Raw genomic sequence first — 55,037 nt, 5'->3', positions numbered from 1 at the left:
CCATCGCTCTGTGGCGCTCGCGCGCCGCGGCTCGGGGGAGTTTGCTGAGATAGCGCCCCATCTGCGGCGGGGGCGCCCCCGGGTGCGGGGCCCCGGGGCCCCTTGGTGTGGGTCGGTCACTCGGATGGCGCCCAGTAGTCGAGCAGCGTGGCCACGCCGGGCTCCAGCGCCTTCCAGGTGCCGCTGAAGGAGAGGACGGCGAAGGCGGCGGCCGGGAAGCCCCGGCGGCTCATCCGCTCGCGTGCGTCGCCGTCGGCCGAGCCGGACAGGATCTCGGCGAGGCCCTGCACACCCGGGTTGTGGCCGATCAGCAGGACGTTCTGCGCGTCGTCGGGCGTTTCGTTGAGCACGGCGATCAGCTCGCCGGGCGAGGCCTCGTAGACCCGCTCTTCGTATACGGTTTTCGGCCGGTGCGGGAACTCGTGGACGGCGAGCTTCCAGGTCTCCCGGGTTCGGGTCGCGGTGGAGCACAGGGCCAGATCGAAGGGGATGGCGGTGTCGGCCAGCCTGCGTCCGGCCTCTGCCGCGTCCAGTCGGCCCCGATCGGCGAGCGGCCGCTCGTGGTCGGTCACCTGTGGCCAGTCGGCTTTCGCATGCCGGAAGAGGACAATCCTGCGGGGTTCTGCGACGCTCATGAGTCCCAGCTTCGCATGAAACAGGCCATGGGGCGCAGGGAGTTGACGTGCGGTTCTTGCCGTGCTCAGCGCATGATCAGCTGTTGTACGCGCTCGAAGAGCTGGGTGATCGCGGGTTCCGAGGTCGCGGCGTGCGCATCGGACGGGTTGAGTATCAGCGTCAGCAGCGTGATGAAGGCGAGTGTCGGCAGGGCGAGGGCCCACCAGGGCAGCCGGATGTCGGCACGGCCCGTGGACGCCGGGTGGGGCGGGGTGTGCGTAGGGGCCGACATGATGCCTCCGTGGGTCTTCGATCGGTCGGTGTCCGCCTCTCGCGGGCACACTTCGAAGCTACGGAAGTCCCGGCCCTCAACCCATCCGGTGATCCACCCAGTTGACCCTGACACTCGCCCCCTAGGGGATGGTGGTGCTAGCCCCACCATCGGTCACGGCGGGGCAGGTCAGGGGGACGCGATCGTCGCGATGACGGCGATGATCACGAAGATGGCGAAGAACGCGCCGAAGACGAGCAGCATGTTCTTCTGGCCGTTCTTGGGGTTCGGATCGAGCACTGGCATACGGCAAGTCTCGCACTCCCCTCCCATGCCGGGCGCGCGGGGGTTGCTTCACAGGCTCTGCCGGGGTTGCTTCACCGGCTCCGGGGTCGGCGGGCCGCCGCCTCGTCCTCCACCGTGCGGTTGCGTCCCGCGAGGACCCCTACCGCCATCTGCGGGATCATCAGGCCCGCCATGAGCGCGATGGGCAGCCCCCAGCCGCCGCTGTGCTGGTAGAGCACGCCGACCAGGAGCGGGCCGGGGATGGAGAGCAGATAGCCGGTGCTCTGCGCGAACGCCGACAGCTGGGCCACTCCCGCGCTGGTCCTGGCCCGCATGCCGACCATGGTGAGGGCGAGCGGGAACGAACAGTTGGAGACGCCGAGCAGCAGGGCCCAGGCCCAGGAACCGGCGGACGGGGCGAGGTACAGGCCGGCGTAGCCGACGAGGCCGCAGGCGCCCAGCGCGAGCACGATCGGCCCCTGGTGGGGCAGCCTGGTGGCCAGGCGCGGGATGACGAAGGCCAGCGGCACGCCCATGACCATGGTGACGGCGAGCAGCAGCCCGGCCGTGCTCGCCCGCACGCCCGAGTCCCGGAAGATCTGGGCCATCCAGCCCATCGTGATGTAGGCGCCGGTGGCCTGCAGCCCGAAGTAGACGGCGAGGGCCCAGGCGGTGCGGCTCCGGGTGATCCGCACCGGGGGCGCCTCCACGCGCGCGTGCTCGTCCTGCGCGGAGGAGGCGGGCGCAGTCCCCCGGTCCCGTACGAAGGGCAGCCAGGGCAGTACGGCCGCCGCCCCGAGCGCTCCCCACACGGCGAGCCCGGTCTGCCAACTCCCGCCCAGCATCTCGGTCATGGGCACCGTCACGGCCGCCGCGGACGCGGTGCCGAGGGCGAGGGCCATCGAGTACAGGCCGGTCATGGAGCCGACCCGGTCCGGGAACCAGCGCTTGACGATGACCGGCATCAGGACGTTGCTGACCGCGATGCCCATGAGGGCGAGCGCGGTGGCGGCCAGGAAACCGGCCGTGCTGCCCGCGTACGGCCGTATGAGCAGGCCGGCGCTGATGGCGACCATGCCCGCGCACACCACCGCGCCCGGGCCGAAGCGACGGGCCAGGCGGGGGGCCGCCACGCCGAAGACGGCGAAGCAGAGCGGGGGCACCGAGGTGAGGAGTCCGGCGACGCTGCCGCTCATGCCGAGCGCGTCGCGGACCTCTTCGAGGAGGGCGCCGAGGCTGGTGATGGCGGGGCGGAGGTTCAGCGCGGTCAGCACGATGCCGAGCACGAGCAGCCGTACCGTCCACGCGCGCGTGGCGGGCTCCGTGGTGGTGCGTGCCTCGGGCTCAGGGGTGTTTGCCTCGGAGGTGCGTATGCGTGTGGACGTCGCCGTCCGGGTTTCCTCGCTCACGGTTTCCTTGCTCACCATGAGACCCATCATAGAATCATGGGATGATTGGCTGTCCACCCCCGGTCCGTACGGTCCGGAACCTCCCGTGCGAAGGTGTGCCATGCCCCTGAGCCACCCCCGCCGCTCGGCGCTGTCCGAGCAGGTCATCGCGGCGTTGCGGAACCAGATCACCTCGGGCGAGTGGCCCGTCGGCTCCCGTATCCCGACCGAGCCCGAGCTGGTCGAGCAGCTCGGCGTGGCCCGCAATACCGTGCGCGAGGCGGTCCGCGCGCTCGCGCACAACGGCCTGCTGGACATCCGCCAGGGCTCCGGCACCTATGTGGTGGCGACCAGCGAGCTGGCCGGCGTGATGCACCGCCGCTTCGCCGACGCCGATCCCCGGCACATCGCCGAGCTGCGCGCCACGCTGGAGTCGTCCGCCGCGCAGCTGGCCGCCGAGCGGCGCACGGAGAAGGACCTCAAGCAGCTGGACGCGCTGCTGGTGCGGCGCGAGGAGGCCTGGGAGTCGGGGGACGCGGAGGCCTTCGTGGCCGCCGACGCGACCTTCCATCTGGCGGTGGTGGCGGCCTCCCACAACGACGTGATGACCGCGATGTACGCCGACCTGGGCGAGGTGCTGCGGGACTGGCTGCGCGAGGACGTCGGCACGGAGCTGACGCCGGAGACGCACATGGACCACGCGCGCCTGGTCGACGCGATCCGCGCGGGCGACGCGACGGCGGCCGCGGCGGAGGCGGCGAGCTATCCGTTCCTGTGCCGTCCGGGACGTTTCAGCCCTCCCGGTCGTGGCTGACCCACACCGAGCCGACCTCCTTCCAGCAGCGCCCGGTGAGCCGCACGGTCTGCGCGGGCCCGGCGTCCACCGGTGAGCCGTCGCTGTCGATGTCCCACCAACGGGCGCACTCGACGTGCAGGCTCACCCGATCGGTACCTGGATAGGGGTTGTGACAGTAAGCGGTCACCTGGGATCCGGTGACACGTACGCGGCATGCGGCGCCGAACGGCTCCTGGGGCCGCACTTCGGCGGCGGGCACACGCGCGTGGGCTATCGCCTCGTACGACAGGGGCAGTACGAGAGCGACGGCGACGGACGTTGAGGCCAGGCGGCGGGAGAAGCGCACAACGGGACCTCCTCGGCCGTACGGGTGAGGGGCTCGCGGGATGAACGCGTACTCCAGGGTGCGCGGTCGCCGGCCTCGCCCGCCTCGTCGGATAGACCGAACGGGTGACGCCCCGCCCCCCGCGCGCTGCGGGAAACGGGGCGTCGGCGACGCGGGGGTGGGATCAGGCGCCGATGGCGTGCAGACCGCCGTCCACGTGGACGATCTCGCCGGTGGTCTTCGGGAACCAGTCGCTCAGCAGGGCGACGATGCCGCGGCCGGCCGGCTCGGGGTCCTCCAGCTTCCACTCCAGCGGGGAGCGGCTGTCCCACACGGACGCCAGCTCGGCGAAGCCGGGGATGGACTTCGCGGCCATGGAGCCGAGCGGGCCCGCCGAGACCAGGTTGCAGCGGATGTCGTGCTTGCCCAGGTCACGCGCCATGTAGCGGTTCGTGGCCTCCAGGGCGGCCTTGGTCGGGCCCATCCAGTCGTACTGCGGCCAGGCGAACTGCGCGTCGAAGGTGAGGCCGACGACGGAGCCGCCCTCGGTCATCAGCGGCAGCAGCGCCATCGTCAGCGACTTCAGGGAGAAGGCGGAGACGTGCATGGCGGTGGCCACGGACTCGAACGGCGTGTTCAGGAAGTTGCCGCCGAGCGCGTCCTGCGGCGCGAAGCCGATGGAGTGCACGACACCGTCCAGCCGGTCCCCCAGGTGCTCGCGGACCTGGCCCTCCAGACGGGCGAGGTGCTCGTCGTTGGAGACGTCGAGCTCCAGGACCTTGACCTTCTCCGGCTGGGGCAGCTTCTTGGCGATGCGCTCGGTGAGCGTCGGACGCGGCCAGGCGGTGAGGATGATCTCCGCGCCCTGCTCCTGGGCCAGCTTGGCGGCGTGGAAGGCGATGGAGGACTCCATCAGCACGCCGGTGATGAGGATCTTCTTGCCCTCAAGGATTCCAGCCATGGTGTTCAGTGACCCATTCCCAGTCCGCCGTCAACGGGGATGACGGCTCCAGTGATGTACGAGGCGTCGTCCGAGGCGAGGAACCGCACCGTCGCGGCGATCTCCTCCGGCTGCGCGTAACGACCGAGCGGCACCTGCTTGACGATGCCCTCACGCTGCTCGTCGGTGAGCACCTTGGTCATGTCGGTGTCGACGAAGCCGGGCGCGACGACGTTGAAGGTGATGCTGCGCGAGCCCAGCTCACGGGCGAGGGAACGCGCGAAGCCGACCAGGCCGGCCTTGGAGGCCGCGTAGTTCGCCTGGCCCGGGCCGCCGTAGAGGCCGACGACGGAGGAGATCAGGACGACGCGGCCCTTCTTGGCGCGCAGCATGCCGCGGTTGGCACGCTTGACCACGCGGAAGGTGCCGGTGAGGTTGGTGTCGAGGACAGACGTGAAGTCCTCCTCGGACATGCGCATCAGGAGCTGGTCCTTGGTGATGCCGGCGTTGGCGATCAGCACCTCGACCGGGCCGTGCTCGGCCTCGATCTCCTTGTAGGCCTGCTCCACCTGCTCGGTGTCGGTGATGTCGCACTTGACGGCCAGGAAGCCGGCCGGCGGCTCACCCGAGCGGTATGTGATCGCGACCTTGTCGCCGGCGTCGGCGAAAGCGCGGGCGATGGCGAGGCCGATGCCCCGGTTGCCTCCGGTGACGAGAACCGAGCGGCTCAACGGATCACCCTTTCGATAGGGGTCTGACACACCCGCCCGAACAGCTGGATGACAGGCGGCTTCTCCGAAAACCTATCGGTCCCGTCCCGGCATCGGACATTCGGGCACCGACAGTGGCTTACCGGCGTCGCTGTCGGGTCCCTACAGAAAGTTGCCGACTCCAGCCGGAAACCTGTGGTCCACGGCCGTGCCCGCGCGAAATGATCGGTGCCCACAGGCCACGACAGCAGGGAGACCTCCGTGCCCCATACGATCGATGAAGCCTTCACGGCGCTTCCGCTACGCGCCCTGGCCGACGCCGCGCTGGCACGCGCGCGTGCGCTGGGTGCCGAACACGCGGATTTCCGGTTCGAGCGGGTGCGCAGCGCGTCCTGGCGGCTGCGGGACGCCAGGCTCGCCGGTTCGTCGGACACCACCGACCTCGGGTACGCGGTGCGCGTGGTGCACGGCGGGACGTGGGGGTTCGCATCGGGTGTCGATCTGACGCTGGACGCCGCCGCCAAGGTCGCCTCGCAGGCCGTGGCGATGGCGAAGCTGTCCGCCCAGGTGATCAAGGCCGCCGGGTCGGACGAGCGGGTGGAGCTCGCCGACGAGCCCGTGCACAGCGACAAGACGTGGGTCTCGTCGTACGAGATCGATCCGTTCAGCGTGCCCGACGAGGAGAAGTCGGGGCTGCTGGCGGACTGGAGCGCGCGGCTGCTGGCGGCGGACGGGGTGAACCACGTCGACGCCTCGCTGCTCACCGTCCATGAGAACAAGTTCTACGCCGACACCGCCGGGACCGTGACCACCCAGCAGCGCGTCCGGCTGCATCCGCAGCTGACCGCCGTGTCGGTCGACGAGTCGAGCGGCGAGTTCGACTCCATGCGCACCATCGCACCGCCCGTCGGACGCGGCTGGGAGTACCTGACGGGGACCGGCTGGGACTGGGACGACGAGCTGGCGCGCATCCCCGAGCTGCTCGCCGAGAAGATGCGGGCGCCGAGCGTGGAGGCGGGGCCGTACGACCTCGTCGTGGACCCCTCCAATCTGTGGCTGACCATCCACGAGTCCATCGGCCACGCCACCGAACTGGACCGCGCCCTCGGCTACGAGGCCGCCTACGCCGGCACCTCCTTCGCCACCTTCGACCAGCTCGGCAAGCTCCGGTACGGCTCCGACCTGATGAACGTCACCGGGGACCGCACCGCCGAGCACGGCCTGGCGACCATCGGCTACGACGACGAGGGCGTCGCGGGCCAGTCCTGGGACCTGGTGAAGAACGGCACCCTCGTCGGCTACCAGCTGGACCGGCGCATCGCGAAGCTGACCGGGTTCGAGCGGTCCAACGGGTGCGCGTTCGCCGACTCCCCCGGCCATGTGCCGGTGCAGCGCATGGCCAATGTGTCGCTGCAGCCGGATCCGGCCGGGATGTCGACCGAGGATCTGATCGGCAGCGTCGACCGCGGGATCTATGTCGTCGGCGACCGGTCCTGGTCGATCGACATGCAGCGCTACAACTTCCAGTTCACCGGGCAGCGGTTCTTCCGGATCGAGAACGGGCGGATCACCGGGCAGCTGCGGGACGTCGCGTACCAGGCGACGACCACCGACTTCTGGGGCTCGATGGCCGCGGTGGGCGGTCCGCAGACGTATGTCCTGGGCGGTGCCTTCAACTGTGGCAAGGCGCAGCCGGGGCAGGTCGCGGCCGTCTCGCACGGCTGCCCGTCGGCCCTCTTCAAGGGCGTCAACATTCTCAACACCACCCAGGAGGCCGGTCGATGAGCCCTCGTACGAACAAGCCGCACGAGATCGTCGAGCGGGCCCTTGAGCTGTCGCGGGCCGACGGGTGCGTCGTCATCGCCGACGAGCAGTCGACCGCCAATCTGCGCTGGGCGGGCAACGCACTCACCACGAACGGCGTCACGCGCGGGCGGACGCTCACCGTCGTCGCGACCGTCGACGGCAAGGAGGGAACGGCCTCCGGGGTGGTGTCCCGGTCGGCCGTGACCGCGGACGAGCTGGAGCCGCTGGTGCGGGCCGCCGAGGCCGCCGCGCGCGGTGCCGGGCCCGCCGAGGACGCGCAGCCGCTGGTGACGGACGTACCGGCGTCGCCGGACTTCACGGACGGCCCGGCCGAGACCTCGTCCACCGTGTTCGCCGACTTCGCCCCGGCGCTCGGCGAGGCGTTCGCACGCGCGCGTGCGGGCGGGCGGGAGTTGTACGGCTTCGCCAACCACGAGCTGGTGTCGACGTACCTGGGCACCTCCACGGGACTGCGGCTGCGGCACGACCAGCCCAACGGGACGCTGGAGCTGAACGCCAAGTCGCCGGACCGCACCCGCTCGGCGTGGGCGGGGCGCTCCACGCGGGACTTCAAGGACGTGGACCCCACGGCGCTCGATGCCGAGCTGGCCGTACGCCTCGGCTGGGCCGAGCGGCGGCTGGAGCTGCCGGCGGGACGGTACGAGACGCTGCTGCCGCCGACCGCCGTGGCCGACCTGCTGATCTACCAGATGTGGTCGGCGTCGGGGCGGGACGCGGTCGAGGGCCGGACGGTGTTCTCCAAGCCCGGTGGCAAGACGCGTGTCGGCGAGAAGCTGAGCGAGCTGCCGCTGACGCTGCGCAGCGACCCGAACGAGCCGGGCCTTGAGACCGCGCCGTTCGTGATCGCGCACTCCTCGGGGGGCGACCAGTCGGTGTTCGACAACGGGCTGCCGCTCGGGGCGACGGAGTGGCTGCGTGCGGGCGAACTGAAGCACCTCATGACCAGCCGGCACAGTGCGGGGCTGACCGGTCTGCCGGTGGCGCCGGGCATCGACAACCTGATCCTGGACGGCGGCGAGGACCGGTCGATCGAGGAGATGGTCGCGAACACCGGGCGCGGGCTGCTGCTGACCTGCCTGTGGTACATCCGCGAGGTCGACCCGGCGACGCTGCTGCTCACGGGCCTGACCCGGGACGGCGTCTACCTCGTCGAGAACGGCGAGGTGACCGGCGAGGTCAACAACTTCCGGTTCAACGAGTCGCCGGTGGGCCTGCTCGGCCGGGCGACCGAGGCGGGGCGTACGGAGAAGACCCTGCCCCGGGAGTGGAGCGACTGGTTCACCAGGGCGGCGATGCCCGCGCTGCGCGTCCCCGATTTCAACATGAGCTCTGTCAGTCAGGGCGTATAACCTCGTAGGCGTTTGCAGTCGGCTGTCATCCGACCGGCCGAAGATCATCGAGGAGACAAGAGAACCGTGACGGACATCGTCGACGAGCTGAAGTGGCGTGGCGTGATCGCCCTGTCCACCGACGAGGACGCATTGCGCAAGGCTCTCGCGGACGGTCCCGTCACGTTCTATTGCGGTTTCGACCCGACCGCGGCCAGCCTGCACGTCGGCCACCTGGTCCAGGTCCTCACCATGCGCCGCCTCCAGCAGGCGGGCCTGCGCCCGCTCGCGCTGGTCGGCGGCGCCACCGGCCAGATCGGCGACCCCCGCCCGACGGCCGAGCGCACGCTGAACGACCCGGAGACGGTCGCGAACTGGGTGAACCGTCTGCGCGCGCAGATCGAGCCCTTCCTCTCCTTCGAGGGTGACAACGCCGCGACGATGGTGAACAACCTGGACTGGACGGCCGGCATGTCGGCCATCGAGTTCCTGCGGGACATCGGCAAGCACTTCCGCGTCAACAAGATGCTCACCAAGGACTCCGTCGCCCGTCGGCTGCAGTCCGAAGAGGGCATCAGCTACACGGAGTTCAGCTACCAGCTGCTCCAGGGCATGGACTTCCTGGAGCTGTACCGGCGGCACGGCTGCACGCTCCAGCAGGGCGGCAGCGACCAGTGGGGCAACCTCACGGCGGGTCTGGACCTGATCCACCGGCTGGAGCCGCACGCGGGCGTGCACGCGCTGGCGACGCCGCTGATGACCAAGGCGGACGGCACCAAGTTCGGCAAGACCGAGGGCGGCGCCATCTGGCTCGACCCGGAGATGACGACGCCGTACGCGTTCTACCAGTTCTGGCTGAACGCGGACGACCGGGACATCTCGACGTACATGCGGATCCTGTCCTTCAAGTCCCGTGCGGAGCTGGAGGAGCTGGAGAAGCAGACGCAGGAGCGTCCGCAGGCGCGGGCCGCGCAGCGGGCACTGGCCGAGGAGCTGACGACGCTGGTGCACGGCGCCGACCAGACGGCCGCGGTGATCGCCGCGTCCCGTGCGCTCTTCGGGCAGGGAGAGCTGGCGGAGCTGGACGCGGCGACGTTGGCGGCCGCGCTGTCCGAGGTGCCGCATGTGCGGGTTGCCGAGCTCGGTCCGGTGGTCGACCTGTTCGCCGAGGTCGGGCTGGTGGCCAGCAAGTCCGCGGCTCGCCGGACCGTCAAGGAGGGCGGGGCTTACGTGAACAACGTGAAGGTCGCCGGGGAGGATGCCGTGCCGGCGAAGGAGGACCTGTTGCACGAGCGGTGGCTGGTGCTGCGGCGAGGGAAGAAGAACCTCGCGGCCGTAGAGGTTACGGGCGCGTAGGTTTTCAGAGTTCGCCGTAGGGGTGCGGTGATCTGCGGGCTGCGGCTTCGCCGTGGTTGATCGCGCAGTTCCCCGTGCCCCCGCAGGGCGCTTCCCCCCAGGGCGTCAATCGCTCACGTCTGTTGCTTCCTCTTCCCCAGCGTTGCCATGTACAGCATGTCCCCCGCGTACACGATGATCACCGCTGCGACGATCTGGAAGATGTGTCGGCTCCAGTCGATGCCGCGTGTCGACTCGACGCCGAACGCTCGGGCGATGGAGTTGCCGACGATGGCGCCGAGCATGCCGAAGATGGTGGTCAGCCAGAGGGGGCTGTGCTGCTTGCCCGGGATGAGCAGCTTCGCGAGCAGGCCCAGCACGAATCCCACGATGATCGCCCACAACCAGCCCATGGCCGCCTCCTACGCCTCGGGGTGAGCATTGGGGCCAGTCTTGGTGCGGCTCCGGTACGCCGCATGCCGGGTACCGCCGTACGCGTTACGGCTGATGGCGTTCCCCCAGGTGACAGTGGCCCCGGTCTCGTAGGCGGCGCAGCCGGGGCGTAACGTTGAAGGTGTCCTGGCCCGGGTCCCCGACCGGGGGCCGGACGGGTACGGGCAGGGGGAGAGTCCGATGCGGGCGGATGGTGGAATCTGATGCGGAAGCTGCATGCGGGCGGCCACTCCGAGGTGTTCCGGATCACCGGGGCCCGAGCGGGGCTCCAGGACGATGTGCGCGCCCGGCAGCGCCGGTACGTCATCTCGATGTCGATCCGTACGGTGTCGGTGATCCTGGCGGCATCGCTCTGGAACGTCGAACGGCACGTCGCGATCGTGGCGTTGGTTCTCGGCGCGATCCTGCCGTACATCTCCGTGGTGATCGCCAACGCCGGGCGGGAGAATGCGCCGGGCCTGCCGTCGACATTCGTGATGGCGCCGACACGTCCGATGATCGCGCCGCAGGGGACGAATGACGGTTCCGCGGAATCCGTCCCGGAAGATGTGGCGGGTGGCTCCGCGCCGGGCGCACAAAGGAAACCGGACGACGGGATGTGATCCTGCGGAGCGCATCGCTCCGCAGGCGACTCCGCGCCAAGCTCAGGAAAAGCTCAGATCAATAGTGTTGTTCCGGTGCCGGGGGACGGGTTACCCGTGACATACTTCGTGGACGCTCCGCATCCCCCGTCGGAGCGATGGACCGACGCCGGGCAGCTCCCCCCGTGGCTGCTCGGCGTCGCCTTTTGTGCGCATCTGTGAGACGAATCTGTGAGTGACACGCCTATCTGTTCTGCCAAGGGTTGCCGTGCCGATGCCGTGTGGGTGCTGGCGTGGAACAACCCGAAGATTCATACGCCGGAGCGGCGCAAGACGTGGCTCGCGTGTGAGGAACATCGCGAGCATTTGTCGCAGTTCCTCGGGGTGCGGGGGTTTTTGAAGGACGTGGTCCTGCTGGAGGAATGGGAAGCGCGCGGAGTTTGAAGGCGCGCCATCGGTTTGGGTGCTGTAGGTCGTGTGGCGTGTGCGGCGCCATCGTGGTTGCTCGCGCGGTTCCCCGCGTCCCCTAGGTACCTCAGCCACCGATCGCTGACATGGGACGGTCCGGCTGCACGAACGACGGGTCGTCCAGGCCGGCCCCCGCCTTCTTGCCCCACATCGCAAGCCGCCAGATGCGGGCGATCTCCTCGTCGGGGGCGTCGGAGCGCAGGGCGGCGCGGAGGTCGGTCTCCTCGCGGGCGAACAGGCAGGTGCGTATCTGGCCGTCGGCCGTCAGGCGGGTGCGGTCGCAGGCCGCGCAGAACGGGCGGGTGACCGAGGCGATGACGCCGACCACATGCGGCCCGCCGTCCACCAGCCAGCGCTCCGCCGGGGCCGAGCCGCGCTTCTCCTCGCCCTCGGGGGTCAGCTCGAAGCGGGTGCGCAGGGAGGTCAGGATGTCGCCGGCCGTGATCATGCCGTCGCGCTTCCAGCCGTGCTGGGCGTCCAGGGGCATCTGCTCGATGAAGCGCAGTTCGTAGTCGTGCTCCACGGCCCAGGCGAGGAGGTCGGGGGCCTCGTCGTCGTTGAGGCCCGGCATCAGGACCGAGTTGACCTTGACCGGGGTCAGGCCGGCGTCGCGGGCGGCGTACAGGCCGTCGATGACGTCCTTGTGGCGGTCGCGGCGGGTGAGGGTCTTGAAGACGTCGGGGCGCAGGGTGTCCAGGGAGACGTTGACCCGGTCCAGGCCCGCCGTCTTCAGGGCGGACGCGGTGCGCCCGAGGCCGATGCCGTTCGTCGTCAGGGAGATCTGGGGGCGGGGAGTGAGAGCCGCCACACGCTCGACTATGCCCACCAGGCCGGGGCGCAGCAGGGGCTCACCGCCGGTGAAGCGGACCTCCTCGATACCGAGGGAGGTGACGGCGATCTCGATCAGGCGGACGATCTCGTCGTCCGTGAGCAGGTCGGGCTTGGCCAGCCACTGCAGGCCCTCCTCGGGCATGCAGTACGTGCACCGCAGGTTGCAGCGGTCGGTCAGCGAGACCCTCAGGTCGGTGGCCACTCGGCCGTAGGTGTCGATGAGCACGTGGGCCCCCTCCCTCGTCACGACCAGATTCAACTTCTGTCATCTGCGAGCCTACGTGACCGCACTGACAGTGACACCGGCCCGATCCCACGACGTACGACGCGGCCGCGTCGTAGGGATCTACGACGCGGCCGCTCGGGATGCCTGTCTAGTGGGCGCCGGTGCCGGTCAGGGACCGGACCTCCAGCTCCGCGTACTTGCCGGCGTCGGGCTCCTCCTTGGACAGGACGGTGCCGAGCCAGCCCATGAGGAAGCCGAACGGGATGGAGATGATGCCCGGGTTCTTCAGCGGGAACCAGGCGAAGTCGACGTCCGGGAACATCGCCTTCGGGTCGCCGGAGACGACCGGCGAGAACAGCACCAGGCCGACGGCGACGATCAGACCGCCGTAGATCGACCACAGCGCGCCCTGGGTGGTGAACTTCTTCCAGAACAGGCTGTAGAGGATCGTCGGCAGGTTGGCGGAGGCCGCGACCGCGAAGGCCAGGGCGACCAGGCCCGCGACGTTGAGGTCGCGGGCAAGGGCGCCGAGCAGGATGGAGACGGCGCCGATGCCGATGGTGGCGAGGCGGGCGGCCCGGATCTCCTCCTTCTCGGTGGCCTGGCCCTTCTTGATGACGTTCGCGTAGATGTCGTGGGCGAACGACGAGGACGAGGCCAGGGTCAGACCGGCGACGACCGCGAGGATCGTCGCGAAGGCCACCGCCGAGATGGTGGCGAGCAGGATCGCGCCCCAGGCCGAGTCGACGCCGCCCAGGTGCAGCGCGAGCAGTGGTGCGGCCGTGTTGCCGGACGGGTTGGAGGCGATGATCTCGTCCTGGGAGATCAGCGCGGCGGCGCCGAAGCCGAGGGCGATGGTCATCAGGTAGAAGCCGCCGATGATGCCGATCGCCCAGTTCACGGACTTACGGGCGGCCTTGGCGTTGGGCACCGTGTAGAAGCGGATCAGGATGTGCGGCAGGCCGGCGGTGCCGAGGACCAGGGCGATACCGAGGGAGATGAAGTCCAGCTTGGAGGTGCCGGTGGCGCCGTACTGGAGGCCGGGCTCCAGGAAGGCGGCGCCCTTGCCGCTGTTCTCGGCGGCCTTGCCGAGCAGATCGGAGATGTTGAAGTTGAACTTCAGCAGCACCAGGAACGTAATGAGGATCGTGCCGCCGATGAGCAGGACCGCCTTGACCATCTGGACCCAGGTGGTGCCCTTCATGCCGCCGATCGACACGTACACGATCATCAGGACGCCGACGAGCGCGACGATGAGGATCTTGCCGGCGTCGGTGGTGATGCCGAGCAGCAGCGAGACCAGGACGCCGGCGCCCGCCATCTGGGCGAGCAGGTAGAAGATCGACACGACGATCGTGGAGGTACCGGCCGCCGTGCGCACCGGGCGCTGGCGCATGCGGTACGCGAGCACGTCACCCATCGTGTAGCGGCCGGAGTTCCTGAGCGGTTCGGCCACCAGGAGCAGCGCGACCAGCCAGGCGACCAGGAATCCGATGGAGTAGAGGAAGCCGTCGTAGCCGAAGAGGGCGATGGCGCCCGCGATACCGAGGAAGGACGCGGCGGACATGTAGTCGCCGGAGACGGCGAGGCCGTTCTGGAAGGCGCTGAAGGAGCGGCCGCCCGCGTAGAAGTCGGCGGCGTCCTTGGTCTGGCGGCCGGCCCAGACGGTGATGAACAGGGTCGCGACCACGAAGCACGCGAACAGGGTGATGATCAGGGGCCGGTGCTCGCTGGCCTCGTTGGCGGCGAGCTGCACATGGGTCATCGCGGGGCTCATGCGCCGCCCTCCATACGGGTCTTGATGGCCTCGGCCTTGGGGTCGAGCTTGGTACCGGCGTGGCGCGAGTACCACCAGGCGATGAGGAACGTGGTGACGAACTGGGCGATACCGAGGACGAACGCGACGTTGATGTTGCCGAACAGCTTGGTGCCCATGAAGTCGCCCGCGTAGTTGGAGAGCAGGACGTACAGCAGGTACCAGGCGATGAAGGCGACGGTCAGCGGGAAGGCGAAGGAGCGGTAGGAGCGGCGCAGTTCACCGAACTCCGCGCTCTCCTGCACCTCGGTGAACTCCTCGGTGGTGGGGAGTTTGTGTTCCTCTTTCGAGGGGGGCGGTGCGTCGGTGGCCACGGAGTCTCCTCGCGTTGCGGGCGCTGTTGCGACGGTGGACGGGGACGGGTCGGGGGGTGGGGACGAGTTGGGTGCGGGCATGCGGCTCTGTTCCTCATGGTGACGTGGATCACCTGAGCCGGGTGGCGATGTTAGGGCCACGGCGCGTGATCCGACAGGGGGCTCGATCCTGCTCGCGCCTCCTTCCCAAGGTCACGGCGCCACGCGAGGACCGGTTCAACTCCGGGGGCTTCTTTCCGAAGTCGCTCGGATCAGTGATTGCTGGCCCGGAAGATCAGGGATAGCTTCGCTCCAGCACGAATCGTCATGTACCTGCCCGGCCACCCATCCCTGCCTCGGGCGGGTTTTCCGTTCCGGATGATGTGGAGAACCCATGGCTCATCTGCGGTCCAGACGCCGACTCGGCCTCGCCGTGCCTCTCGCCCTGTCCCTGACCGCCTCGCTGGGCTTCCTGCCTGCGGCGGCCTCGGCCGCACCGCTCGGGGAGCCCTCCGTGCAGGCAGCGGACGCGACCTCCCTGGCGTATGTCGTCAACACCCGACCGGACCATCGCACGATCGAGTCGGTGAAGAAGGCGATCGCGGCGGCCGACGGCACCGTCGTGACCTCGTACGACAAGATCGGCGTGATCGTCGTCCACTCGGCGAACCCCGACTTCGCCAAGGTCATGCGCACGGTGCGCGGGGTGGAGTCGGCGGGCGCGACGCGTACGACGCCCCTGACCCCCGCCGGCACCACGGACGAGGGCCCCGTCCAGCTGCTGACGAAGAACCAGGCCACCAAGACCGCGCGGGCGTCCGACTCGGCGGCCGACAGCGAGCCCCTTGAGGCCGACCAGTGGGACCTGCGGGCGATCGGCGCCGACAAGGCCGCCAAGATCAACCCGGGCAGTTCGAACGTCACCGTCGCCGTCATCGACACCGGTGTCGACGACACTCACCCGGACCTGGCCCCGAACTTCTCCGCGGCCCAGTCGGCGAACTGCGTCGGCGGTGTCCCGGACACCAGCGCCGGCGCCTGGCGTCCGTACAACCCGACCGAGGACTACCACGGCACGCATGTCGCGGGTGAGATAGCCGCGGCCCGCAACGGCATCGGCGTCGCGGGTGTGGCGCCGGGCGTGAAGGTCGCCGGTATCAAGGTGAGCGACCCCAAGAACGGCCTCTTCTACCCGGAGAACGTCGTCTGCGCCTTCGTGTTCGCCGCCGATCACGGCGTGGAGATCACGAACAACAGCTACTACGTCGACCCGTGGCTGTACAACTGCATGGACGACCCCGACCAGAAGGCCATCGTCGACGCGGTCAACAGGGCCCAGCTGTACGCCCAGAAGAAGGGCACGCTCAACCTGGCCTCGGCGGGCAACTCCAACCACGACATGGACGCCGACTCCATCGTCGACGAGACCAGCCCCGACGACGCCACGCCGGTCAAGCGCACGATCGACCCGCACACGTGCTTCGATGTGCCGACCCAGCTGCCGGGCGTGGTCACCGTGACCGCGACGGGCGTCAAGAACGACAAGTCGTACTACTCGTCCTACGGTTACGGCGTCGCCGACGTCGCGGCCCCGGGTGGTGACCGGAAGTTCCAGATCCCGACGGACACCCCGTCGCAGAACGGCCGCATCCTGTCCACCATGCCGAACGGCGAGTACGGCTGGCTGCAGGGCACGTCGATGGCCTCGCCGCACGCCTCCGGCGTCGCCGCGCTGCTCAAGTCCCGGTATCCGAAGGCGACTCCGGCGATGCTGCAGGCGCTCCTGAAGGCCCAGGCGGACAACCCGGGCTGCCCGGAGTCGTACGACCAGGACGGCGACGGCAAGCAGGACGCGGTGTGCGAGGGCGGCAAGCGGTACAACGGGTTCTACGGGTTCGGCGTCGTTGACGCGCTGGACGCCGTGGACTGACATATTGATTCAGTCAATACTGCATAGTGCAGTCATGACTGCAATCAGTACGGCCTGGTCCGCGGTGGGCGGCGATCCCGCCCTGCTCCCCCGGGTGTCGGCCATGGTGCGGGAGGGTGCGCTTCATGCGCGCCTTCCCGTACGGGAGTTGGCGCGCGCGTGCGTGGGCGCGTGCGCGCTGGCCGCGGCCGAGCTGGGGGCGCGGCGGGCCGGGCTCGCCGAGGTGCCGGGGGTGCGGCTGGACGACGGCGCCGTCGCCACGGCGTTCGTGAGCGAACGGCATCTGCTGGTCGACGGCCGCGCACCGGTCAACTTCGCCCCGCTGTCGCGGTTCTGGCCGACGGCGGACGGCTGGGTGCGGACGCACGCGAACTATCCCCATCACCGGGCCCCGCTCCTGGCCGCGCTGGGCGTGGCCGAGGAGGACCCGGACGCCGTGGGCGCGGCCCTGGCCGAGCGGTCCTCGCACGAGGTGGAGGAGGCCGTGTACGCGGCCGGCGGGCTGGCCGTGGCGCTGCGCACCCCGCAGGAGTGGGCGGCGCACGAGCAGTCCGCGGAGGTGGTCCGGCGTCCGCTCGTCGAGCACGAACGCCTGGACACGGCACACGCGCGTGCCCTCCCGCCGCTCGACGGCACTCCCCTGCTGCCCGCCGCCGGGGTACGCGTACTGGACCTGACCAGAGTCATCGCCGGACCCGTCGCCACCCGCACGCTCGCGCTGCTCGGCGCCGACGTCCTGCGCGTGGACGCGCCGCAGCTGCCCGAACTGGCCGACCAGCACGCCGACACGGGTTTCGGGAAGCGCTCGGCGACGCTGGACCTGGCGGCCGACCGGCGCGCCTTCGAGGAGCTCCTCTCCGCTGCGGACGTCGTGGTCACCGGCTACCGGCCGGGCGCCCTGGACCGGTTCGGGCTGTCGGCACGCGCGCTGGCCGAGCGCCGGCCCGGGCTGGTCGTGGCGCAGTTGTCGGCGTGGGGGGACTACGGGCCCTGGCGCGAGCGGCGCGGCTTCGACAGCCTCGTCCAGGTCGCCACCGGGATCGCCGCGATCGAGGGATCGGCCGAGCGCCCAGGCGCACTGCCCGCGCAGGCCCTCGACCACGGGACGGGGTATCTGCTGGCGGCGGCGGTGCTGCGGGCACTGACCGAGCGGCGGGAGCAGGGGTACGGCCGGTGCGTGCGGTTGTCACTGACGCGCACTGCGGAGTGGCTGGTGAACGGGCTCCGGCCGGGCCCGCGGGGAGAGCGGGTGTACGAGGCTCCGGACGCCTGGCTCGGGGAGCGGGACAGCCCACTGGGGCGGCTGCGGTACACACTGCCGCCGGTGTCGTTCACGGGCGGTCCCGTCGACTGGGGGCGGCCGCCGGGGGTTTGGGGCGCGGATCCGGCGGGATGGGGCTGAGCGGCGCAGGTCCCGAGGAGACGTCCCGATTTTCGCGCACGGCCTGAGCGCCGGGGCCGTCGGAAGCGTACCCATGGGCGGAATGCCGTACCGCCACTTGTTTTCCGACACTTGCCCGGCTCTGTGTTGCTTTGTGAAGATCCTGAGGTGATGTTGACCAGATCCTCCCCCGGTGTGTCCGCCGGGGGTGAGCCCGGAGGGCGCCCCGGTGTGGGCCGGGCTGTCGCCGTGCTCGCCCTGGTCGCGCTCGCGGCGCTGATCCCGCTGCTCGGGCCGTCGGCCGCGCTGCACGGCACCGGGGAGGCCGCCGCGCCCGGCACGGCCGGGATCGCGCTGCTGCGCACGGTGCTGTTCGCGGCGCTGTGCGTCCCGCCGGGAGAACTGTTCCTGCGGCGGCTGGCCCGCTCGGTGCCCGGCGCTCCCCCGGCCATGCCCCGCAGTTGGGCGCCGTACGCGGCCGCCGCCGGTTTCGTCGCCGCCCTGGGCCTCGCCTCGGTCGTCTCCACGGGCAACCTCGTGCCGACCGGCCCGGCCGACCTCGACGTCGGCGGCCTCTACGCGTCGCGCGACGGCAAGCTCGCCCTGCTGGAGGTCAACGCCTTCGCCGTGGCCGGGCTGTGCGCCCTGTCGCGCCGGCCGGTGATCCAGGTGGGGCCGCTGGCCGCGGTGCTGGTCGCCGAGGCGCTGCGGGCGCACCCCACGACCGAGCACGGCCCGCTGCTGGGCTCCGGGCTGACGCTGGTGCACCTGATCTGCGCGTCGCTCTGGGTGGGCGGGCTGCTGTACGCCCTGCGGACCCTGCGCGGCTGGGACGACAGGGAGGCGGGTGCGGCGCTGCTGGGGCTCTACGCGCGCGTGGCGGCCGTACTGCTCGCCGCCGTCACCGCGACAGGGGTGTGGAGTTCGCTGCGCCGGATGCCGTCGGACACGATCCTGGAGCAGCTGACCGACACGGCGTACGGGCGGGCCCTGCTGGCCAAGGTGATCCTCATGGTGGCCGTCGCCGCGCTCGCCCTGTGGGCACGGATCCGGCTGCGCCGGGCCGCCGACCCGCTGACCGCCTGTACTCCCGCGCGGGCGGAGGTCGTCGCCCTGGGTGCGGTGGTCGCGCTGTCGGGGCTGCTGACGGCGCTGCCGGTGCCGATCCGCTGGTGAGCGGCCTCAGTTGGCGACGAGGACCTTGAGCGCGGTGCGCTCGTCCATCGCCTTGTAGCCGGCGGGGACGTCCTCCAGACCTACCGTCAGGTCGAAGACGGGCGACGGGTCGATCGTGCCGTCCAGGACGTCCGGCAGCAGTTCGGGGATGTAGGTGCGGACCGGTGCGACGCCGCCGCGCAGCGCGATGTTCCCGTCGAACATGACGCTGAGGTCGAGCCCGGTGCCGCTGCCGTGCGGCACACCGACGAAGCCGATGGCGCCGCCGTCCCGGGCGATGTTGACCGCCGTACGCATTGACTGTTCAGTACCGACGGCCTCCACCACGGCGTGTGCGCCCTGCCCGCGCGTGAGTTCGCGTACGGCCTCGACGGCCGCGTCCCCGCGCTCGGCGACGACGTCGGTGGCGCCGAAGCGGCGTGCGATGTCCGTGCGGACCTGGTGCCGGCCGAGCGCGATGATCCGCTCGGCGCCGAGGCGCTTGGCGGCGAGCACCGCGCACAGCCCGACTGCACCGTCACCGACGACCGCGACCGTGGCACCCGGGCGGGCCCCGGCGCCGAGGGCGGCGTGGTGGCCGGTGCCCAGGACGTCGGAGAGGGTCAGCAGGGCGGACAGCAGATGTTCGTCGGAGGCGGCGTCCTTGGGGAGCCGGACGAGGGTGGCGTCGGCGTAGGGGACGCGCACGGCCTCGCCCTGGCCGCCGTCGGAGCCGACGGAGCCCCAGAAGCCGCCGTGCTCGCAGGAGGTGGTGAGGCCCTCACGGCAGTAGTCGCAGGCGCCGTCGGACCACATGAAGGGCGCGACGACGAGGTCACCGCGCTTGACCCCGGACACCTCGGAACCCGCCTCCTCGACGACACCGAGGAACTCATGCCCGATGCGCTGCCCCGGCTGCCGGGCCGCCTCGCCCCGGTACGCCCACAGGTCGCTGCCGCAGATACAGGCGCGCAGCACCCGGACCACGGCGTCCGTGGACTCCTGCAGCACGGGGTCGGGCACGTCCTGCACCCGCATGTCGAAAGGGGCGTGGATGGTGGTGGCGCGCATGGCGAGGGTCCTTCTCGTCGCTGGTAGTGCGTGCGCTCGGGGGGTGTCGAGCACGCGTCTCACCGTACGTCGCGGTCGCCGCCCGGCGCGCTTCGAGGGGGGCCGGGCGGGTCACTGACCAGCGGGAATCGCTCGGAGCCGGAGTCGGCGCCGGAGCGGGAGACGACGAAAGCCGGAAGATGCCGGCGAGAACCGGCAGCACCGTGCCGGCGTGATGGTGATCAGCGGCACAGTCCGGGCCGTGGATCTGAGAGTGGATCTGAGAGCGGAGTCGGTGCTGTGACGGAAGTGGCCAAGGATTTACGGGACGTCGGGTCGGAGAGCGACGGTCAGAGCCTGTGGCGGCAGCGCGATTTCATGCTGCTGTGGAGTGGCCAGACGGTCAGTGAGATGGGGGCGGCGGTCACCCAGGTCGCTCTGCCGCTGGTCGCAGTCGTCGCGCTCAGGGCGAGCACGTTCCAGGTCGGGCTGCTCACCGCCGCCTCCACGGCGGCGTTCGCGCTGATCGCGCTGCCCGCGGGCGCGCTCGTGGACCGCGGCTCCAAACGCTCCGTCATGCTCGTCTGCAACATCCTCCGCCTGCTGATCATCGGCTCGGTACCGCTGGCGGCCGCCCTCGGCACCGTGACGCTGGCTCAGCTCTACGTCGTCGCTGTCGCGGCCGGCGTGTGCACGGTGTTCTTCGACGTCGCGTACCTGAGTTATGTGCCGTCGCTGATCCGCGCCGATCTCCGGATGGACGCCAACGGCAAGCTGGCGACCACTCAGGCGTTCGCCCAGCTCGGCGGGCCAAGCCTGGGCGGGGGACTGGTCGCGGCGTTCGGCGCGGCGGGAGCGATGACGGCCGACGCGGCCTCGTACGCGGTCTCGGTCCTGTCGCTGTCCGGGATCAGAACGCGCGAGGAGCCGCCGCCCGCGCGGCGCGAGGGCGAGACGTTGCGCAGCCGGATCGCCGAGGGGCTGGGATTCGTCGTCCGGCACCGGATACTGCGGCGGGTCGTGGCGTGTACGGGCACCGCGAACCTGTTCGCCGGCATGACCTCGGCGCTGGCGATGGTCTTCCTGATCCGGGTGCTGCACGTGAGTCCCGCGCTGACCGGGCTGATCCTGGCGGGCTCGGCCGTCGGCGCGATCGCGGGCGGAGCGTTCGCCGGCCGGCTCGCCGAGCGGATCGGCTCGGCGCGGATCATCTGGGTGTCGATCCTGGTGTTCGGCGCGCCGCAGGTCGTCGCGGCGGCTGCCTGGCGCGGCTGGGGGGTGCTGCTGTTCCCGCTGGGCTGGGGCATCACGGGCTTCTCCGTGACGGTGTACAACGTCGCGCAGCTCAGCTACCGGCAGTCGGTGACACCGCCGGAGCTGATGGGCCGGATGAACGCGGCCGTGCGCTGGGTCGTGTGGGGCACGCTGCCGGTCGGCGGCGTCCTCGGCGGGGCCCTGGGCACCCTGATCGGGGTGCGGCCCACCCTCTGGCTGGCCTTCGTCGGTACGTGGGCGGCCGGCTGGTTCGTGTTCTTCTCCCCGCTCCGCCACATGCGCGATGTCCCCCGACTCGCCCCCGCCCCCGTCGGGCCGGGCCGGGACGGCGACGGGTGACGGGGGACCAACCAACCCCGGTCCCCCGGGTCCGACCAGAATCAGCTTCCCCACGCCTCATTGCGCCCCTACGCCCCTCTACGCCCCTACACCCCCGCCACATCCAGCAGCGTCCCGGCCAGGTAAGTGACCCCCATCGCCAGCGCCCCGCCCGCCGCGTTGCGCAGCACCGCGCGTGGTGGGGCGGCGCCGCCCAGGCGGGCGCTGCTCCAGCCGGTGAGGGCGAGTGCGGCCAGGACGGAGGCGACGGTGACCGGCAGCCGCCAGTCCGCCGACGGCAGCACCATCGCGAGCAGCGGCAGCAGCGCCCCGGCCGTGAACGCCACGAAGCTCGCCCACGCCGCGTGCCACGGGTTGGTCAGCGCGTCCGGGTCGATACCGAGCTCCACGCGCGCGTGCGCCCTGAGCGCGTCCCGCTCCGTCAGCTGGACGGCCGCCTCCATGGCCACGTCCCGGGACAGCCCACGGCGCCGGAGCAGTCCCACCAGCTCCTCCAGCTCCGCCTCGGGCCGCTCCCGCAACTCCCGCTTCTCCTGGGCCAACGCGGCCCTCTCCGAGTCGCGTTGGGTGGACACCGAGACGTATTCCCCCGCCGCCATCGACATCGACCCGGCGAGCAGCCCGGCCAGCCCGGCGGTGAGGAGGGCCGAGCGGTCGTCCGTCGCGCCGGCCACGCCGACGACGAGTCCCGCGGTCGACACGATGCCGTCGTTCGCCCCGAGCACGGCCGCCCGCAGCCAGTTCAGCCGCTCGCTCAGCGCGCCGCCGTGGGCCTCGTCATGCGTTGCTTCGGTCACATGCGGAGGATCGCACCGCAGGGGACATCCCGGACGTACCGACGCTCCCGGGCGGGCGCCGGGCTCGGCACGGTGCGGCAACACCGGGTGCGCGCCGACCGGTTGACGTCCGTGCGTTCGCCGGGCTCGAACAGGCGGACGCGGCAAGGCACCTGACGGTCAGGACTGTCAGTGGCGGCCCGTATCCTCAGTGACCATGCTCGAAGACCGTACGACCGCAGCGCCCTCCCCCCATGCGTGGCCGACCGCGTATCCCCAGGGATACGCGGTCGTTGACGTGGAGACCACGGGCCTGGCCCGGGACGACCGGATAATCTCCGCGGCCGTCTACCGGCTGGACGCGCGCGGCGAGGTCGAGGACCACTGGTACACCCTGGTCAACCCGGAGCGGGACCCGGGCCCGGTCTGGATCCATGGCCTGACGAGCGACGTGCTCGAAGCGGCACCCCTCTTCACCGACATCGTCGAGGAGTTCTCGAACCGGCTCGACGGCCGGGTGCTCGTCGCACACAACGCCGTCTTCGACTGGCAGATGATCGCGCGGGAGTACGCGCGCGCGGAGCACGAGGCCCCGGTACGGCAGCGGCTGTGCACCATCGCGCTGTCCAAGGAGCTGAGCCTGCCGCTGCCCAACCACAAGCTGGAGTCGCTGGCCGCGCACTTCGGCGTCGTACAGCAGCGCGCGCACCACGCGCTGGACGACGCGCGTGTGCTGGCGGAGGCGTTCCGGCCGAGCCTGCGGGCCGCGGCGGCGGGCAGTGTGCGGCTGCCGCTGCAGGAGTGCCGGCCGCTGACCGAGTGGCGGGACACCGCCACGCCCCGGATCGGACAGCAGGCGGGCGGAAGCGGCGGTTACAGCAGCTACCGGCCGACCAGTTGGCGCCCGTCCCGGAAGAGGCCCGCCTGCCCCTATCCCAACCCGGGACGCTACGAGGACGGCAAAAGGCTCAAACAGGGCATGCGGGTGGCCTTCTCCGGGGACACGTCGGTCGAGCGCGACCTGCTGGAGGACCGCGCGATCGAGGCCGGGCTGCATGTGTCGACGAGCCTGTCCCGGGTGACCAGCCTGCTCGTCACGAACGACCCGGACGCGAGCACCTCGAAGGTGGTCAAGGCCCGGCAGTACGGCACGCCGGTGGTGGACGAGGCCGCGTTCGGGCAGCTCCTCAGGGACGTGGAGCCGGCCTCGGAGCAGTGACCGTACGGACGGGTGATTGCCGCGCGACTCGCCCCGAGCCCCCTCGCCCGGACCGCGGTGACGGCTCACCCTGTGGCGCATGGCGACATGTGAAGTTTGCGGAAACGACTACGGCATGAGCTTCGAGGTGCACGCGCAGGGCGCGGTGCACGTCTTCGACTGCTTCTCCTGCGCGATCCACCGTATGGCACCGGTCTGCGAGCACTGCCGCGTCCAGATCATCGGGCAGGGCGTCGAGGTCGAGGGCCACTGGTACTGCGGCGCCCACTGCGCCCGCGAGGAGGGGAAGGTGGGGATCGTCGACAAAGTGTGACCCCGGCCGGGCCCGGACCGGCACCCGCCTGGACCGGCACCGGACCGGCACCCGCCTGAAGACACCCCACGACCGAGTTGTACGGTCGTGGGGTGTACCGCTTCCTGTTGTCCCGGCAGTGGGTGATCCTCACGCTGGTCGCCCTGCTCCTCATCCCCACGATGATCAGGCTGGGCATCTGGCAGATGCACCGCTACGAGGAGCGCTCCGCCCGCAACCAGCTGGTCGACGACGCGCTGGGCGCCAAGGCGCTCCCCGTGGAGGAGCTGACGTCCCCGGGGCACACCGTCACCACGAAGGAGCGGTACCGCACCGTGACGGCCCAGGGCCGTTTCGACACCGACCGGGAAGTCGTGGTCAGGCGGCGCGTCAACGCCGACGAAGAGGTCGGCTTCCACGTCCTCACCCCCCTCGTGCTGACGGACGGCAAGGTCGTGCTGGTCAACCGTGGCTGGATCCCCGCCGACGGCCCCAGCCAGACGGCGTTCCCGAAGGTCCCCGCACCGCCGAGCGGCCGGGTCACCGTCACCGGGCGCCTGATGCCCGACGAGACGACCGAGGCGAGCGGCATCAAGAACCTCAAGGGCCTCCCCGACCGGCAGGTCATGCTGATCAACAGCGCGCAGGAGGCCCGGCGGCTCGACGCCCGGGTGCTCGGCGGCTACGTCGTGCAGACGACACCCGAGCCCAAGGGCGACACCCCGGAGCTGATCGGCAGGCCCGGCAACGAGAACGCCCCGCTGAACTACGCGTACGCCATCCAGTGGTGGCTGTTCGCGGCGGGCGTTCCCCTCGGCTGGTTCATCCTGGCCCGCCGTGAGGCCCGCGACCGGGCCGAGCCGGCCGCACCGGAGGAGTCGGAGACGACACCGGCCCCGGTGTAGCGCGAGGCGCCACCCGGCAGCACCAACGGCGAGTCCCTGTCACTTCCGGCGTCCGGTCGTCTGGTCCCGCCAGTAGCGGAAGGTGCGTTCCGGTGCGGGCAGCAGGTCCCACGGGTGGGCGGTCATATGGCGGCCGATGCGCCGGAAGACGAGGGCCGCCTCGTCCGGGCGGTGGGCGCGGGTCAGGGCGAAGGCGAGGACGTTGAGGTCGACGACGGCTTCGGCGTGGGGTGTGGCGGCGGCGTGGAACCAGCGGGACAGGGCCGTGTCGATCTCCTGCACCGCCCTGGGTTCGCTCCAGTGGGCGTTCTCACCGAGCCCGTCGAGCGCCGACTGCTCCGTGTGCTCCGACCGCGCCTGGCGGTGGGCGGTGAGTTCCACCCGGGCCGTCACCGGCAGCAGGGCGACCGGGGAGCCGTGCGGTGCCTGGAACGCGGCCTGCCAGGCGAAGTCCATCATGTCGGGGACGGTGCCCTGGCCGCGCGGGGACAGGTACCGCAGCATCAGGTGGTAGGCCGTCCGATGCCAGGGCGCACGGGTCACGGCCTGGGTCCACACCGGCACCGCGTCCTGCACCGGCATCGCACAGGAGTGCATCAGGGTCAGCAGCGCCAGCCAGGGCGTCGGGTCCTCCGGGCAGGCCGCGGCGGCGTCCAGACACGTCCGCTCGGCCCGGCGGACCGCGGAGTGCCCCTCGGCGGAGGCGCGGCCCGACTGGACGAAGGCCCGCAGGAGCAGGGCGTCACCGTCGTCGGGCCGGTCCGCGGTCCATCGCTCGGAGACCGCGGCCGGCAGCCCCCGGGCGAGGACGGAGACACGGTGGGCACGGCGGTCCCAGTCACGGCCGGTGGCGTGCAGCAGTTCGGCCACGGGTTCCCATGCGGGGCTTGAACGGCCTGCCCCGAGGCCGTGGAGTTGTTGCGTGGGCCGGAGTTCGCGCAGGGTCCGGTGCAGGAGGTCGTCGTCCAGTTCGGGGCGGATGAGTAAGGAGGATCGGCGTCTCAGCATCTGGGTCCAGGTGTTGCCGTGTGGGGGTTCTGCTTTCGGGGGCGGGTCCGGGTTGTTCGTGGTTGCTCGCGCAGTTCCCCGCGCCCCTGGGTAGGTGCAGTGCACGTACCCAGGGGCGTGCCGTGTCAGCAGCAGCGGCTCTGCGGGTGCTCCTCCCGGCGCAGGGTTCGCAGCACCTCGTACTCCCGCCGGGTCGGGAGCGGGGCGTGCGGGTGGTGGCGTCGGTGGCGCTCGCAGTAGCGGTCGTACTCCGCCTCGCCGGTCATCTCGCGCGCGTACCAGCGCACCGCGTCCAGCACCTTCCTGACGGTCCTCACCGGCGCGCCCCCACCAGCGGCTCACCGGACTGTTCGGGCACGTCGATACGGGACTCGACGTACGGCGCCTCGGTCGTCGCCGGCGGATGCGGCGCGCGGACGGCGCGGACGCACACCACCGCGCAGTTGACCAGGACCGTGAGGACCAGCAGGAGGAAGACGGCCATGAGCACTCCGTCGACCGTGTTGTTGAGGACGATGGTGTGCATGTCGTCCATGTCGGTGGCGCCCGGCAGCAGCTGACCGTCCTCGATGGCCTGCGCGTACTTGTCCCGCAGGGCGAAGAAGCCGATCGCCGGGTTGTCGGAGAAGATCTTCTGCCAGCCGGCGGTGAAGGTGACGGCCACGTCCCAGGCGAGTGGGATTCCGGTGACCCAGGCCCAGCGCAGCTTGCCGGACTTGATGAGCACGGTGGTGGTGACGGCCAGGGCCACCGCGGCGAGCAGCTGGTTGGCGATGCCGAACAGCGGGAAGAGCTGCTTGATGCCGCCGAGCGGGTCGGTGACACCGGCGTAGAGGAAGTAGCCCCAGGCGCCGACGACCAGGGCGCTGGTGATCCAGATGCCGGGCTTCCAGGTGACCCGGCCGATCGGCTTCCAGACGTTGCCGAGCATGTCCTGGAGCATGAAGCGGCCGACGCGGGTGCCGGCATCCACCGTGGTGAGGATGAACAGCGCCTCGAACATGATCGCGAAGTGGTACCAGAAGGCCTTCATCCCGGCACCGCCGATCACCCCGGCGAAGATCTCCGACATGCCCACGGCGAGGGTGGGCGCGCCACCGGAGCGGCCGACCAGTGTCTCCTCCTCGACCGCCCTGGCCGCGTCCGTCAGCTGGTCCGGGGTGATGGTGAAGCCGAGGTTCCGGACCGCCTCGGCCGCGCTGTCCACGGTCGGGCCGAGCAGCGCGGCCGGGGAGTTCATGGCGTAGAACAGGCCGGGTTCGAGCACACAGGCGGCGATCAGCGCCATGACGGCGACGAAGGACTCCGTGAGCATGGAGCCGTAGCCGATCAGCCGGACCTGGGACTCCTTCTCGATCAGCTTCGGTGTGGTGCCGGAGGAGACCAGGGCGTGGAAGCCGGACAGGGCGCCGCAGGCGATGGTGATGAAGAGGAAGGGGAAGAGGGAACCGGCGAACACCGGTCCGGCGCCGGTCGACGCGAACTCCGTCACCGGCTCGGTCCTCAGGTTCGGGGCGGCGATCAGCACACCGACGGCCATCAGGGCGATGGTGCCGACCTTCATGAAGGTGGAGAGGTAGTCGCGGGGTGCCAGCAGCATCCACACCGGGAGTACGGAGGCGACGAAGCCGTAGCCGACCAGGCAGAAGACGAGGGTCTCGGGGCTCCAGACGAAGTGCTCGGCGAGCGCGGAGTCCTGGATCCAGCCGCCGCCGAGGATGGCGAGCAGCAGCAGGGCCACGCCGATGAAGCTGGTCTCCACGACCCGGCCGGGCCGCAGATAGCGCAGGTAGAAGCCCATGAGGAGGGCGATGGGGATGGTCATGGAGACCGAGAAGGTGCCCCACGCGGACTCCGCCAGCGCGTTGACGACGACCATCGCGAGGACCGCGAGCAGGATGATCATGATGGCGAAGACACCGATCAGCGCGGCGGCGCCGCCGACCTTGCCGATCTCGTCCCGGGCCATCTGGCCGAGGCTCTTGCCGTCCCGGCGCATGGAGAGGAACAGGACGATCATGTCCTGCACCGCACCGGCGAAGATCACGCCCGCGATGATCCAGATGGTGCCCGGCAGATAGCCCATCTGTGCGGCCAGGACCGGGCCGACGAGCGGGCCGGCGCCGGCGATCGCCGCGAAGTGGTGGCCGAACAGCACCCGCTTGTCGGTGGGGTGGTAGTCGACGCCGTCCTCAAGCCGTTCGGCGGGGGTGGCGCGGGTGTCGTCGACCTGGAGGACCTTGCGGGCGATGAACCGGGAGTAGAAGCGGTAGGCGATCGCGTACGAGCCGAGGGCCGCCACGACCAGCCAGACGGCGGAGATCTCCTCGCCCCGGGACAGGGCGAGCACGGTCCAGCCGAGGGCGCCGGCGAGGGCGACGGCGCTCCAGATCGCCACCGACTTCGGCGACATTCGTGATTTTTCCGGCACTCTGCGACCGGATTCGGGCACGGCTGAGGTGGGCATGGCGGCTCCTGACCTGAACAAGGGGGTGCAGCGGAGAAAGCAGAGGTACGAATCAGCGATGTCGGTCCGTCAGCGCATACGCCGCGAGCAGGCAGAGGCCGCACCCCGGTACCCAGACGAGTTGGTACCAGTAGAAGAACGGCGTGCCGGCCAGTTTCGGTTCAGCACCGGCGTACCAGGGGACCCACAGCAGTCCTGCCGCGGGCGCGAGAAGCAGTACGGCGATCGCGACGCGCCGTAGCCGGTGATGACCGGTCCGTGCCATGGCCCGCGCTCCTCTCCCTCTCGCTGTCGGTCTGTGCAAGAGTTGCCCACCCCCGGAGACCGGTTGACAGCGAATTTCGGGGAAATTTCCCGCCGGTTCCCTGTCCTCCGTCCGGGCAGCTCGCGCAACTAACGCGCAAGGGCAGGCACACCAAGGACGGTGACCCATGGCCGACGGCGCCATGACCGCGACGTTTCTCGCCGTGATCGGCGGGGCGTCGCTGCTCGCCGTCACGGCGCGGCGGTTGCACCCCAGCGACCGGCTCCCGGCGCTGGAGGGCTGGGCGCTGGCCGACCGCAGTCTCGGCCCGGTGTGGACGTGGCTGCTGCTGGGCGGCACGATCTTCACCGCGTACACCTTCGCCGCCGTGCCGGGCCTGGCGTACGGCAATGGCGCGCCCGCCTTCTTCGCGGTGCCGTACACGGTGATCGTCTGCCCGTTGGCCTTCGTGCTGCTGACCCGGCTGTGGACCGTGGCCCGTCGGCACGGCTATGTCACGGCGGCCGACTTCGTGCGCGGCCGGTACGGCTCGCCGCCACTGGCCCTGGTGGTCGCGCTGACCGGGATCCTCGCGACGATGCCGTATCTCGCGCTGCAACTGCTCGGGATACGGGCGGTCCTGACGGCCGGCGGTCTGTATCCGCGGGGTGCGGCCGGTGATCTGGCGATGGTGGCGCTGTTCGCGGGGCTGGCCGTCGCCACCTACCGGCACGGGCTGCGTGCCCCCACCGTGATCTCGGCGCTCAAGGCGGTGGCCGTCTTCGTGTCGCTGACCGCGGTGACCTGGCTGGTCCTGGACCGGGTCGGCGGCCCGGGTGCCGTCTTCGACGGTGCGGCCGAGCGCCTCGGCGGCCCGGCGCTGCTCCTCACCCCCGAGCAGCAGCCCGCCTACGCCACCCTCGCCCTCGGCTCCGCGCTCGCCCTGCTGATGTACCCGCATGTGCTGACCGCCGGTTTCGCCGCCGACGGCCCCCGCACCCTGCGCAAGGCGGCCGTGGCGCTGCCCGCCTGGACCGGGCTGCTCGCCCTGTTCGGCTTCCTCGGCATCGCGGCGCTCGCGACGGGCGTGCGCGCTCCGGCGGGCGGCGCCGAGGCGGCCGTACCGATGCTGGTGGACCGGCTGATGCCGGCGCCGCTGGCCGGGCTGGTGTTCGGGGCGATCACCGTGGGGGCGCTGGTCCCGGCGGCGGTCATGTCGATCGCGGCGGCCACCAGCTTCGTACGCAATGTGTATGTCGAGTACGTCCATCCGACGGCCACGCCCAAGCGGCAGGTGCGCATCGCCAAGGCGGTGTCGCTGACCGCGAAGGTCGGCGCGGTGGCGTTCGTGTTCGGGCTGCGCGACCAGGACGCCATCAATCTCCAGCTGCTCGGCGGGGTCTGGATCCTGCAGATCTTCCCGGCGGTCGCGGTGGGGCTGTTCACCGGGCGGCTGCATCCGCGGGCGCTGCTCGCCGGGTGGGTCGTGGGCATGGTCGCCGGGACCTGGATGGTCGTGCGGGAGGGCTTCTCGTCGATCGTGGCGCTCGGCTCCGGACCGGAGGTCTACGCCGGGCTCGCCGCCCTGCTGCTCAACCTGGTGGTCGCCGTGGCCGGAACCGCGGTACTCGAACGTCTGGGCGTCCCGCGCGGCGCCGATCTGACCGACCTGCCGTCGCGCCTGAGCGTCAGGCGGCGCCCCGAGACGGGAGCGAACAACCCGTGAGACAGCATCTGAGACCCGAGGGCGGCGGCCCACCCGTACCGGCCGTGCCGCTCGCCCCCGCGGTGAGCGACCCCGCGGACCTGGAGCGCGAGGCCGGTCTGGCCCGCCTGTTCGAGCTGAACTACGCGTCGATGCTGCGCCTCGCCGTCCTGCTGGGCGCCGACGACCCGGAGAACGTCGTGGCGGAGGCCTACTACCAGATCTACCGGAAGTGGCGGCGCCTGAGGGACACCGAGGCGGCGGAGGCGTATCTGCGTTCCACGGTGTGCAATCTGACGCGGATGCGGATACGGCATCTCCAAGTGGCCCGCAAGCATGTGGAGAAGCCGGCCGACGAGCTCGTCGCCTCCGCCGAGAGCGCCGCGCTGCTGCGGGACGACCAGCGTGTCCTGATCGACGCGCTGCAGCAGCTGCCGGCCCGCCAGCGCGAGGCGCTGGTGCTGCGTCACTGGCTGGGGCTGAAGGAGAGCGAGATCGCCTCGGCGATGGGGATCTCCTGTGGTTCCGTCAAGACCCATACGGCGCGCGGTCTCGCCGCCCTGACCCAGGCGATGGAGGCCCGGCGATGACGCATCGAGATGCGACCGGGGCGCGTGGCACCGGTCCGGACCCCACCGAGCGGGAGCTGCGCGAGGCGCTGGCCGCGCTCGCCGACGGGGTGCGGACCCCGCCCGACGCCTATCGCACGGCGCGCGGCGAGTGGCTGCGCCGGGAACGCCGGCGCCGGCTCGTGCTCGCCGTCCTCATCGCGGTCGTGTTCGCGCTGGCCACCCTGATCGGCCTGTGGGTCCTCAACCAGGCCCCGGCGGACCCCGGCGTCATCTTCTCCGGCACCGGATCGACCGCCGCCCTGCCGCTCCCCCGGCCCCTTCCCTGACACATCACTCCCTCGGCCCTCACCCTGATTGGCCCACCGGCCCTCGGGGAACCCGCACTTGCGTGCACCCCCGCATCGAGGACTACGCCCTCATCGGCGACGAGCAGACGGCCGCCCTGATCAGCAGGGACGGCTCCGTCGACTGGCTGTGCCTGCCCCGCTTCGACTCGGGCGCCTGCTTCGCCAAGCTCCTCGGCGACAAGGACAACGGCCACTGGCGCATCGCCCCCAAGCACACCAAGGGCCCCTGTACCCGGCGCGCCTACCGCCCGGACACCCTGGTGCTGGACACCGAGTGGGAGACCGCCGACGGCACGATCCGCGTCACCGACCTGATGCCCCAACGCGACCACGCCCCCGACCTGGTACGTGTCGTGGAGGGCCTGCACGGCCGCGTCACGGTGCGCAGCACCCTGCGGATCCGCTTCGACTACGGCTCGATCGTGCCCTGGGTGCGCGAGTCCCACGGCCACCGGGTGGCGGTCGCCGGCCCGGACTCGGTCTGGCTGCGCAGCGAACCCGAAGTGCACACCTGGGGCGAGGACTTCGGCACCCACTCCGAGTTCACGGTCGAGAAGGGGGAGAAGGTCGCGTTCGTCCTCACCTGGCACCCCTCGCACCAGCCGCGCCCGCCGCTCGTCGACCCGCACAAGGCGTTGCGCGCCAGCGTCCGCGACTGGCAGAAGTGGGCTGGCCGCTGCCACTACAAGGGCCCGTACCGGGACGCCGTCATCCGCTCCCTGATCACCCTCAAGGCCCTCACCTACCGGCCGACCGGCGGCATCGTCGCCGCCCCCACCACGTCCCTGCCCGAGGAGCTGGGCGGCGTGCGCAACTGGGACTACCGCTACTGCTGGCTGCGCGACTCCACCCTCCTGCTGAACGTGGGCCTGTCGGCGGGCTACCGGGAGGAGGCGAAGGCCTGGCGCGACTGGCTGGTGCGCGCGGTCGCGGGTGACCCGGCCGACCTGCAGATCATGTACGGCCTGGCGGGCGAGCGGCGGCTGCCCGAGTTCGAGGTGCCGTGGCTGTCCGGCTTCGCCGGCTCCGCGCCCGTACGCATCGGCAACGAGGCGGTGAAACAGCTTCAGCTGGACGTGTACGGCGAGGTCATGGACACCCTGGCGCTGGCCCGGCACGCGGGCCTGCCCATCAAGCCGCACATGTGGGCGATCCAGTCCTCCCTGATCGAGTGGCTGCGCACGGAGTGGCGGCAGCCCGACGAGGGGCTGTGGGAAGTACGCGGCGGCCGTCGGCACTTCGTGCACTCGAAGGTGATGGTGTGGGTGGCCGCGGACCGCGCGGTGCGCACCCTGGAACTGAACCCGAAGCTGGAGGGCGACCTCGACGGCTGGCGGGAGTTCCGCGACGAGGTGCACCGCGAGGTGTGCGAGAAGGGCTACGACGCCGAGCGCGGCACCTTCACCCAGTCCTACGGCTCCCGGGAACTCGACGCCGCACTGCTGCTGATCCCGCGCGTGGGCTTTCTGCCGCCCGACGATCCGCGTGTCATCGGCACCATCGACGCGATCCGCGCCGAGCTCAGCCACGACGGCTTCCTGCGCCGCTACAGCCTGGACGGCACGACCGTCGACGGGCTGCCGGGCGGCGAGGGCACGTTCCTGGCCTGCTCGTTCTGGCTCGCGGAGGCCCTGCACATGACGGGCCGTACCCAGGAGGCGCACGACCTGTTCGACCGGCTGGTGGGCCTCGCCAATGACGTGGGCCTGCTGTCCGAGGAGTACGACCCCGTCGCCGGCCGCCAGCTCGGCAACTTCCCGCAGGCCTTCAGTCACATCGGTCTGGTGCACACCGCCCTCGCCCTGTTCGGGGCGGACGGGGCAGGATAGGGGCCATGGATCTTGGACTGAAGGACCGGGTGTACGTCGTCACGGGGGCCACCCGCGGACTGGGCAACGCTGCGGCGCGTGAGCTCGTGGCCGACGGGGCGAAGGTCGTCCTGACCGGGCGGGACGAGGAGCGGACCCGCGCGGCCGCCGCCGAGCTGGGCGCGAACGCCGTCGGGGTGGCCGTCGACAACGCCGATCCGGAGGCGGCGGCCCGGCTGATCGCCGCCGCACGTGAGCACTTCGGTGGGTTCGACGGAATTCTCGTCAGTGTGGGCGGGCCGCCGGCGGGTTTTGCCGCCGACAACACGGACGAGCAGTGGCAGGCCGCGTTCGAGTCGGTGTTCCTGGGAGCGGTACGGCTCGCGCGGGCGGCTGCGGCGGCGCTCGAAGCCGGTGGGGTCATCGGCTTCGTGCTGTCCGGTTCGGTTCACGAGCCGATCCCCGGGCTGACGATTTCCAATGGACTGCGCCCCGGGCTCGCCGGATTCGCCAAGTCCCTCTCCGATGAGCTGGGGCCGCGGGGAATTCGGGTCGTGGGGCTGCTGCCCGCCCGTATCGACACGGACCGGGTGCGGGAGCTGGACGGCATGTCCGCCGACCCCGAGGCGACCCGGGCGGCGAATGAATCCCGTATTCCGCTCCGGCGGTACGGCGCTCCGGAGGAGTTCGGACGTGCGGCGGCATTTCTCCTGTCGCCGGCCGCTTCCTATCTGACGGGAATCATGCTGCCCGTCGACGGCGGAATGCGGCACGGGTTCTGAAAGGCCGCTCGACGCACGGTCAACTCACCCTTTCCGCACGGTGTTTGACACCCTTCATGCGGACCTCGGTCGGCAATTGAGCCAGGCCCGCCGAATTACGGGCGTGCGCCAGTGCCTCGGCGGTGAGGTCGTTCAGGGCCGTCCCGGGATCCACGTGCGGCTCCAGCAGGAGCCGTACCCGGGCCTCGGGCGTGCTGCGGCGACCCGTCAGATGGACGTGGGCGCGCTGGACGCCCTCCAGCCCCGTCGCCTCGCTCGCCAGTACGCCTTCCAGGGCCCGGCCCCGCAGCAGCGCGCCCTCGCCGTCGCCCGTGTCGACCAGGACCTCGGCGAGCCGGCGCCGGCGCAGGTTGGCGGTGATCCACCACAGGGCGAGCAGGACCAGGACGGCCAGCACGGCCAGCACCGTCGGCCACCACCAGCCGTCGCTCCGCCAGCGGGTCCGCTCGGCGTCGCTGAGCAGTACGTCGTGCCGGCTGTCGTGGATCCACCAGGACGGGGGTTCCAGCCCGAGTCCGACGGCCAGTACGGAACCGCCGATCACGAGCAGCACCAGTCCGACGATCCCGATCAGCACCCGGTTCATCACCCTGAGCACGGCCCTCACCCCTTCCGTCCCGGCCGTCGTACATGCACCGACAGCGCGGGCGGGCGGGACAGGCCCAGGCCCCTGATCGCGTCGGCGAGCGTGGTGTCCAGGTCCGCGCGGACGTCGTCCAGCGCGCGGAAGTGGGCGACCGCGCGGACGTCGGCCCGGCGGCGGCTCATCCGGACCCGTACCGACTGGACGCCGGAGACCTCCATGGCCCGGTCGCGCAGGACGAGGGCGGCCAGGTCGCGGTGGAGGCCGGCGCGGACGTCGGCGTGGGTGCGCCGCATCGGCAGCACGGACCGCAGGCCCGGTGTGGTGGCCAGGACGAGCAGCCAGAGTCCGAGGACGGCGGCGACGCCCGCGCCGACGAGCACCCAGGTGTCGTCGAGGGGACGTTCAGCGAGCTGTCCGGCCAGTTCCCGGCGCCAGCGCATGGCGGGCCGGTCGGCGCGCACGGAGGCGATGTCGTACAGGAAGAAACCGGCGACGAGGAAGAGCAGGAGTGCTGTGATCGCGGCCGGGATCCGGCGCGCCGACCAGAAGCGGCCGTCACCGCCGTCCTCGCCGTCGGCCGCGGGCGGGGGCCGGTAGTCCGCCGCCGACGCCGACTGGTCCAGCGGGTCGGGTCCGGTGTCCTTCTCGATGACCGGCAGTTGTCGTGTGGTGCCCTCGGAGCCCTGGGACTCGCTCATCGCGTCCTCCCCTGTGCCGTGCCCTGCACGGGCGCCGGGTGCAGCCGCTCCACGTGCACGACGACCTCCGGAACCTCCATGCCCACCAACGCGCCTACCCGCTCGGCGACATGCCGACGCACCGCCGCGCACCGGGCGCCGATGTCGGTGGGGTACTCCAGCTCGACATGGACCCGGACCCGGGCGGTCTCATGGGCGACGACGACATTGGCGTACGGCCGGGCGGCGTCCCTGACCGGCCTGCCCACCGCCTCGCCCGCGGCCTGGGAGGCGATCTTCACGACGACCCGGTCGGCGATGCGCGTCGCCCCGCGCTCACCGGGCGGCACCGCGGCCGGCGGCTTGCGGAGTTCCACGGCCCCGCCGCTCACCGAGGTCACCGCCGTTCGCGCCGGCCGTCACGCGGGCGGAAGAAGTCGCCGAGCTCGTAGTCCCCTTCCAGGAACCGCCCGACGGCGAACCCGGCGGCGCCCAGCGCCGCCACCAGCAGGAAGGCGCCGAACCCGCCGAAGTACCCGGCGAAGCCCAGCGCCATGCCGGCGATCATGCCGACGACGGCCATGCTCATGGTGCCCTCCGATCGGTTGTCGGTACCGCCTTGTGCCGCACGGATCCGGATGTCACTGGATCCGCGGCTCCGATTCCTCTTCCTCTTCGTCGGGCAGCTTCACATCACTCACCGCGATGTTGACCTCGACGACTTCGAGGCCGGTCATCCGCTCCACGGCGGCGATCACGTTCTCCCGCACGGCCCGTGCCACGTCGGTGATCGACACGCCGTAGTCGACGACGATCTCCAGATCGAGTGCGGTCTGCACCTCGCCGACCTCGGCCTTGACCCCGCGGGTCACGGACTTCGAGGTGCCGGGTACCCGTTCCTTCACCGCCCCGAAGGTGCGGCTGATCCCGCTGCCCATCGTGTGCACACCGACCACGTCACGCGCCGCCAGTCCGGCGATCTTCTCCACGACACCGTCGGCGATGGTGGTCCGCCCGCGGGTCGACGGGTCCCCACCGCCACGCTTGGTGGCCTTGCGAGTCGGCGCCGTGGTCGACGACGCCGCTTCCTCAGGGTGCTGCGTCCGGTTCTGGTCCATCTCGGTCATCGCCGTATGTCCCTCTCGGTTTGTCGTCCCCTTCGACCACGGTATGCGCGGTTACGCCCCCGCGCGCCGGGGATGCGGCAGGCTGGAGGAATGACGACGACGGACCGGTGGACGCGGGCGGTGCGGCATCAGGTGGGGCTCGGCAGACTGCTGCCTCTGGGCGGCGCGCGTGACGGCGCGTGGATCTCCGAGGCCGCCGCGGAGGCGGTGCTGCGGCGCGCGGCCATGGACCTGCGCGGCGTACGCCTGGACGTGCTCCGGATCGGGCTCGCCGACCCCGAGGACGTGCACGAACCCGCCGTACCGCCCCCGCCGAGCGCCCTGCCGCCGGGCCCGCTGCGTGTGACGGCGGACTTCGCGGCGACGGCGACCGAGCCCCTGCCGAGCACGGCGGAACGGCTGCGCGGACTGCTGGCCACCACATCGACGGACCGCCTCGGTCTGACGGTGACCGAGGTGGACCTACGTGTGACGGCCCTGCTGGACGAGGACGCCGAACCCGATTCCGTACGGCAGCCGGAGCCGGCGCGCGCCGCGAAGCCGGGCGACCCGGACGAGGAGCGCGCCGCGGCCGCCGCCCTGGCGGTCCCGGGCGTCATCCAACTGACGGGCGCCCTGGGCGGGTTGGGGCATGCGGTGCGCATCGAACGACGGCAGGGCGAGGCCGCCCTGCCGCACCGGCACGCGCGCGTGGAGATCGCGGTGAGCGCCGACCGCCGGGCCGTGGACGTGGCCCGGGAGGTCCGCGAGGGGGTGCGCGAGGCACTGGCGGATCATCCGACGGTGGCGGTGCTGGTGACGGCCGTCAGCTGATCTGCGCATGGTTCAGCGGCTCGTCCGGCTCACTCGCCGAGACCGGCCAGGTCCCGCAGCCGTCGCGCCTGCGCGGCCCGCTCGGCGCCGCGCTGCTCGTCGTATGTGCGATCCACGGCACCACGAATCAGCGCCTTGGTCTCGATCACGGCATCCCGAGGCGCGGCCGCGATGGCACCCGCCAGATCCCGTACGGCGTCGTCGAGCTGGTCGGCGGGCACCGCGAGGTTGGCGAGCCCGCTGCTCACGGCCTCCTCGGCCAGCACGAACCGCCCGGTGACACAGATCTCCAGCGCACGGCCGTATCCGACCAGCCCGACCAGCGGATGGGTACCCGTCAGGTCCGGCACCAGCCCGAGGCTGGTCTCACGCATGGCGAACTGCACGTCGTCGGCGACGACGCGCACGTCACAGGCGAGCGCGAGCTGGAAACCCGCCCCGATGGCATGGCCCTGCACGGCGGCGATGGACACGATGTCGTTGCGCCGCCACCAGGTGAAGCCCTCCTGGAACTCGGCGATGGCAGCGTCGAGTTCGCCGTCGCTGCTGCGCGCGAGATCGATGAAGGAGGGTTCGCCCTCGATCCCGTCCGGCGTGAACATCTGCCGGTCGAGCCCGGCGGAGAAGGACTGGCCCTCACCGCGCAGCACGACCACGCGCACACTGCCCGGCAGCGAACGTCCGGCCTCGCCGAGCGTCCGCCACATGGCGGGGCTCTGCGCATTGCGCTTGGCCGGGTTGGTCAGCGTCACCGTGGCGATCGCGCCGTCGACGGTGAGCCGTACGCCGTTCTTGTCGAGCAGGGGAGCGAGTTCCTGGTCGGGCGAAGCCATGGGGTGCCTCCGATGCGTGCCGTCATCATGGGATGCCCGGAGGGCACCCCTTAAGTGACTGCACAGTAACCACCCGGTCAGTCAGCCGACCGACCGGGTGGCCACCATCGAAGCCGATGGGCCGCCCGGGCTCAGGACGATGCGGCCTTCTTGCCCCGCGTCGCCCCGCCACGCCCACGAAGCGTGACGCCCGATTCGCTGAGCATCCGGTGTACGAAGCCATACGAGCGACCGGTTTCCTCGGCCAGCGCCCGAATGCTCGCACCGGAGTCGTACTTCTTCTTCAGGTCTGCCGCGAGCTTGTCGCGCGCGGCGCCGGTTACCCGGCTGCCCTTCTTCAGAGTCTCGGCCACCCGTGCCTCCTCATGGGAAGTGCGCTCTGGTCTCCTCATGATCACCCCTCCGGGCCTTCATGGCCACCCATTCGGCAAGGTCCGTGAGACATGGTTTTGACGACAGGAGCACATCCCCACATGTGGAATCTGTAATTCCGCTGAGTGGCGTCCGTACGGCCGAACGGGTTCTTTCGCGAAGTGCCAGGTCAGGGACGCGGGACGGCCGAGCCCTTGTCGATAAAGGACTCGGCCGTGAAATTGATGTAGTACACACCTCGGTACGAGGAGATCTCACACAGATGATGGATCACCGATGGGCCGAATGATCCATACGCCGGTGATCACGTATTCGATCAAGCGAGGGCGACGAGATCCGCGTAGTCGGCGCCCCACAGGTCCTCGACCCCGTCCGGAAGCAGAATGATCCGCTCCGGCTGGAGCGCCTCGACGGCGCCCTCGTCGTGGGTGACGAGGACGACGGCGCCCTTGTAGGTGCGCAGGGCGCCGAGGATCTCCTCGCGGCTGGCCGGGTCGAGGTTGTTGGTGGGCTCGTCGAGCAGCAGGACGTTCGCCGACGACACGACGAGCGTGGCGAGGGCGAGACGGGTCTTCTCGCCGCCGGAGAGGACTCCGGCGGGCTTGTCGACGTCGTCGCCGGAGAACAGGAACGAGCCGAGCACCTTGCGGACCTCGACGAGGTCCATGTCGGGGGCGGCGGAGCGCATGTTCTCCAGGACCGTGCGGTCCGGGTCGAGGGTCTCGTGCTCCTGGGCGTAGTAGCCGAGCTTGAGGCCGTGGCCCTCGATGACCTCGCCGGTGTCGGGCTTCTCGGCTCCGCCGAGGAGGCGGAGCAGGGTGGTCTTGCCGGCGCCGTTGAGGCCGAGGATGACGACCCTGGAGCCCTTGTCGATGGCCAGGTCGACGTCGGTGAAGATCTCCAGGGAGCCGTACGACTTCGACAGGCCCTCGGCGGTGAGCGGGGTCTTGCCGCAGGGCGCGGGCTCCGGGAAGCGGAGCTTGGCGACCTTGTCGGAGACGCGGACCGCGTCGAGGCCTGCGAGCAGCCGGTCGGCGCGCTTGGCCATGTTCTGCGCGGCGACGGTCTTGGTGGCCTTGGCGCGCATCTTGTCGGCCTGCGAGTGCAGGGCGGCGGCCTTCTTCTCGGCGTTCTGCCGCTCGCGCTTGCGGCGCTTCTCGTCGGCCTCGCGCTGCTGCTGGTAGAGCTTCCAGCCCATGTTGTAGACGTCGATCTGGGCGCGGTTGGCGTCCAGGTAGAACACCTTGTTCACGACCGTCTCGACCAGGTCGACGTCGTGGGAGATCACGATGAAGCCGCCGCGGTAGGTCTTGAGGTAGTCGCGCAGCCAGACGATCGAGTCGGCGTCCAGGTGGTTGGTGGGCTCGTCGAGCAGCAGGGTGTCCGCGTCGGAGAACAGGATGCGGGCGAGCTCGATACGGCGGCGCTGACCGCCGGAGAGGGTGTGCAGCGGCTGGCCGAGCACCCGGTCGGGCAGGTTGAGCGCGGCGGCGATGGTGGCGGCCTCGGCCTCGGCGGCGTATCCGCCCTTGGTGAGGAACTCCGTCTCCTGGCGCTCGTACTGCTTGAGGGCCTTCTCGCGGGTGGCGCCCTGGCCGTTGGCGATGCGCTGTTCGTTCTCGCGCATCTTGCGGATCAGTACGTCCAGGCCGCGCGCGGACAGGACGCGGTCACGGGCGAGCACGTCGAGGTCGCCGGTGCGGGGGTCCTGCGGGAGGTAGCCGACCTCGCCGGAGCGGGTGATGTTGCCGCCGGCGGGGATGCCCTCGCCGGCGAGGCACTTGGTGAGGGTCGTCTTGCCGGCGCCGTTGCGGCCGACGAGGCCGATGCGGTCACCCTTGGCGACACGGAAGGTCGCGGATTCGATGAGGACGCGTGCACCGGCGCGCAGCTCGATACCGGAGGCGGAGATCACGGACAGACTCCAGGGCGGGGATGGGTGGCGGGATGGGCGGCTGAGGACGTTCCCGCCGTCTAATGCGCGAGGAGAATGGCCATGAGGCCAAGTCTAACGGGGCCGTGCAACCACTTTTTCTGGGATCGGGTGTTGGAACGGGGCCGACCGCCTTGTCGTCCAGGGCGATGAGCTGGGCGGTCCAGGCCGCGCGGGGGCAGGGCCGGGTGACGCGAAGTGCTTTGCCGTGATGTACGGCACGTTCGGACCGGAAGCCACAGCCCTCGCGCGCGGGCAGCACCCTCCGCCCCGGCCCGGCATCTCGTCTCGCGGGCCGTTGTCAGTGGCCGCTGCAAGACTGGGCGGCGGGTGGAATTCCCGGCCGGTGGCGGCGATCGATCACAGGCGATCGATCACAGGGATCACAAAGGAGTGATCGGCATGGCAGGCACGAGCGGTGCGCGTCCCAGCATCTACCCGACACTGCTGTACGCGGACGCGAAGGCGGCGGTCAAGCAGCTCACCGAGGCCTTCGGGTTCACGGAGCTGGCGGTGTACGAGAGCGAGGACGGCAAGGTGGCGCACGCCGAGCTGGCCCAGGGCAACGGCGCGGTGATGCTCGGCTCGAAAGGCACCGGCAGCGCCTTCGACAAGGTGATGGAGGACGCAGGCACGACCGGGGTGTACGTCGTCGTGGACGACGTCGACGGACACCACCGCCGGGCCGTGGAGCACGGCGCGGAGATCCTGATGCCCCCGACGGACCAGGACTACGGCTCGCGGGACTACATGGCCCGGGACATCGAGGGCAATGTGTGGAGCTTCGGCACCTACGCCCCCGAGATCAGGGGCTGAGCGCCGGTCCCGGTCAGCTCCCCCCGGTGTGCACCTGGAAGGCGGCGCGGCGTACGGCCTTCGCGAGGGCGGGGTCGGGGTGGGCGGCGGCGAGCGCGACCAGGACCTGCACGGTGCGGGGGTGACCGACGGCGCGCACCTCGTCGAGGAGCGCGGGGACGGTGGGCTGGAGCGCGGACGCCAGGTGTCGTACGAGCATCGGGGCCTCGCCGTGGTCGGCGACGGCGGCGGCGGTGTCGACCCACAGCCAGGTGGCCTCTTCGCGGGTGAGCACCTCGTGGGCGTCCTCGGGGTCGACACCGTCGTGCTCCGCGAGCCACAGCAGGGCGTACGGCCGCAGGGTCGGCTCGTCCAGGACGGCGCGTACGTCGGGCTCGGCGGGGGCGCCGACGACGCGCAGCGCCTCGAAGGCGAGGCCGCGCAGCAGGGCGTCATCGCCGCGGGCGGCGCCGAGGAGTTCGGTGACGGCGCTGCCGACGGGGCGGGCGGCGAGCCAGGCGCGGTACTCGTCGCGGGCGGCGTTGGGGCGCAGCTGGGCACAGCCGCGGAGCATGTCCTCGGCCGCCTGCTCGATGTTCCCGGCGGGGCTCTGGGCGGCGACGCAGATCTGCTCCAGCTTGACCCAGACCGCCCAGCTGCCGAGCGGGGTGAGCGTGGCCTGTCCGTCGCCGCAGGTGAGGGCGCCGACGGAGGCGAGGGCGTGCAGGGCCCAGTCGAGGAGCGGGGCGAGGGGGGTGTCCTCGGCGGCCGGCACGGCGTCGGCGACGGGCTCGGGCTGCGGCCCGTAGGCGATCTCGCAGCGCTCGGTGCGCAGCTCGGTGACGCGCTGCTCCAGCAGGTCCAGGAGCTGCTCGACGGGGACGGGCCCGGCGGACAGCTGGAGGAAGGAGAGCACCTGGGGCAGGGCCGAGACGACGTCGGCCACGGCGCCGTGCTGAAGGTCGTCGGGTTCCGGGTGGGCGAGCGACCAGGCGTCGAAGAGCGCGACCCAGCCGCGCAGCACCGCACTGTCGTCGCGGTCCCAGGCGCGCAGCCGCCAGCCGGGCCGGGCGGTGTCGCCGTGCACCTCGACGAGACCGGCGAGCCGGGCGGTGTCCCAGTCGGCGCGCACCTGAGCCACGGTCAGGCCCAGTTCGCTCGCCGCCCGTTCGGCGGTCGCGTCGGAGAGGGTGCCCTTGCCGTCGGCGCCGGCACCGTCGCGGCCGGGGCGCAGGGCCGCGTCGGCCCAGTGCGCGACGCGGGCCGCGGCGGCCAGACCGGAGCGAGCCATTCTGGCCAGCTCGGCCCGGGCCGGTGTGCCCTCCGGAGGGCGGGGTACGGGGCGGCGCGGGCGCCGCTGGTTCACGGCTCTGGGGGCGGCGGCCAGGGGTCGCGGGCGGACGAGTCGAAGCCTGGAGTCGCGCGGGATACGGGACGTCACGGGTGCAGTCTTCCGGTTGACGGTCCGAAAACCCAAACGGAATGTCACGAGGGGCGACGGGGATGGCCAACGCACGGGGTCCCGCGAGCGGTGAGGCACCTATAACAGGCCAGTGGTACGGGCTTAAACGGAACCTGTGGGACCGGTGCGGGAGAGGCGTGGAACCGAGGGGGCGAAAGGGCCGGGGGCGACGGCGCAACGGATAGCGGAGGCCGACGGGCGTCACATGAGCGGGGTCATGAAGCGACGCAGTGCCTCTTCGTACGCCTCGGGGTCGGCGTTCCACATGGCGGCGTGGGGGGCGTTCTTCACCGTGTTGAGGGCCACCAGGTTGGGGTGCGCCTCGGCCAGACGGCGGGAGAGGCTCCAGGGGGCGACCCTGTCGTCAGGGCCGTGGAAGATGAGCGTCGGCACCGTGAGGATGTCGGTGGCGCCGGTTGCGGTGCCGCGGTCGGTGTCCAGGCCGGTGCGGCCCTGGGCCGCGCGGACCGCGAGCGGCAGCAGCGCGCTCGGTGTGTGACGGGCCCGGGCGAGGGCGCGCAGGGTGGCCTCCCAGCTGAGCACCGGGGAGTCCAGGACGAGACCGGAGACCCGGTCACGCAGGCCCGAGTGCGCGGCGGCGCGCAGGGCCATCGTCGCGCCGGTGGACCAGCCGAGCAGGACGAGCTGCTCGGCGCCGTACCGCACGGCGTAGCGCATCGCCGCGTCCAGGTCGCGCCACTCGGTCTCGCCTAGGTGGTTCAGGCCGTCGGGTGGGCGGGGTGCGCCGAGGTCGCCGCGGTAGGAGAGGGCGAGCACCGGGAAGTGGCGTCGGTTGAGGAACTCCATGACGTTCAGGGCGTGTTCGCGGGTGGTGCCGAGGCCGTGCACCGCGATGACCCAGGTGTCCCGTGTGGCCGGCACGAACCAGGCGGGCAGGGCGCCGAGTTCGCCGGGGATGTCGATGTCGGCGTGGTCGAGTCCTAGGGCGGCGCTCGGGTTGCCGACGTACACGTTCGGGGTGAGCCAGACGCTGTCGCCGGGCTGGAGGGTGCCGTGGGTGACGCGCTCCAGGCGGCGTACGACGGTGTCGGCGGAGTGGTTCGCCGTGGTGAGGACAGGGCCGACGACCGCGTGTGATCCGTCACCGGAGAGGCCGTAGGTGCCGGGACGCAGGGACGCGAGGTCCCGGGTCAGGGCGATCTGGCCGGCGGCCGTGGCGTGCACGGTGAGCCGGGGTTCGGTGGGCAGGGGTTTTCCGGGCGCCGCCGACAACGCTGCGCCGCTGGCGAACCGCCCGGCGGCAACACTTGCGGCGCCGGCGGCCAGAGCCACGGTGACGGCGGCGGCCGTCGCTTTGACAGTGCGCACGACTCCAGTGTCCGGGCGGAGAGGGGGACCGGCCAGTGGGAGGACGACTTGGGGTGAGGAGCGGGGTGGGTGCGGAGCACTGGGGCGGCCACGGAGCGCTGGCGCTGCCGCCCCAGGCCCCGCTTCGGCCCCGAAAGGGCCTTGTCCTCAAACGCCGGACGGGCTGAGTGACGGCAACCGTCACCCCCGCTGCCCATACCCCCGCAACCGCTCCCCCGCCTCCCCCACCTGCCCCTCCGACAGCAGCGTCGGCGCAAGCCCCGGCACGGACGACGCCGTGAGCCACAGGCGGCACATCCACTCCAGCTGGGCTGTGCGGTCGTAGGCCTGGGCCAGGGTTGGGCCGTAGGCGATCGTGCCGTGGTTCTGGAGGAGGCAGGCGGTGCGGTCGGTGAGTGCCTGGAGCATGTTCTCGGCCAACTCCCGCGTGCCGTACGTCGCATACGGGGCAACCCGGACGGCCCCGCCGAGGGCGCCGGCCATGTAGTGGATCAGCGGCAGCTCGGGAACCAGCGTAGAGACGGCCGTCGCGTGCACCGCGTGGGTGTGGACCACGGCACCGGCGTCCGTGGCCCGGTACACGGCGAGATGCATCGGCAGTTCGCTGGTCGGCACCAGCGCCCCCAGCACCTGCCTGCCGTCGAGGTCGACCCCCGTCACGTCCTCCGGCGTCAGCCGGTCGTACGGCACTCCCGACGGCGTGACCAGCACGGTGTCGCCGACACGCACGGAGACGTTCCCGGACGTCCCGACGACCAGCCCGTCGGACACGGTCCGCCGAGCCGTCGCCACGAGCGCCTCCCACGCATCCGCCTCCTCGGGCCGCACGCCCCTGCCCCACGACTCCCCGAGATCCTCCACTTCCTGTGCCCCCTCCCGCGCATCCCGTACATCCCGAACGTCCCGCTCGTCCCGCCGCTCGTCAGCCATGCGGCGATCCTGCCAGCCACACCCGCCACACCCCCACCATGACCTCAAGTCCCGGACGGGCCGAGGCACTTTAGGGCGGAAGCCCGACATCCGGAAGGTCACATATCCGGATACATCACCCTCTCTTCACTCTTGGCCAGAGATCGACCGGCATTCAACGATCTTCCAGTAATCTCTGGGAGATTTGTCGTGCACGTCGCCATTCCGGGGGGAAATATGGCTCGTGATCGCAAACCGTCCCGTTACCGCTCCCACCTCATAGCGGCATCCGTGGCGGCACTCGCTCTAGGGGGAACCGCGCTCGCCGAGTTACCGGCGGCCGCGGCCGGCAAGCCCAAGGGCCACGACGTCTCTTCGCACCAGAAGAACGTCAACTGGCAGAGCTCGAAGGCGAAAGGCGCCAGGTTCGTCTACGTCAAGGCGACCGAGTCCCACACCTACCGCAACCCGCACTTCAAGCAGCAGTACAACGGCTCCCGCAACGCGGGCCTGATACGCGGCGCGTACCACTTCGCACTGCCGGACAAGTCGTCCGGCGCGACCCAGGCGCGGCACTTCGTGCGCAACGGCGGCGGCTGGACGTCGGACGGCTGGACCCTGCCGCCCGCGCTGGACATCGAGTACAACCCGTACAGCAAGCACAAGTGCTACGGACTGAGCAAGGCCAGGATGGTCAACTGGATCCAGTCCTTCAGCAACGAGGTGAAGCGGCTCACCGGCCGCCGCCCGGTGATCTACACGAACACGCACTGGTGGAACACCTGCACCGGCGCGAGCCGCGCCTTCGCCTCGAACCACGCACTGTGGGTGGCCCGCTACAACGCCTCGACCGCGGGATCACTGCCGGCCGGGTGGCAGTTCTGGACCTTCTGGCAGTACGACAACGGCGGCAGCCTGCCGGGTGATCAGAATCTCTTCAACGGCTCGATGGCCCAGCTGAGGAAGTTCGCCCGAGGCTACTGAACCTTGCGGCGCCCGGGTCGCGCGGTGGCCGGCGGAGCGGGGGTCCCCGATTCATAGGGGAAACCCTCCCTCCAGGACACCGCGTGGCCTGCCCCAGTTCACCTTCCGTTCATTCAGGTTACCTACGTTCGTCCGGCCAATGACCTCGAACGATTGCCTGGGTAAATGGAAAACTTCTCGCTGATCCTCGCGATTGTGGTGGTAACCGCACTCGCGTTCGATTTCACGAACGGTTTCCACGACACCGCCAACGCGATGGCCACCACCATCTCGACCGGTGCGCTCAAGCCCAAGGTCGCGGTGGCCATGTCCGCCGTGCTGAACCTTGTAGGCGCCTTTCTCTCCGTGGAGGTCGCCAACACGATCTCCAAGGGTCTCGTCGACGAGACCGGCATCCGTCCCGAGGTCATCTTCGCCGCGTTGGTCGGCGCGATCCTCTGGAACCTGCTGACCTGGCTGGTGGGCCTGCCCTCCAGCTCCTCGCACGCCCTGATGGGCGGCCTGATCGGCGCCACCGTCGCCTCGGCCGGCGTCGGCGCGGTGCACGGCGACGCGCTCATCACCAAGGTGCTGATCCCGGCGATCGCCGCCCCGCTGGTCGCGGGCATCGCCGCGCTGCTCGCCACGCGCCTGACGTACACCCTCGGCAAGAAGGCCGACGGCAAGGCCGCCGCCAAGGGCTACCGCGCCGGCCAGATAGCCTCCGCCGGCCTGGTCTCCCTCGCCCACGGCACCAATGACGCGCAGAAGACGATGGGCATCATCACCCTCGCCCTGGTCGCCGGCGGCGCCGTCGCCCCCGACTCCGACCCGCCCATGTGGGTCATCCTCTCCGCGGGTCTGGCCATCGCGCTCGGCACCTACCTCGGCGGCTGGCGCATCATCCGCACCATGGGCAAGGGCCTCACCGACCTTCAGCCGCAGCAGGGCTTCGCCGCCCAGACCAGCGCGGCCACCGTCATCCTGGCCTCCTCCCACCTCGGCTTCTCCCTCTCCACCACGCACTCCGTCTCCGGTTCGGTGATGGGCGCCGGCCTCGGCCGCAAGGGGGGCGTCGTCCGCTGGTCGACGGCCACCCGGATGTTCGTCGCCTGGGGCCTGACCCTCCCGGCCGCCGCCCTGGTCGGCGCGCTCGCCGAGTACGTGACGGGCTTCGGCACCTGGGGCACGGCCGTGGTCGCCGTCTTCCTGATCGCCTCCAGCGCGGCCATCTGGAAGATCTCCCGCCGCGAGGTCGTCGACCACACGAACGTCAACGAGAGCGACGAGGCGCCCGGCGTGGTCACCACCGCCATCGCCGCCGTGACCCCGCCCCCGGCGGGCACGACGAGCGACGACCTGTCGGCCACGATCCCGGCTCCGTCCGCCGAGCAGACGCCCTCCCAGGCCACGGTCTGACCCCGCCCGGTTCCTCCTCCCGGCTACTCAAGGAAGCAGCAACATGAAGATCGACTGGGCGGCCCTCGGCTCCGTCTTCGGCGTCAGCCTCGTGGTCACGGTGGCCCTGGTGGGCCTGTTCACCCTCGGCATCGCGGGCCTGTCCCGCCAGGAGAAGGCCACGGCCCAGGGCGGCTCGGCCGCCCTCGCGGTCACCGGCGCGTACGCGTGCTTCGCGGCGTGTGCGGCGGCTGTGGCTTACGGGATCTATCTGATCGTGGCCTGACACAACGCGGTACGTACCGGGCGGGCGTGGGGACGATGGTCCTCGCCCCGCCCGGTCGGCGTTTGCGGCCCTGGCCGACCCTAGGGGCACGGCGAGTCCGGCACCGCTCCTGCGTGGTCGAGGATGAGCCGCTCCTGCGGGGTGTACGGGGTCCAGTGGCGGCACATGGTCCGGTGCCAGGCCTCGGGGTCCAGGGGGATGGTCAGCTCGGAGTTGCCGTGGCGGTAGGTGAGCTGGTCGGCTGTCAGGTGGATGTCATACGGGAGCGGGGAGAAAGGGAACTCGACATAGGGTTCGCTGTCCCCAGGTCTCCACCAGAGCAGGCTGCCGTCAGCGTCGGCCAGGACGGTTCCGTCGTCGGCCAGCGCCACTGCGGACAGGTCGTGGTTCGCTTCTAGGGCCGGTCCCACGCGCCCACCGGTCTCCACGTCCCATCGCTGGATCGTTCTGGCGTCTACCGAAGTGGCGACCGTCTGGCCCTGCGGATCGAATGCCAGCCCCACCGGATCCCCTGTGTCCGCCACCGTGATGCCGGTTTCTCCGCGTGCCCGCTCGGTCTCGGTGTTCCAGACGACCAGTTCGCCGCTGCTGTGACCGACCGCCACTTCCTCACGCCGTCCGGGACGGACGGCGAACCCGCGGCATGGTTGCCCCTGCTCACCGCAGGGATCTTCGCCCAGGACCGTGTACTCGCCCGACGCGACGTCGTACCGGATCAGTTGACGGTGCGTCAGGATAGCCATCGCGCTACCGCGGAGGGGAGCAACGTCGACGATGTCCGGGAAGGACCGCACCAGCACGTCCTTCGGGCTGTCCGGATCTACGGCGGCGACCGCTTCCTGGCCCCTAGCGACAAAGTAGTTGCCGTCCGTGGTGAAGAATCCCCAGACTGTCTCGCCTTCGAGTTCCTTGAGCGTCACCGGTTCCGCCCGACCCTCCTCACCCCGGCGGGCCACGACCACCCTCACGGCCGTCGTGTCGGTGGTGCCGAGGCCGTCAATGTATGCGCGGTACTCACCTCCAGGGCTTCGCACGTACGAGGCTTCCCCGCCCGCATCACCAGGCTCGGTGTCCAGCAGCGGCAGGCTGCGCTCCTTCTTCGTCCTCAGCACCAACAGATCCGACCCGGAAGCCACCAGGATGCGCGGGGCGGCCCCGTCCTTCTCGCCCGGGAGGACACCGACGGGCTGCTCCTCGCCCGTTCCTACCGAGGCGAGGCCCGGCACCCGGTAGCGGCTGCCGGTAGCCACGTCGACCACCTCGTACGGGCTCACCTGTGTGCCGTTCCTGTCCACCGCATAGCGCCCGGCCAGGTCCGTACCATCCGGCTCGATGGCCACGAACCGCCGTCCCGCGGCGCCACCGGAGCCTGTCAGCCGAATCAACTCATGCCACCCGTGGCCCCGGTCCACCACGACCCCGGCTCCCCGGTGGGAGAGCCACTCGGCATCCGGGACCATGCGCCGATTCCCGCCGGTCAGCAGGTTTTGCACCCGCGCTTCCCCGCCGGCCTCCGCCCATCTGAAAAAGACCACGTCCCGGCCCTCCGCAACCAGCGCGGCGTCGTTCACATCCGGACCGCTGGGCAGCCCCCGCTGTGACGCCTTCTCCGCCTCTCCCGTGCGGCCTTGCCAGACCTGAACGTGAGAGCTGCGCGGCGTCCCGCTCTCGACAAGATCGTCGGCGACAAGGCGGAGCAGCAGTCGACCGCTGTCCGAGAAGTCGAGCGCCACCGTATGGGCCCTGTGCTGGGTCCCCAGCGCCGGTTGGGGCCTGGTCCACAGGTGTTCATGGGCGCTTACGTCGTAACAGTGGACCGCACCATCGGCGGACACGATGGCCAGCAGCCCGCCGTCATCACTGAACTCGGCGTGTTCAGGAGCCGCTCCGCCGGTAAGACCCGGCACCTGCCACCAACTCGCCCGCCCCTCCTCCAACCCCGTCCACACCCGGGCGTGCGCCTCGCCGTCCCGGCTGACGGACGTGGTCACGGCCATGGAGCCGTCCGGGGTGACGTCGATGCTCGAAATGGGCTCGGACCCCTGCCCCTCATGTGCGGAGACCACCGACATGCCGCCGAGATAGGCCTGGAGCAGCGCCTGCCGCGCCTCCTTGCCGGGCGAGTTGTGCCACGCGGCCACCGCCAGCCGCGCGGCCATGCCCGGATCGGTCGCGGCGAGCCGGGCGGCGTCCTCCACCAGTCGCCTGGACGCCGCCGTCCGTACCCGTTCCTCCAGGGCCAGCCGCCCGAGCCACGTGTCCACCGCCAGGCACCCCGCCACCAGCGCCAGCACCACCATCACCGCCGCCGCCAACCGCCACCGCCGCAGGCCCCGTTGCTGATGCCGCCGACTGAGCTGCACATAGTCGCGCTCCGCCGTTGAGATGTCCGCGCGGCGATCCGGATCCTCCAGGCTCTCCACGGACGTGGCCAGCATCGAACCCCGCAGCAACGCCCCCGGCTCACCTCCCGTCTCCCTCCAGTGCGCCAGCGCCTGCAACAGCCGTTCCTGCCAGGCACGGAAGGCCCGGGACTCGTCCAGCCAGTCCCCCAGGCGGCCCCAGGAGCGGACCAGTTCCTCGTGGGCGAGGTCGACGATGGGGTCGTCGTCGGGGCCGTGGGTGATGCGGACGAGGTGGGTGCCGGTGGCCAGGGCCTCCGCGGCTGACCGGAGTTCGGGCGACAGGAGCGCGAGGCGGACCGGCTTGCGGGTGAAGCCGCCCGTGTCGTCGGGGCGGGCAAGCTGGGTGAAGAGGCGGCGGACCGGTGCGTCGCCCTGCACGGCGATGACGTCGCCGACCCGCTTCTCGGCATGTCCGGACAGGGCTCCGGCGACGCCGCCGAGGGCCTCGTAGCCGGCGTGGGTGAGGCGGATGCCCTTCTCGTGGGACCAGAGTTCGGTCAGGGCGAACTCCACCATGGGCAGGTGCCCCGGTTCGTCCTGCGCGTCGTCGACGATGCGTTCCGCCAGGCCGGGTTCGAGGGTGAGACCGGGGACGGTGCCCGCCGGTCCCTCGACGGCGCGCAGGAGTCCGGCTCGGCCCAGCGGAGCCACGACCTGGGCGCAGTCGCTGAGCACCCGGGCGGTGGCGGGGTCCGCCAGGTCATCGAGGGACGCGGAGCGCAGGGTGGCCAGGACGCGTAGGCGTTTCCCGTCCGCCGGGGCCGAGACCAGCGAGACCACCAGGCCCAGCAGTGCGCGGGCGGTGAGCGGTTCGGCGGCGACGGTCTCCTCCAACTGGTTGAGGAAGAGGACGTGGCCGCTCGGGCCGCAGTGGTCGAGCAGACGCAGCCCGAGGTCCGCCGGGCCGGGACCGTCGTCGGAGTCGAGCAGGTCCGCGAGCTCCAGGGCGCCTCGCTCCTGCTCGGCCACGCCGAGGCCGGGTTCCAGGACCGGGATCAGGGCCCGGGCCAGGGTGAGCGAGGCACGGGTGCCGGGCAGGGGGCGGATCTCCGAGACGGTGTGGCCCCGGGCCCGCAGGCGGGGCAGCACCCCGGCGCGCACGAGCGACGTCTTGCCGCTGCCGGACGGTCCGACGACCGGCACGACGAGGTGCCGGTCCACCGCGTCGAGCAGGCGTTCCGTCTCCTCCTCCCGGCCGAAGAACTGCTCGGCGTCCTCCTCCCGGAAGGCGTCGAGTCCGCGGTACGGACAGCGGCGCCGGCCCGGCTGGAGCGCGAGGAGGGCCTCCGCGGGGATGAGGTAGGCGGTGACCGAGTCGGGCCCCCGGTCGGTCGCGACCGTCATCCCGACGACGGCGCCGGACTCCTCGTCCCAGACCGGCGCTCCGCTGCAGCCGGGGGTGATGCGGTACGCGGTGCCGTCGGCCTCCATCGAGATCCAGCCCTGCCCGACCGCGCCGCGCAGCCGTCCGCCGATCCAGGCTCCGTGTTCGGCGGTGGCGGGGAAACCGAGGATGCGGAACCGGTGGTCCCAGACATCGCCGACTCCGGCGAGCGGGACGGGAGATGCGCCGCCCGGCGTCGCGGAGGGGACGGAAACGGGGGCGGGGGTGGGGACGGGGACGTCGGTCGCTTCGGACGCTGCCGCTTCGAGTGCCGCCGGTTCCGGGAGCCGCAGCAGCGCGATGTCGCCGGTGCCGTCGGGTGCCACCGGGCACCAGGCCGACACCGACGCCTCGTACGCCGCGGATCCGCGTTGCAGCGGGAACTCCACGGTGACCGGCCGGGTGGGGGCCGTCTCGTCCCGTGCGTCGGTACGGAGGGCGTCCGCCACGACATGGGCGCAGGTGGCGACGGTGCCCGGAGCGAGCAGGAATCCCGTGCCGACGGTCTTGCCGTCCGGCCCCCGCAGCCGGGCCACCGCTGGTCCGAGGGCCTCCGGGAAACGACCGGTCACATACGCCAACTGGCTTGTCCCTCCCGCGTGTTTTATCCCTGTACGCGTTATTCCAGAGGGTCGCGACCCACCGCCGCAAGCGGGTTGCGGAAGGCCGCCCCGCACAGGGGAATTGCCTCCCAAGTCGGACACCGGGGGCAGGTCGGCGTGGTAGCGGTGTGGGGTTCTGCACACTCCCCCATCGCAGGTCAACGGCAAGTTGACGCCCCTTCCAACCCCGTGGTGGACTGCCGGAGCCATGTACGGCGGCAGAAGAGGAAGCCGGTGTGAATCCGGCGCGGTCCCGCCACTGTGACCGGGGTAGATAGCCCCGGGAGCCAGGAACTCTCGTCGTCGGTCTCGTCGAACCAGGGCGTGGACACCCTGAGTGAGGACATAACGCGATGCTCGCCTGCCGATCGAGATGCACTGCCGGACCCACGTCCGGCACTGTCGGACCCGTGTCCGGCCCCTCGGCTGAACCCACGGTCGGCTGACCCCGATGCGTGCCGATCGCGTCTTCGCGTACGGCGCCGCCGCCGGACTCCTCGGTGACCTGCTGCTCGGCGATCCGCGCCGGGGGCATCCGGTCGCCGCGTTCGGGCGGGCCGCCGGGGCCGTGGAGAGGGTGTTGTGGCGCGACGACCGCGCGCGGGGTGCGGTGCACACCGTCGTGTGCGCCGGTGGCGCCGTGGCCGTCGGGGCGCTCGCCGCACGTGCCGTACGTATGTCTCCCGCCACCTCCGTCGCACTGACCGCCGCCGCCACCTGGGCCGTTGTCGGCGGAACGTCGCTCGCGCGCGAGGCCCGGGGCATCGGGCGTGCCCTGGAGGCGGGGGACGTCGAGGGGGCGCGGGCGCGGCTGCCGCATCTGTGCGGGCGGGATCCGCAGGCGCTGGACGCGGACGGGATCGCGCGGGCCGTGGTCGAGTCCGTTGCCGAGAACACCTCCGATGCCGTGGTGGGGGCGCTCGTGTGGGGGGCCTTCGGCGGGGTGCCGGGGCTGCTCGGGTTCCGGGCCGTGAACACGCTCGATGCCATGGTCGGACACAAGTCGCCCCGGTATCGGCGGTACGGGTGGGCCTCGGCCCGGCTCGACGACGTGGCGGGGTGGCCGGGGGCACGGCTCACCGCCGTACTCGCCGCCGTCGCCGGGGGTGACTCCCGGGGGGCCGTACGAGCCTGGCGTGACGATGCCGCCAAGCACCCGAGCCCCAACGCCGGGCCCGTCGAGGCCTCGTTCGCGGGGGCGCTCGGTGTGCGGCTGGGCGGGACGCTGTCCTACGGCGGGCGGGTCGAGCAGCGGCCCGTGCTCAACGCGGACGGGCGGACCGTCGGCACCTCCGACATCGAGCGTGCCGTACGGCTGTCGAAGCGCGTCGGCTGGCTCGCGCTCGGCGTCTGTGTCGCCGCGCGCCGTATCGCGAAGGGGCGTACGTCATGACGGGCGGTGGGCTTCTCGTCGCCGGTACCACCTCCGACGCGGGCAAGAGCGTCGTCACCGCCGGGATCTGCCGGTGGCTGGTGCGGCAGGGTGTGAAGGTCGCGCCGTTCAAGGCGCAGAACATGTCCCTGAATTCGTTCGTCACGCGCGAGGGCGCCGAGATCGGGCGGGCTCAGGCCATGCAGGCGCAGGCCTGCCGTGTCGAGCCGACCGCGCTCATGAATCCCGTGCTGCTCAAGCCCGGTGGCGAGCAGAGCAGTCAGGTCGTGCTGCTAGGCAAGCCGGTCGGTGAGCTGAGCGCGCGCGGCTATCACGGCGGGCGGCAGCAGAAGCTTCTCGGGACCGTGCTGGAGTGTCTCGCCGAATTGCGGGGCACTTATGACGCGGTGATCTGTGAGGGGGCCGGCTCTCCGGCCGAGATCAACCTGCGGCGGACCGACATCGTCAATATGGGCATCGCCCGCAATGCCGGGCTTCCGGTGCTCGTCGTCGGCGACATCGACCGCGGTGGCGTCTTCGCCTCCTTCTTCGGCACCGTCGCGCTGCTGTCGGAGGAGGACCAGAGGCTGATCGCCGGGTTCCTGGTCAACAAGTTCCGCGGAGACGTCAGCCTCCTGGAGCCCGGCCTCGACATGCTCCACGGGCTCACCGGACGGCACACCTACGGCGTGCTGCCCTTCCGGCACGGGCTCGGGATCGACGAGGAGGACGGGCTGCGGGTCTCCCTGCGGGGCACCGTGCGGGAGTCGAACGTCGCCCCACCGGTCGGCGAGGACGTGCTGCGCGTCGCCGTCTGTGCCGTCCCGCTCATGTCCAACTTCACCGACGTCGACGCGCTCGCCGCCGAACCGGGCGTCGTCGTGCGGTTCGTGGACCGGCCCGAGGAACTCGCGGACGCCGACCTCGTCGTCGTCCCCGGCACCCGGGGGACCGTCCGCGCCCTGGAGTGGCTGCGGGAGCGGGGGCTCGCGCGAGCCCTCGTCCGCAGGGCGGCCGAAGGGCGGCCGATCCTCGGTATCTGCGGTGGCTTCCAGGTCCTCGGTGAGCACATCGAGGACGACGTCGAAAGCCGCCGCGGGCACGTCGACGGCCTCGGGGTACTGCCCGTCCGGGTGCGGTTCGCCCGGGAGAAGACCCTCACCCGGCCCGTCGGCGAGGCCCTCGGCCAGCCGGTCGAGGGGTACGAGATCCACCACGGGGTCGCCGAAATCACGGGGGGCGAGCCCTTCCTGGACGGCTGCCGGGTCGGCCAGACCTGGGGCACGCACTGGCACGGCTCACTGGAGTCGGACGGATTCCGGCGGGCCTTCCTGCGCGAGGTGGCCGCCGCCGCGGGCCGCCGCTTCGTGCCGGCCCCCGACACGTCGTTCGCCGCGCTGCGCGAGGAGCAGCTCGACCGGCTCGGCGATCTGATCGAACAGCACGCGGACACGGACGCGCTCTGGCGGCTCATCGAGTCGGGCGCGCCGCAAGGACTGCCTTTCATTCCACCGGGAGCGCCCGCATGAGCACTGTGTTGTTGTTGTCGACCGCCGACACCGATCTGCTGGCGGCGCGCGCCGCCTCCGGTGCCGACTACCGGATCGGCAACCCGACCCGCGTGGACGTCGAGAGCGAGCTGCCCGCGCTGCTCGACGGTGCGGACCTCGCCGTCGTACGGCTGCTGGGCGGCAAGCGGGCCTGGGAGGACGGGCTCGCCAGGCTGAAGGCGTCGGGTGTGCCGACCGTGCTGCTGGGCGGCGAGGCCGTGCCGGACGCGGAGCTGATGGCCGAGTCGTCAGTCCCGGCCGGTGTGGTCGCCGAGGCGCTGAAGTACCTCGTGGAAGGCGGCCCCGCCAACCTCACCGAGCTCGCCCGGTTCCTCTCGGACACCGTGCTGCTGACGGGCGAGGGGTTCGTCGAGCCGCAGAAGATGCCGGAGTACGGCGTCCACGGCGAGCGTCCGCTCGTCGAGGGGCGGCCGACCGTGGGCGTGCTCTTCTACCGGGCCCATGAGCTCAGCGGCAACACCGCGTTCGTGGACACCC

Annotated in this window: 55 protein-coding genes and 1 riboswitch (1 of these 56 running past the window's edge); of the genes, 26 read left to right on the top strand and 29 right to left on the bottom strand. The window is 71.2% G+C overall.

What is annotated here, in order from left to right:
- Positions 1–116 precede the first annotated feature (116 nt).
- The 4 genes from ACFWYS_RS06290 to ACFWYS_RS06275 all read right to left on the bottom strand — a co-directional run bounded on the left by ACFWYS_RS06290 (position 117) and on the right by ACFWYS_RS06275 (position 2,598).
- Positions 117–635: a SixA phosphatase family protein gene (locus tag ACFWYS_RS06290; RefSeq protein WP_384764064.1), complete on the bottom strand. Its 519-nt coding sequence runs from the start codon at positions 633–635 to the stop codon at positions 117–119.
- 65 nt (positions 636–700) lie between these two features.
- A complete protein-coding gene (locus ACFWYS_RS06285; RefSeq protein ID WP_384764062.1) occupies positions 701–907 on the bottom strand; it encodes a hypothetical protein in 207 nt (68 codons plus the stop codon).
- Positions 908–1,075: 168 nt separating this feature from the next.
- The gene (locus ACFWYS_RS06280; RefSeq protein ID WP_272122887.1) at positions 1,076–1,192 is read right to left on the bottom strand and encodes an SGM_5486 family transporter-associated protein; all 117 of its coding nucleotides are present in this window, start codon (positions 1,190–1,192) and stop codon (positions 1,076–1,078) included.
- Positions 1,193–1,263: 71 nt separating this feature from the next.
- Positions 1,264–2,598 (bottom strand): CynX/NimT family MFS transporter, encoded by a 1,335-nt coding sequence (locus ACFWYS_RS06275; RefSeq protein WP_384764059.1) that lies wholly within the window; start codon positions 2,596–2,598, stop codon positions 1,264–1,266.
- Positions 2,599–2,680: 82 nt separating this feature from the next.
- Between ACFWYS_RS06275 and ACFWYS_RS06270 the strand changes: the two genes are divergently transcribed.
- Entirely contained in the window at positions 2,681–3,373 is a 693-nt protein-coding gene (locus ACFWYS_RS06270) for a FadR/GntR family transcriptional regulator (protein ID WP_384764057.1), read from the top strand.
- Here the strand turns inward: ACFWYS_RS06270 and ACFWYS_RS06265 are convergent.
- The 3 genes from ACFWYS_RS06265 to fabG all read right to left on the bottom strand — a co-directional run bounded on the left by ACFWYS_RS06265 (position 3,351) and on the right by fabG (position 5,351).
- Positions 3,351–3,701, bottom strand: coding sequence for a hypothetical protein (locus ACFWYS_RS06265; RefSeq protein WP_384764054.1), 351 nt, complete (start codon positions 3,699–3,701; stop codon positions 3,351–3,353). The genes ACFWYS_RS06270 and ACFWYS_RS06265 overlap by 23 nt on opposite strands.
- A gap of 163 nt (positions 3,702–3,864) precedes the next feature.
- On the bottom strand, positions 3,865–4,641 hold the full coding sequence (fabI, locus tag ACFWYS_RS06260; RefSeq protein ID WP_384764051.1) for an enoyl-ACP reductase FabI: 777 nt from the start codon (positions 4,639–4,641) through the stop codon (positions 3,865–3,867).
- A 5-nt stretch (positions 4,642–4,646) separates the two neighbouring features.
- A complete protein-coding gene (gene fabG / locus ACFWYS_RS06255; RefSeq protein ID WP_384764048.1) occupies positions 4,647–5,351 on the bottom strand; it encodes a 3-oxoacyl-[acyl-carrier-protein] reductase in 705 nt (234 codons plus the stop codon).
- 240 nt (positions 5,352–5,591) lie between these two features.
- Here fabG and ACFWYS_RS06250 point away from each other — a divergent pair, with 240 nt between their 5' ends.
- The 3 genes from ACFWYS_RS06250 (at position 5,592) to tyrS (ending at position 9,841) form a co-directional block, all read left to right on the top strand.
- On the top strand, positions 5,592–7,115 hold the full coding sequence (locus tag ACFWYS_RS06250; RefSeq protein ID WP_384764046.1) for a TldD/PmbA family protein: 1,524 nt from the start codon (positions 5,592–5,594) through the stop codon (positions 7,113–7,115).
- Positions 7,112–8,506, top strand: a complete 1,395-nt coding sequence (locus tag ACFWYS_RS06245) for a metallopeptidase TldD-related protein (protein WP_384764043.1) — start codon at positions 7,112–7,114, stop codon at positions 8,504–8,506. Before ACFWYS_RS06250 ends, ACFWYS_RS06245 begins: the two co-directional genes overlap by 4 nt.
- 66 nt (positions 8,507–8,572) lie before the next feature.
- Positions 8,573–9,841, top strand: coding sequence for a tyrosine--tRNA ligase (gene tyrS / locus ACFWYS_RS06240; RefSeq protein WP_384764040.1), 1,269 nt, complete (start codon positions 8,573–8,575; stop codon positions 9,839–9,841).
- Between the two features lie 113 nt (positions 9,842–9,954).
- Here tyrS and ACFWYS_RS06235 read toward each other — a convergent pair whose 3' ends face one another.
- Positions 9,955–10,233 carry a GlsB/YeaQ/YmgE family stress response membrane protein gene (locus ACFWYS_RS06235; RefSeq protein WP_384764037.1) on the bottom strand — a complete coding sequence of 93 codons (279 nt, stop codon included), beginning with the start codon at positions 10,231–10,233 and terminating at the stop codon, positions 9,955–9,957.
- Positions 10,234–10,476: 243 nt separating this feature from the next.
- On the opposite strand from ACFWYS_RS06235, the gene ACFWYS_RS06230 reads away from it, so the two are divergent.
- Positions 10,477–10,875: a DUF3099 domain-containing protein gene (locus tag ACFWYS_RS06230; RefSeq protein ID WP_384764034.1), complete on the top strand. Its 399-nt coding sequence runs from the start codon at positions 10,477–10,479 to the stop codon at positions 10,873–10,875.
- Positions 10,876–11,085: 210 nt separating this feature from the next.
- On the top strand, positions 11,086–11,298 hold the full coding sequence (locus ACFWYS_RS06225) for a hypothetical protein (protein ID WP_384764032.1): 213 nt from the start codon (positions 11,086–11,088) through the stop codon (positions 11,296–11,298).
- Positions 11,299–11,389: 91 nt separating this feature from the next.
- Here ACFWYS_RS06225 and moaA read toward each other — a convergent pair whose 3' ends face one another.
- From moaA to ACFWYS_RS06210, 3 genes are all read right to left on the bottom strand, one after another.
- Positions 11,390–12,379: a GTP 3',8-cyclase MoaA gene (gene moaA, locus ACFWYS_RS06220; protein ID WP_384764136.1), complete on the bottom strand. Its 990-nt coding sequence runs from the start codon at positions 12,377–12,379 to the stop codon at positions 11,390–11,392.
- Positions 12,380–12,527: 148 nt separating this feature from the next.
- Positions 12,528–14,156, bottom strand: coding sequence for a cation acetate symporter (locus ACFWYS_RS06215; protein WP_384764029.1), 1,629 nt, complete (start codon positions 14,154–14,156; stop codon positions 12,528–12,530).
- Positions 14,153–14,509 carry a DUF485 domain-containing protein gene (locus ACFWYS_RS06210; protein WP_384764026.1) on the bottom strand — a complete coding sequence of 119 codons (357 nt, stop codon included), beginning with the start codon at positions 14,507–14,509 and terminating at the stop codon, positions 14,153–14,155. The genes ACFWYS_RS06215 and ACFWYS_RS06210 overlap by 4 nt, the downstream gene beginning before the upstream one ends.
- 373 nt (positions 14,510–14,882) lie before the next feature.
- Here ACFWYS_RS06210 and ACFWYS_RS06205 point away from each other — a divergent pair, with 373 nt between their 5' ends.
- The 3 genes from ACFWYS_RS06205 to ACFWYS_RS06195 all read left to right on the top strand — a co-directional run bounded on the left by ACFWYS_RS06205 (position 14,883) and on the right by ACFWYS_RS06195 (position 18,975).
- Complete coding sequence (locus tag ACFWYS_RS06205; RefSeq protein WP_384764023.1) at positions 14,883–16,418, top strand: S8 family serine peptidase; 1,536 nt, start codon at positions 14,883–14,885, stop codon at positions 16,416–16,418.
- A 34-nt stretch (positions 16,419–16,452) separates the two neighbouring features.
- Positions 16,453–17,820, top strand: coding sequence for a CoA transferase (locus tag ACFWYS_RS06200; protein ID WP_384764020.1), 1,368 nt, complete (start codon positions 16,453–16,455; stop codon positions 17,818–17,820).
- A gap of 150 nt (positions 17,821–17,970) precedes the next feature.
- The gene (locus ACFWYS_RS06195) at positions 17,971–18,975 is read left to right on the top strand and encodes a CopD family protein (protein ID WP_384764017.1); all 1,005 of its coding nucleotides are present in this window, start codon (positions 17,971–17,973) and stop codon (positions 18,973–18,975) included.
- Positions 18,976–18,981: 6 nt separating this feature from the next.
- On the opposite strand, the gene ACFWYS_RS06190 is transcribed toward ACFWYS_RS06195, so the two are convergent.
- Positions 18,982–20,025, bottom strand: coding sequence for a zinc-dependent alcohol dehydrogenase family protein (locus tag ACFWYS_RS06190; protein WP_384764015.1), 1,044 nt, complete (start codon positions 20,023–20,025; stop codon positions 18,982–18,984).
- 288 nt (positions 20,026–20,313) lie between these two features.
- On the opposite strand from ACFWYS_RS06190, the gene ACFWYS_RS06185 reads away from it, so the two are divergent.
- On the top strand, positions 20,314–21,618 hold the full coding sequence (locus ACFWYS_RS06185) for an MFS transporter (protein ID WP_384764012.1): 1,305 nt from the start codon (positions 20,314–20,316) through the stop codon (positions 21,616–21,618).
- An 86-nt stretch (positions 21,619–21,704) separates the two neighbouring features.
- Here ACFWYS_RS06185 and ACFWYS_RS06180 read toward each other — a convergent pair whose 3' ends face one another.
- On the bottom strand, positions 21,705–22,415 hold the full coding sequence (locus tag ACFWYS_RS06180; RefSeq protein WP_384764009.1) for a VIT family protein: 711 nt from the start codon (positions 22,413–22,415) through the stop codon (positions 21,705–21,707).
- Between the two features lie 196 nt (positions 22,416–22,611).
- Between ACFWYS_RS06180 and ACFWYS_RS06175 the strand changes: the two genes are divergently transcribed.
- The 3 genes from ACFWYS_RS06175 to ACFWYS_RS06165 all read left to right on the top strand — a co-directional run bounded on the left by ACFWYS_RS06175 (position 22,612) and on the right by ACFWYS_RS06165 (position 24,810).
- Positions 22,612–23,613: a DEDDh family exonuclease gene (locus ACFWYS_RS06175; protein ID WP_384764006.1), complete on the top strand. Its 1,002-nt coding sequence runs from the start codon at positions 22,612–22,614 to the stop codon at positions 23,611–23,613.
- A 79-nt stretch (positions 23,614–23,692) separates the two neighbouring features.
- Positions 23,693–23,926: a hypothetical protein gene (locus tag ACFWYS_RS06170; RefSeq protein WP_093907330.1), complete on the top strand. Its 234-nt coding sequence runs from the start codon at positions 23,693–23,695 to the stop codon at positions 23,924–23,926.
- Between the two features lie 92 nt (positions 23,927–24,018).
- Positions 24,019–24,810 (top strand): SURF1 family protein, encoded by a 792-nt coding sequence (locus ACFWYS_RS06165; RefSeq protein WP_384764002.1) that lies wholly within the window; start codon positions 24,019–24,021, stop codon positions 24,808–24,810.
- 39 nt (positions 24,811–24,849) lie between these two features.
- Here the strand turns inward: ACFWYS_RS06165 and ACFWYS_RS06160 are convergent, their stop codons facing one another.
- From ACFWYS_RS06160 to ACFWYS_RS06145, 4 genes are all read right to left on the bottom strand, one after another.
- Positions 24,850–25,818: a hypothetical protein gene (locus ACFWYS_RS06160; RefSeq protein ID WP_384764000.1), complete on the bottom strand. Its 969-nt coding sequence runs from the start codon at positions 25,816–25,818 to the stop codon at positions 24,850–24,852.
- Between the two features lie 125 nt (positions 25,819–25,943).
- Complete coding sequence (locus ACFWYS_RS06155) at positions 25,944–26,135, bottom strand: CstA-like transporter-associated (seleno)protein (RefSeq protein WP_384763997.1); 192 nt, start codon at positions 26,133–26,135, stop codon at positions 25,944–25,946.
- Positions 26,132–28,285 carry a carbon starvation CstA family protein gene (locus tag ACFWYS_RS06150; protein ID WP_384763994.1) on the bottom strand — a complete coding sequence of 718 codons (2,154 nt, stop codon included), beginning with the start codon at positions 28,283–28,285 and terminating at the stop codon, positions 26,132–26,134. The genes ACFWYS_RS06155 and ACFWYS_RS06150 overlap by 4 nt, the downstream gene beginning before the upstream one ends.
- A gap of 52 nt (positions 28,286–28,337) precedes the next feature.
- A complete protein-coding gene (locus ACFWYS_RS06145) occupies positions 28,338–28,550 on the bottom strand; it encodes a DUF3311 domain-containing protein (protein WP_384763991.1) in 213 nt (70 codons plus the stop codon).
- A 166-nt stretch (positions 28,551–28,716) separates the two neighbouring features.
- Here ACFWYS_RS06145 and ACFWYS_RS06140 point away from each other — a divergent pair, with 166 nt between their 5' ends.
- The 5 genes from ACFWYS_RS06140 to ACFWYS_RS06120 all read left to right on the top strand — a co-directional run bounded on the left by ACFWYS_RS06140 (position 28,717) and on the right by ACFWYS_RS06120 (position 33,743).
- On the top strand, positions 28,717–30,255 hold the full coding sequence (locus ACFWYS_RS06140) for a sodium:solute symporter (RefSeq protein ID WP_384763988.1): 1,539 nt from the start codon (positions 28,717–28,719) through the stop codon (positions 30,253–30,255).
- Positions 30,252–30,824: a sigma-70 family RNA polymerase sigma factor gene (locus ACFWYS_RS06135; RefSeq protein ID WP_384763985.1), complete on the top strand. Its 573-nt coding sequence runs from the start codon at positions 30,252–30,254 to the stop codon at positions 30,822–30,824. Before ACFWYS_RS06140 ends, ACFWYS_RS06135 begins: the two co-directional genes overlap by 4 nt.
- Positions 30,821–31,132, top strand: coding sequence for a hypothetical protein (locus tag ACFWYS_RS06130; RefSeq protein ID WP_384763982.1), 312 nt, complete (start codon positions 30,821–30,823; stop codon positions 31,130–31,132). Before ACFWYS_RS06135 ends, ACFWYS_RS06130 begins: the two co-directional genes overlap by 4 nt.
- A 62-nt stretch (positions 31,133–31,194) precedes the next feature.
- Positions 31,195–32,982 carry a glycoside hydrolase family 15 protein gene (locus tag ACFWYS_RS06125; protein WP_384763980.1) on the top strand — a complete coding sequence of 596 codons (1,788 nt, stop codon included), beginning with the start codon at positions 31,195–31,197 and terminating at the stop codon, positions 32,980–32,982.
- A gap of 5 nt (positions 32,983–32,987) precedes the next feature.
- Positions 32,988–33,743 (top strand): SDR family oxidoreductase, encoded by a 756-nt coding sequence (locus ACFWYS_RS06120; RefSeq protein ID WP_384763978.1) that lies wholly within the window; start codon positions 32,988–32,990, stop codon positions 33,741–33,743.
- 19 nt (positions 33,744–33,762) lie between these two features.
- On the opposite strand, the gene amaP is transcribed toward ACFWYS_RS06120, so the two are convergent.
- Genes amaP through ACFWYS_RS06095 form a run of 5 tightly spaced genes read right to left on the bottom strand, consistent with a single transcriptional unit; the run spans position 33,763 to position 36,133 of the window.
- The gene (gene amaP / locus ACFWYS_RS06115) at positions 33,763–34,341 is read right to left on the bottom strand and encodes an alkaline shock response membrane anchor protein AmaP (RefSeq protein ID WP_384763975.1); all 579 of its coding nucleotides are present in this window, start codon (positions 34,339–34,341) and stop codon (positions 33,763–33,765) included.
- A 5-nt stretch (positions 34,342–34,346) separates the two neighbouring features.
- A complete protein-coding gene (locus tag ACFWYS_RS06110; protein WP_384763972.1) occupies positions 34,347–35,027 on the bottom strand; it encodes a DUF6286 domain-containing protein in 681 nt (226 codons plus the stop codon).
- On the bottom strand, positions 35,024–35,407 hold the full coding sequence (locus ACFWYS_RS06105; protein WP_384763969.1) for a hypothetical protein: 384 nt from the start codon (positions 35,405–35,407) through the stop codon (positions 35,024–35,026). The genes ACFWYS_RS06110 and ACFWYS_RS06105 overlap by 4 nt, the downstream gene beginning before the upstream one ends.
- A complete protein-coding gene (locus tag ACFWYS_RS06100) occupies positions 35,404–35,595 on the bottom strand; it encodes a hypothetical protein (RefSeq protein WP_384763967.1) in 192 nt (63 codons plus the stop codon). The genes ACFWYS_RS06105 and ACFWYS_RS06100 overlap by 4 nt, the downstream gene beginning before the upstream one ends.
- A gap of 52 nt (positions 35,596–35,647) precedes the next feature.
- Positions 35,648–36,133: an Asp23/Gls24 family envelope stress response protein gene (locus ACFWYS_RS06095; protein WP_384763964.1), complete on the bottom strand. Its 486-nt coding sequence runs from the start codon at positions 36,131–36,133 to the stop codon at positions 35,648–35,650.
- 90 nt (positions 36,134–36,223) lie between these two features.
- Between ACFWYS_RS06095 and ACFWYS_RS06090 the strand changes: the two genes are divergently transcribed.
- On the top strand, positions 36,224–36,946 hold the full coding sequence (locus ACFWYS_RS06090; RefSeq protein ID WP_384763961.1) for a nucleopolyhedrovirus P10 family protein: 723 nt from the start codon (positions 36,224–36,226) through the stop codon (positions 36,944–36,946).
- A 29-nt stretch (positions 36,947–36,975) separates the two neighbouring features.
- On the opposite strand, the gene ACFWYS_RS06085 is transcribed toward ACFWYS_RS06090, so the two are convergent.
- The 3 genes from ACFWYS_RS06085 to ACFWYS_RS06075 all read right to left on the bottom strand — a co-directional run bounded on the left by ACFWYS_RS06085 (position 36,976) and on the right by ACFWYS_RS06075 (position 40,066).
- The gene (locus ACFWYS_RS06085; protein WP_384763960.1) at positions 36,976–37,779 is read right to left on the bottom strand and encodes an enoyl-CoA hydratase/isomerase family protein; all 804 of its coding nucleotides are present in this window, start codon (positions 37,777–37,779) and stop codon (positions 36,976–36,978) included.
- A gap of 131 nt (positions 37,780–37,910) precedes the next feature.
- Positions 37,911–38,132, bottom strand: coding sequence for a helix-turn-helix domain-containing protein (locus tag ACFWYS_RS06080; protein ID WP_004002281.1), 222 nt, complete (start codon positions 38,130–38,132; stop codon positions 37,911–37,913).
- A 335-nt stretch (positions 38,133–38,467) separates the two neighbouring features.
- The gene (locus ACFWYS_RS06075) at positions 38,468–40,066 is read right to left on the bottom strand and encodes an ABC-F family ATP-binding cassette domain-containing protein (RefSeq protein WP_384763957.1); all 1,599 of its coding nucleotides are present in this window, start codon (positions 40,064–40,066) and stop codon (positions 38,468–38,470) included.
- Positions 40,067–40,486: 420 nt separating this feature from the next.
- On the opposite strand from ACFWYS_RS06075, the gene ACFWYS_RS06070 reads away from it, so the two are divergent.
- Positions 40,487–40,900 (top strand): VOC family protein, encoded by a 414-nt coding sequence (locus ACFWYS_RS06070; RefSeq protein ID WP_384763954.1) that lies wholly within the window; start codon positions 40,487–40,489, stop codon positions 40,898–40,900.
- 13 nt (positions 40,901–40,913) lie between these two features.
- On the opposite strand, the gene ACFWYS_RS06065 is transcribed toward ACFWYS_RS06070, so the two are convergent.
- From ACFWYS_RS06065 to ACFWYS_RS06055, 3 genes are all read right to left on the bottom strand, one after another.
- Complete coding sequence (locus ACFWYS_RS06065) at positions 40,914–42,320, bottom strand: hypothetical protein (RefSeq protein ID WP_384763952.1); 1,407 nt, start codon at positions 42,318–42,320, stop codon at positions 40,914–40,916.
- Positions 42,321–42,542: 222 nt separating this feature from the next.
- Positions 42,543–43,670: an alpha/beta hydrolase gene (locus ACFWYS_RS06060; RefSeq protein WP_384763949.1), complete on the bottom strand. Its 1,128-nt coding sequence runs from the start codon at positions 43,668–43,670 to the stop codon at positions 42,543–42,545.
- Positions 43,671–43,850: 180 nt separating this feature from the next.
- Positions 43,851–44,600, bottom strand: a complete 750-nt coding sequence (locus ACFWYS_RS06055) for a class II aldolase/adducin family protein (protein WP_384763947.1) — start codon at positions 44,598–44,600, stop codon at positions 43,851–43,853.
- Between the two features lie 216 nt (positions 44,601–44,816).
- On the opposite strand from ACFWYS_RS06055, the gene ACFWYS_RS06050 reads away from it, so the two are divergent.
- The 3 genes from ACFWYS_RS06050 (at position 44,817) to ACFWYS_RS06040 (ending at position 47,226) form a co-directional block, all read left to right on the top strand.
- Positions 44,817–45,563 (top strand): lysozyme, encoded by a 747-nt coding sequence (locus tag ACFWYS_RS06050; RefSeq protein WP_384763944.1) that lies wholly within the window; start codon positions 44,817–44,819, stop codon positions 45,561–45,563.
- A 165-nt stretch (positions 45,564–45,728) separates the two neighbouring features.
- On the top strand, positions 45,729–46,961 hold the full coding sequence (locus ACFWYS_RS06045; protein ID WP_384763942.1) for an anion permease: 1,233 nt from the start codon (positions 45,729–45,731) through the stop codon (positions 46,959–46,961).
- 43 nt (positions 46,962–47,004) lie between these two features.
- On the top strand, positions 47,005–47,226 hold the full coding sequence (locus ACFWYS_RS06040; RefSeq protein WP_093907307.1) for a hypothetical protein: 222 nt from the start codon (positions 47,005–47,007) through the stop codon (positions 47,224–47,226).
- An 80-nt stretch (positions 47,227–47,306) separates the two neighbouring features.
- Here the strand turns inward: ACFWYS_RS06040 and ACFWYS_RS06035 are convergent, their stop codons facing one another.
- Positions 47,307–51,587 carry a trypsin-like peptidase domain-containing protein gene (locus tag ACFWYS_RS06035; RefSeq protein WP_384764133.1) on the bottom strand — a complete coding sequence of 1,427 codons (4,281 nt, stop codon included), beginning with the start codon at positions 51,585–51,587 and terminating at the stop codon, positions 47,307–47,309.
- A 205-nt stretch (positions 51,588–51,792) separates the two neighbouring features.
- Positions 51,793–51,935, top strand: a riboswitch (cobalamin riboswitch).
- 133 nt (positions 51,936–52,068) lie between these two features.
- Between ACFWYS_RS06035 and ACFWYS_RS06030 the strand changes: the two genes are divergently transcribed.
- The 3 genes in view from ACFWYS_RS06030 to cobN are tightly spaced (each overlapping or abutting the next) and all read left to right on the top strand, a layout consistent with a single transcriptional unit that may run on beyond the window.
- On the top strand, positions 52,069–53,010 hold the full coding sequence (locus ACFWYS_RS06030; protein WP_384763938.1) for a cobalamin biosynthesis protein: 942 nt from the start codon (positions 52,069–52,071) through the stop codon (positions 53,008–53,010).
- On the top strand, positions 53,007–54,518 hold the full coding sequence (locus ACFWYS_RS06025) for a cobyric acid synthase (RefSeq protein ID WP_384763935.1): 1,512 nt from the start codon (positions 53,007–53,009) through the stop codon (positions 54,516–54,518). Before ACFWYS_RS06030 ends, ACFWYS_RS06025 begins: the two co-directional genes overlap by 4 nt.
- Positions 54,515–55,037, top strand: partial view of a cobaltochelatase subunit CobN gene (gene cobN, locus ACFWYS_RS06020; RefSeq protein ID WP_384763932.1) — the start only. The gene runs 3,134 nt beyond the window's last position; the window shows 523 of its 3,657 coding nt (coding positions 1–523); it begins with the start codon at positions 54,515–54,517; its stop codon lies off the right edge, out of view. The genes ACFWYS_RS06025 and cobN overlap by 4 nt, the downstream gene beginning before the upstream one ends.

This window comes from Streptomyces sp. NPDC059010 (genome assembly GCF_042740355.1).
Classification (GTDB): Bacteria; Actinomycetota; Actinomycetes; order Streptomycetales; family Streptomycetaceae; genus Streptomyces.
Note: the sequence above shows the minus strand (reverse complement) of the source record. Positions and strands in the feature narration are given on the sequence as shown.

Excerpts from the sequence above, each read along its gene's own strand:
- ACFWYS_RS06290 (WP_384764064.1), bottom strand. The coding sequence starts at position 635 with ATGAGCGTCGCAGAACCCCGCAGGATTGTCCTCTTCCGGCATGCGAAA.
- ACFWYS_RS06285 (WP_384764062.1), bottom strand. The coding sequence starts at position 907 with ATGTCGGCCCCTACGCACACCCCGCCCCACCCGGCGTCCACGGGCCGT.
- ACFWYS_RS06280 (WP_272122887.1), bottom strand. The coding sequence starts at position 1,192 with ATGCCAGTGCTCGATCCGAACCCCAAGAACGGCCAGAAGAACATGCTG.
- ACFWYS_RS06275 (WP_384764059.1), bottom strand. The coding sequence starts at position 2,598 with ATGGTGAGCAAGGAAACCGTGAGCGAGGAAACCCGGACGGCGACGTCC.
- ACFWYS_RS06270 (WP_384764057.1), top strand. The coding sequence starts at position 2,681 with ATGCCCCTGAGCCACCCCCGCCGCTCGGCGCTGTCCGAGCAGGTCATC.
- fabI (WP_384764051.1), bottom strand. The coding sequence starts at position 4,641 with ATGGCTGGAATCCTTGAGGGCAAGAAGATCCTCATCACCGGCGTGCTG.
- ACFWYS_RS06245 (WP_384764043.1), top strand. The coding sequence starts at position 7,112 with ATGAGCCCTCGTACGAACAAGCCGCACGAGATCGTCGAGCGGGCCCTT.
- ACFWYS_RS06235 (WP_384764037.1), bottom strand. The coding sequence starts at position 10,233 with ATGGGCTGGTTGTGGGCGATCATCGTGGGATTCGTGCTGGGCCTGCTC.
- ACFWYS_RS06230 (WP_384764034.1), top strand. The coding sequence starts at position 10,477 with ATGCGGAAGCTGCATGCGGGCGGCCACTCCGAGGTGTTCCGGATCACC.
- ACFWYS_RS06215 (WP_384764029.1), bottom strand. The coding sequence starts at position 14,156 with ATGAGCCCCGCGATGACCCATGTGCAGCTCGCCGCCAACGAGGCCAGC.
- ACFWYS_RS06205 (WP_384764023.1), top strand. The coding sequence starts at position 14,883 with ATGGCTCATCTGCGGTCCAGACGCCGACTCGGCCTCGCCGTGCCTCTC.
- ACFWYS_RS06200 (WP_384764020.1), top strand. The coding sequence starts at position 16,453 with ATGACTGCAATCAGTACGGCCTGGTCCGCGGTGGGCGGCGATCCCGCC.
- ACFWYS_RS06195 (WP_384764017.1), top strand. The coding sequence starts at position 17,971 with ATGTTGACCAGATCCTCCCCCGGTGTGTCCGCCGGGGGTGAGCCCGGA.
- ACFWYS_RS06190 (WP_384764015.1), bottom strand. The coding sequence starts at position 20,025 with ATGCGCGCCACCACCATCCACGCCCCTTTCGACATGCGGGTGCAGGAC.
- ACFWYS_RS06175 (WP_384764006.1), top strand. The coding sequence starts at position 22,612 with ATGCTCGAAGACCGTACGACCGCAGCGCCCTCCCCCCATGCGTGGCCG.
- ACFWYS_RS06170 (WP_093907330.1), top strand. The coding sequence starts at position 23,693 with ATGGCGACATGTGAAGTTTGCGGAAACGACTACGGCATGAGCTTCGAG.
- ACFWYS_RS06160 (WP_384764000.1), bottom strand. The coding sequence starts at position 25,818 with ATGCTGAGACGCCGATCCTCCTTACTCATCCGCCCCGAACTGGACGAC.
- ACFWYS_RS06150 (WP_384763994.1), bottom strand. The coding sequence starts at position 28,285 with ATGCCCACCTCAGCCGTGCCCGAATCCGGTCGCAGAGTGCCGGAAAAA.
- ACFWYS_RS06145 (WP_384763991.1), bottom strand. The coding sequence starts at position 28,550 with ATGGCACGGACCGGTCATCACCGGCTACGGCGCGTCGCGATCGCCGTA.
- ACFWYS_RS06140 (WP_384763988.1), top strand. The coding sequence starts at position 28,717 with ATGGCCGACGGCGCCATGACCGCGACGTTTCTCGCCGTGATCGGCGGG.
- ACFWYS_RS06130 (WP_384763982.1), top strand. The coding sequence starts at position 30,821 with ATGACGCATCGAGATGCGACCGGGGCGCGTGGCACCGGTCCGGACCCC.
- ACFWYS_RS06120 (WP_384763978.1), top strand. The coding sequence starts at position 32,988 with ATGGATCTTGGACTGAAGGACCGGGTGTACGTCGTCACGGGGGCCACC.
- ACFWYS_RS06110 (WP_384763972.1), bottom strand. The coding sequence starts at position 35,027 with ATGAGCGAGTCCCAGGGCTCCGAGGGCACCACACGACAACTGCCGGTC.
- ACFWYS_RS06100 (WP_384763967.1), bottom strand. The coding sequence starts at position 35,595 with ATGAGCATGGCCGTCGTCGGCATGATCGCCGGCATGGCGCTGGGCTTC.
- ACFWYS_RS06095 (WP_384763964.1), bottom strand. The coding sequence starts at position 36,133 with ATGACCGAGATGGACCAGAACCGGACGCAGCACCCTGAGGAAGCGGCG.
- ACFWYS_RS06090 (WP_384763961.1), top strand. The coding sequence starts at position 36,224 with ATGACGACGACGGACCGGTGGACGCGGGCGGTGCGGCATCAGGTGGGG.
- ACFWYS_RS06085 (WP_384763960.1), bottom strand. The coding sequence starts at position 37,779 with ATGGCTTCGCCCGACCAGGAACTCGCTCCCCTGCTCGACAAGAACGGC.
- ACFWYS_RS06070 (WP_384763954.1), top strand. The coding sequence starts at position 40,487 with ATGGCAGGCACGAGCGGTGCGCGTCCCAGCATCTACCCGACACTGCTG.
- ACFWYS_RS06055 (WP_384763947.1), bottom strand. The coding sequence starts at position 44,600 with ATGGCTGACGAGCGGCGGGACGAGCGGGACGTTCGGGATGTACGGGAT.
- ACFWYS_RS06050 (WP_384763944.1), top strand. The coding sequence starts at position 44,817 with ATGGCTCGTGATCGCAAACCGTCCCGTTACCGCTCCCACCTCATAGCG.
- ACFWYS_RS06045 (WP_384763942.1), top strand. The coding sequence starts at position 45,729 with ATGGAAAACTTCTCGCTGATCCTCGCGATTGTGGTGGTAACCGCACTC.
- ACFWYS_RS06040 (WP_093907307.1), top strand. The coding sequence starts at position 47,005 with ATGAAGATCGACTGGGCGGCCCTCGGCTCCGTCTTCGGCGTCAGCCTC.
- ACFWYS_RS06030 (WP_384763938.1), top strand. The coding sequence starts at position 52,069 with ATGCGTGCCGATCGCGTCTTCGCGTACGGCGCCGCCGCCGGACTCCTC.
- ACFWYS_RS06025 (WP_384763935.1), top strand. The coding sequence starts at position 53,007 with ATGACGGGCGGTGGGCTTCTCGTCGCCGGTACCACCTCCGACGCGGGC.